General features: G+C 73.4%; 52 protein-coding genes (1 of these 52 only partly in view). 21 read left to right on the top strand and 31 right to left on the bottom strand.

The window, feature by feature from the left end; translation table 11 throughout:
* Positions 1-780, top strand: the 3' portion of a protein-coding gene (locus ACWCHM_RS00565; RefSeq protein WP_204957760.1) for an LCP family protein. The gene continues 345 nt to the left of window position 1, outside the view; the window shows 780 of its 1,125 coding nt (coding positions 346-1,125); the start codon falls outside the window, past its left edge; the stop codon is at positions 778-780.
* A gap of 16 nt (positions 781-796) precedes the next feature.
* Here ACWCHM_RS00565 and ACWCHM_RS00560 read toward each other — a convergent pair whose 3' ends face one another.
* The 3 genes from ACWCHM_RS00560 to guaB form a co-directional block, all read right to left on the bottom strand.
* Positions 797-2,248, bottom strand: a complete 1,452-nt coding sequence (locus ACWCHM_RS00560) for a M1 family metallopeptidase (RefSeq protein ID WP_421490519.1) — start codon at positions 2,246-2,248, stop codon at positions 797-799.
* Positions 2,249-2,383: 135 nt separating this feature from the next.
* Positions 2,384-3,502, bottom strand: coding sequence for a GuaB3 family IMP dehydrogenase-related protein (locus tag ACWCHM_RS00555; RefSeq protein ID WP_088645785.1), 1,119 nt, complete (start codon positions 3,500-3,502; stop codon positions 2,384-2,386).
* A gap of 30 nt (positions 3,503-3,532) precedes the next feature.
* Entirely contained in the window at positions 3,533-5,113 is a 1,581-nt protein-coding gene (guaB, locus tag ACWCHM_RS00550) for an IMP dehydrogenase (protein ID WP_204957759.1), read from the bottom strand.
* 196 nt (positions 5,114-5,309) lie between these two features.
* Between guaB and ACWCHM_RS00545 the strand changes: the two genes are divergently transcribed.
* Complete coding sequence (locus tag ACWCHM_RS00545; protein WP_204957758.1) at positions 5,310-5,720, top strand: DUF5319 domain-containing protein; 411 nt, start codon at positions 5,310-5,312, stop codon at positions 5,718-5,720.
* Positions 5,721-5,777: 57 nt separating this feature from the next.
* Here ACWCHM_RS00545 and ACWCHM_RS00540 read toward each other — a convergent pair whose 3' ends face one another.
* A complete protein-coding gene (locus tag ACWCHM_RS00540) occupies positions 5,778-6,593 on the bottom strand; it encodes a helix-turn-helix domain-containing protein (protein WP_204957757.1) in 816 nt (271 codons plus the stop codon).
* Between the two features lie 257 nt (positions 6,594-6,850).
* Between ACWCHM_RS00540 and ACWCHM_RS00535 the strand changes: the two genes are divergently transcribed.
* Positions 6,851-7,234, top strand: coding sequence for a WhiB family transcriptional regulator (locus ACWCHM_RS00535; protein ID WP_088645816.1), 384 nt, complete (start codon positions 6,851-6,853; stop codon positions 7,232-7,234).
* A 240-nt stretch (positions 7,235-7,474) separates the two neighbouring features.
* On the opposite strand, the gene ACWCHM_RS00530 is transcribed toward ACWCHM_RS00535, so the two are convergent.
* The 4 genes from ACWCHM_RS00530 to groES all read right to left on the bottom strand — a co-directional run bounded on the left by ACWCHM_RS00530 (position 7,475) and on the right by groES (position 12,892).
* Entirely contained in the window at positions 7,475-8,923 is a 1,449-nt protein-coding gene (locus tag ACWCHM_RS00530; protein WP_204957756.1) for a non-reducing end alpha-L-arabinofuranosidase family hydrolase, read from the bottom strand.
* A 181-nt stretch (positions 8,924-9,104) separates the two neighbouring features.
* Entirely contained in the window at positions 9,105-10,730 is a 1,626-nt protein-coding gene (locus ACWCHM_RS00525) for a molybdopterin-dependent oxidoreductase (protein WP_454221242.1), read from the bottom strand.
* Positions 10,731-10,858: 128 nt separating this feature from the next.
* On the bottom strand, positions 10,859-12,505 hold the full coding sequence (groL, locus tag ACWCHM_RS00520) for a chaperonin GroEL (RefSeq protein ID WP_281902839.1): 1,647 nt from the start codon (positions 12,503-12,505) through the stop codon (positions 10,859-10,861).
* A gap of 72 nt (positions 12,506-12,577) precedes the next feature.
* On the bottom strand, positions 12,578-12,892 hold the full coding sequence (gene groES / locus ACWCHM_RS00515) for a co-chaperone GroES (RefSeq protein ID WP_084261531.1): 315 nt from the start codon (positions 12,890-12,892) through the stop codon (positions 12,578-12,580).
* A gap of 361 nt (positions 12,893-13,253) precedes the next feature.
* On the opposite strand from groES, the gene ACWCHM_RS00510 reads away from it, so the two are divergent.
* From ACWCHM_RS00510 to ACWCHM_RS00480, 7 genes are all read left to right on the top strand, one after another.
* On the top strand, positions 13,254-14,522 hold the full coding sequence (locus ACWCHM_RS00510) for a THUMP-like domain-containing protein (RefSeq protein ID WP_454221241.1): 1,269 nt from the start codon (positions 13,254-13,256) through the stop codon (positions 14,520-14,522).
* Positions 14,523-14,532: 10 nt separating this feature from the next.
* The gene (gene ybaK / locus ACWCHM_RS00505; RefSeq protein WP_454221240.1) at positions 14,533-15,012 is read left to right on the top strand and encodes a Cys-tRNA(Pro) deacylase; all 480 of its coding nucleotides are present in this window, start codon (positions 14,533-14,535) and stop codon (positions 15,010-15,012) included.
* Positions 15,013-15,227: 215 nt separating this feature from the next.
* Positions 15,228-16,328 carry a sugar ABC transporter substrate-binding protein gene (locus ACWCHM_RS00500; protein ID WP_204957751.1) on the top strand — a complete coding sequence of 367 codons (1,101 nt, stop codon included), beginning with the start codon at positions 15,228-15,230 and terminating at the stop codon, positions 16,326-16,328.
* Between the two features lie 118 nt (positions 16,329-16,446).
* Complete coding sequence (locus ACWCHM_RS00495) at positions 16,447-17,271, top strand: ATP-binding cassette domain-containing protein (protein ID WP_088645777.1); 825 nt, start codon at positions 16,447-16,449, stop codon at positions 17,269-17,271.
* On the top strand, positions 17,268-18,527 hold the full coding sequence (locus tag ACWCHM_RS00490; RefSeq protein ID WP_204957750.1) for a sugar ABC transporter permease: 1,260 nt from the start codon (positions 17,268-17,270) through the stop codon (positions 18,525-18,527). Before ACWCHM_RS00495 ends, ACWCHM_RS00490 begins: the two co-directional genes overlap by 4 nt.
* A gap of 40 nt (positions 18,528-18,567) precedes the next feature.
* The gene (locus ACWCHM_RS00485; protein WP_204957749.1) at positions 18,568-19,749 is read left to right on the top strand and encodes an ROK family protein; all 1,182 of its coding nucleotides are present in this window, start codon (positions 18,568-18,570) and stop codon (positions 19,747-19,749) included.
* 130 nt (positions 19,750-19,879) lie between these two features.
* Positions 19,880-20,620 (top strand): DUF4142 domain-containing protein, encoded by a 741-nt coding sequence (locus ACWCHM_RS00480; RefSeq protein ID WP_204957748.1) that lies wholly within the window; start codon positions 19,880-19,882, stop codon positions 20,618-20,620.
* Between the two features lie 85 nt (positions 20,621-20,705).
* Here the strand turns inward: ACWCHM_RS00480 and ACWCHM_RS00475 are convergent, their stop codons facing one another.
* The 4 genes from ACWCHM_RS00475 to tsaB are packed head-to-tail and all read right to left on the bottom strand — an operon-like array spanning position 20,706 to position 23,212.
* Entirely contained in the window at positions 20,706-20,960 is a 255-nt protein-coding gene (locus ACWCHM_RS00475) for a hypothetical protein (RefSeq protein ID WP_204957747.1), read from the bottom strand.
* 14 nt (positions 20,961-20,974) lie between these two features.
* Entirely contained in the window at positions 20,975-22,021 is a 1,047-nt protein-coding gene (gene tsaD / locus ACWCHM_RS00470) for a tRNA (adenosine(37)-N6)-threonylcarbamoyltransferase complex transferase subunit TsaD (protein ID WP_454221239.1), read from the bottom strand.
* Positions 22,014-22,490 carry a ribosomal protein S18-alanine N-acetyltransferase gene (gene rimI, locus ACWCHM_RS00465; RefSeq protein ID WP_204957745.1) on the bottom strand — a complete coding sequence of 159 codons (477 nt, stop codon included), beginning with the start codon at positions 22,488-22,490 and terminating at the stop codon, positions 22,014-22,016. Before rimI ends, tsaD begins: the two co-directional genes overlap by 8 nt.
* Positions 22,487-23,212: a tRNA (adenosine(37)-N6)-threonylcarbamoyltransferase complex dimerization subunit type 1 TsaB gene (gene tsaB / locus ACWCHM_RS00460; RefSeq protein WP_204957744.1), complete on the bottom strand. Its 726-nt coding sequence runs from the start codon at positions 23,210-23,212 to the stop codon at positions 22,487-22,489. The genes rimI and tsaB overlap by 4 nt, the downstream gene beginning before the upstream one ends.
* A gap of 363 nt (positions 23,213-23,575) precedes the next feature.
* Here tsaB and ACWCHM_RS00455 point away from each other — a divergent pair, with 363 nt between their 5' ends.
* Positions 23,576-24,316 carry a helix-turn-helix domain-containing protein gene (locus tag ACWCHM_RS00455; RefSeq protein ID WP_454221238.1) on the top strand — a complete coding sequence of 247 codons (741 nt, stop codon included), beginning with the start codon at positions 23,576-23,578 and terminating at the stop codon, positions 24,314-24,316.
* 87 nt (positions 24,317-24,403) lie between these two features.
* Here ACWCHM_RS00455 and ung read toward each other — a convergent pair whose 3' ends face one another.
* The 5 genes from ung to ACWCHM_RS00430 form a co-directional block, all read right to left on the bottom strand.
* On the bottom strand, positions 24,404-25,105 hold the full coding sequence (gene ung / locus ACWCHM_RS00450) for a uracil-DNA glycosylase (protein WP_281902820.1): 702 nt from the start codon (positions 25,103-25,105) through the stop codon (positions 24,404-24,406).
* A gap of 72 nt (positions 25,106-25,177) precedes the next feature.
* Positions 25,178-25,660, bottom strand: a complete 483-nt coding sequence (gene tsaE, locus ACWCHM_RS00445) for a tRNA (adenosine(37)-N6)-threonylcarbamoyltransferase complex ATPase subunit type 1 TsaE (protein WP_454221237.1) — start codon at positions 25,658-25,660, stop codon at positions 25,178-25,180.
* Positions 25,657-26,754 carry an alpha/beta fold hydrolase gene (locus ACWCHM_RS00440; protein ID WP_454221236.1) on the bottom strand — a complete coding sequence of 366 codons (1,098 nt, stop codon included), beginning with the start codon at positions 26,752-26,754 and terminating at the stop codon, positions 25,657-25,659. The genes tsaE and ACWCHM_RS00440 overlap by 4 nt, the downstream gene beginning before the upstream one ends.
* Positions 26,751-27,869 carry an alanine racemase gene (gene alr / locus ACWCHM_RS00435; RefSeq protein ID WP_204957739.1) on the bottom strand — a complete coding sequence of 373 codons (1,119 nt, stop codon included), beginning with the start codon at positions 27,867-27,869 and terminating at the stop codon, positions 26,751-26,753. The genes ACWCHM_RS00440 and alr overlap by 4 nt, the downstream gene beginning before the upstream one ends.
* Positions 27,870-27,928: 59 nt before the next feature.
* Positions 27,929-29,398, bottom strand: a complete 1,470-nt coding sequence (locus ACWCHM_RS00430; protein ID WP_454221235.1) for an NAD(P)H-hydrate dehydratase — start codon at positions 29,396-29,398, stop codon at positions 27,929-27,931.
* 234 nt (positions 29,399-29,632) lie between these two features.
* Between ACWCHM_RS00430 and ACWCHM_RS00425 the strand changes: the two genes are divergently transcribed.
* The gene (locus ACWCHM_RS00425) at positions 29,633-29,929 is read left to right on the top strand and encodes a hypothetical protein (protein ID WP_281902809.1); all 297 of its coding nucleotides are present in this window, start codon (positions 29,633-29,635) and stop codon (positions 29,927-29,929) included.
* Positions 29,926-31,656 carry an alpha/beta hydrolase gene (locus tag ACWCHM_RS00420; RefSeq protein WP_454221234.1) on the top strand — a complete coding sequence of 577 codons (1,731 nt, stop codon included), beginning with the start codon at positions 29,926-29,928 and terminating at the stop codon, positions 31,654-31,656. The genes ACWCHM_RS00425 and ACWCHM_RS00420 overlap by 4 nt, the downstream gene beginning before the upstream one ends.
* A gap of 8 nt (positions 31,657-31,664) precedes the next feature.
* On the opposite strand, the gene glmS is transcribed toward ACWCHM_RS00420, so the two are convergent.
* A complete protein-coding gene (gene glmS / locus ACWCHM_RS00415; protein WP_204957735.1) occupies positions 31,665-33,578 on the bottom strand; it encodes a glutamine--fructose-6-phosphate transaminase (isomerizing) in 1,914 nt (637 codons plus the stop codon).
* 818 nt (positions 33,579-34,396) lie between these two features.
* Between glmS and ACWCHM_RS00410 the strand changes: the two genes are divergently transcribed.
* Together ACWCHM_RS00410 and ACWCHM_RS00405 are read left to right on the top strand one after the other, a co-directional pair.
* Positions 34,397-34,894, top strand: a complete 498-nt coding sequence (locus ACWCHM_RS00410) for an MmpS family transport accessory protein (RefSeq protein WP_454221233.1) — start codon at positions 34,397-34,399, stop codon at positions 34,892-34,894.
* A 95-nt stretch (positions 34,895-34,989) separates the two neighbouring features.
* Positions 34,990-36,186, top strand: a complete 1,197-nt coding sequence (locus tag ACWCHM_RS00405) for a pyridoxal phosphate-dependent aminotransferase (protein WP_204957733.1) — start codon at positions 34,990-34,992, stop codon at positions 36,184-36,186.
* A 27-nt stretch (positions 36,187-36,213) separates the two neighbouring features.
* On the opposite strand, the gene glmM is transcribed toward ACWCHM_RS00405, so the two are convergent.
* From glmM to ACWCHM_RS00370, 7 genes are all read right to left on the bottom strand, one after another.
* Positions 36,214-37,569 (bottom strand): phosphoglucosamine mutase, encoded by a 1,356-nt coding sequence (glmM, locus tag ACWCHM_RS00400; RefSeq protein WP_204957732.1) that lies wholly within the window; start codon positions 37,567-37,569, stop codon positions 36,214-36,216.
* Between the two features lie 116 nt (positions 37,570-37,685).
* Positions 37,686-38,159, bottom strand: a complete 474-nt coding sequence (gene rpsI, locus ACWCHM_RS00395; protein ID WP_204957731.1) for a 30S ribosomal protein S9 — start codon at positions 38,157-38,159, stop codon at positions 37,686-37,688.
* 20 nt (positions 38,160-38,179) lie between these two features.
* On the bottom strand, positions 38,180-38,623 hold the full coding sequence (rplM, locus tag ACWCHM_RS00390; RefSeq protein WP_088647410.1) for a 50S ribosomal protein L13: 444 nt from the start codon (positions 38,621-38,623) through the stop codon (positions 38,180-38,182).
* Between the two features lie 211 nt (positions 38,624-38,834).
* Positions 38,835-40,277: an MFS transporter gene (locus ACWCHM_RS00385; protein ID WP_454221232.1), complete on the bottom strand. Its 1,443-nt coding sequence runs from the start codon at positions 40,275-40,277 to the stop codon at positions 38,835-38,837.
* Positions 40,278-40,398: 121 nt separating this feature from the next.
* On the bottom strand, positions 40,399-40,704 hold the full coding sequence (locus ACWCHM_RS00380) for a type II toxin-antitoxin system PemK/MazF family toxin (protein ID WP_204957730.1): 306 nt from the start codon (positions 40,702-40,704) through the stop codon (positions 40,399-40,401).
* Entirely contained in the window at positions 40,682-40,939 is a 258-nt protein-coding gene (locus ACWCHM_RS00375; RefSeq protein ID WP_091241872.1) for a DUF6364 family protein, read from the bottom strand. The genes ACWCHM_RS00380 and ACWCHM_RS00375 overlap by 23 nt, the downstream gene beginning before the upstream one ends.
* 70 nt (positions 40,940-41,009) lie before the next feature.
* Positions 41,010-41,708 carry a class I SAM-dependent methyltransferase gene (locus ACWCHM_RS00370; protein ID WP_204957729.1) on the bottom strand — a complete coding sequence of 233 codons (699 nt, stop codon included), beginning with the start codon at positions 41,706-41,708 and terminating at the stop codon, positions 41,010-41,012.
* 149 nt (positions 41,709-41,857) lie between these two features.
* Between ACWCHM_RS00370 and ACWCHM_RS00365 the strand changes: the two genes are divergently transcribed.
* Genes ACWCHM_RS00365 through ACWCHM_RS00345 form a run of 5 tightly spaced genes read left to right on the top strand, consistent with a single transcriptional unit; the run spans position 41,858 to position 49,494 of the window.
* A complete protein-coding gene (locus ACWCHM_RS00365; protein ID WP_454221231.1) occupies positions 41,858-44,038 on the top strand; it encodes a molybdopterin oxidoreductase family protein in 2,181 nt (726 codons plus the stop codon).
* Positions 44,035-45,468 (top strand): FAD-dependent oxidoreductase, encoded by a 1,434-nt coding sequence (locus ACWCHM_RS00360; RefSeq protein WP_454221230.1) that lies wholly within the window; start codon positions 44,035-44,037, stop codon positions 45,466-45,468. Before ACWCHM_RS00365 ends, ACWCHM_RS00360 begins: the two co-directional genes overlap by 4 nt.
* 29 nt (positions 45,469-45,497) lie before the next feature.
* Positions 45,498-48,062 (top strand): nitrite reductase large subunit NirB, encoded by a 2,565-nt coding sequence (nirB, locus tag ACWCHM_RS00355; RefSeq protein WP_454221229.1) that lies wholly within the window; start codon positions 45,498-45,500, stop codon positions 48,060-48,062.
* Positions 48,059-48,406, top strand: a complete 348-nt coding sequence (gene nirD, locus ACWCHM_RS00350; protein WP_204957725.1) for a nitrite reductase small subunit NirD — start codon at positions 48,059-48,061, stop codon at positions 48,404-48,406. The genes nirB and nirD overlap by 4 nt, the downstream gene beginning before the upstream one ends.
* On the top strand, positions 48,406-49,494 hold the full coding sequence (locus tag ACWCHM_RS00345; protein WP_204957724.1) for a uroporphyrinogen-III synthase: 1,089 nt from the start codon (positions 48,406-48,408) through the stop codon (positions 49,492-49,494). Before nirD ends, ACWCHM_RS00345 begins: the two co-directional genes overlap by 1 nt.
* A 102-nt stretch (positions 49,495-49,596) precedes the next feature.
* On the opposite strand, the gene ACWCHM_RS00340 is transcribed toward ACWCHM_RS00345, so the two are convergent.
* The 5 genes from ACWCHM_RS00340 to ACWCHM_RS00320 all read right to left on the bottom strand — a co-directional run bounded on the left by ACWCHM_RS00340 (position 49,597) and on the right by ACWCHM_RS00320 (position 54,487).
* Entirely contained in the window at positions 49,597-50,220 is a 624-nt protein-coding gene (locus tag ACWCHM_RS00340; RefSeq protein WP_204957723.1) for a GTP-binding protein, read from the bottom strand.
* The gene (locus ACWCHM_RS00335; RefSeq protein WP_088647420.1) at positions 50,201-50,563 is read right to left on the bottom strand and encodes a DUF742 domain-containing protein; all 363 of its coding nucleotides are present in this window, start codon (positions 50,561-50,563) and stop codon (positions 50,201-50,203) included. Before ACWCHM_RS00335 ends, ACWCHM_RS00340 begins: the two co-directional genes overlap by 20 nt.
* Before the next feature lie 92 nt (positions 50,564-50,655).
* The gene (locus ACWCHM_RS00330) at positions 50,656-51,063 is read right to left on the bottom strand and encodes a roadblock/LC7 domain-containing protein (RefSeq protein ID WP_030329975.1); all 408 of its coding nucleotides are present in this window, start codon (positions 51,061-51,063) and stop codon (positions 50,656-50,658) included.
* Complete coding sequence (locus ACWCHM_RS00325; RefSeq protein WP_454221228.1) at positions 51,060-54,329, bottom strand: nitrate- and nitrite sensing domain-containing protein; 3,270 nt, start codon at positions 54,327-54,329, stop codon at positions 51,060-51,062. The genes ACWCHM_RS00330 and ACWCHM_RS00325 overlap by 4 nt, the downstream gene beginning before the upstream one ends.
* Positions 54,326-54,487, bottom strand: coding sequence for a hypothetical protein (locus tag ACWCHM_RS00320; protein ID WP_168222566.1), 162 nt, complete (start codon positions 54,485-54,487; stop codon positions 54,326-54,328). The genes ACWCHM_RS00325 and ACWCHM_RS00320 overlap by 4 nt, the downstream gene beginning before the upstream one ends.
* A gap of 279 nt (positions 54,488-54,766) precedes the next feature.
* Between ACWCHM_RS00320 and ACWCHM_RS00315 the strand changes: the two genes are divergently transcribed.
* A complete protein-coding gene (locus ACWCHM_RS00315; RefSeq protein WP_454221227.1) occupies positions 54,767-55,948 on the top strand; it encodes an ABC transporter substrate-binding protein in 1,182 nt (393 codons plus the stop codon).
* A gap of 74 nt (positions 55,949-56,022) precedes the next feature.
* Here ACWCHM_RS00315 and ACWCHM_RS00310 read toward each other — a convergent pair whose 3' ends face one another.
* Complete coding sequence (locus tag ACWCHM_RS00310) at positions 56,023-56,886, bottom strand: ABC transporter permease (RefSeq protein ID WP_281902781.1); 864 nt, start codon at positions 56,884-56,886, stop codon at positions 56,023-56,025.
* Between the last annotated feature and the right edge of the window lie 87 nt (positions 56,887-56,973).

Below are 56,973 nucleotides of genomic sequence, written 5' to 3'. Positions count from 1 at the left end.
CTCCCCCGCGACCTGGTGGTCGACATCCCGGCGTTCCCGAAGTCGGGTTACCGGGGCGGCCGGACGAAGCTCACCCACGCGATGAGCTACGGCAGCCGGGTGCCGGGCAAACCCAAGAACCCCAGCGCCGCCCAGGGGTACGAGCTGCTGCGCAGCACGGTCAGCGGGTACACCGGGCTGCGCTTCGACGCCGGCGCGGTGGTCACCTTCAACGGCTTCGACCGGCTGGTCGACAGCCTCGGCGGGGTCGACCTCTACGTCGACCAGCGGGTTCCCTCGCTGCACCGCCGGCCGGACGGCAGATACCGCGAACCGGCCCCGGGCGGCGGCGGGTACACCGGCCCGCAGATGGTCTACGAAAAGGGCGAGCGGCACCTCAACGGCTGGCAGGCGCTGGACTACGCCAGGCAGCGCTACATCACCGGCGGCGACTACGCCCGGCAGCGCCACCAGCAGCAGCTCCTCCGGGCGTTGGCCGCCAAGATCCTCAACGAGAACCTGGCCCGCCAGCCCGACCGGGTGGAGCAGGTGGTGTCGGCGCTCGGCGACACCCTGGTCTACGCCGGCGGCCCCCGCATCGTCGACCTGGCGTACGCCCTGGGTGGGCTGAGCGCCGACCGGATCACCCTGGTCGGGCTGCCCGGCGACGGGGTGGGCAAGGGCAGCAGCTACCGCGGCGAGCAGCTGACCGGCGTCGGCAAGGGCTTCCTGCCCGCGCTCAAGGCCGGCGACGCCGAGAAGTACCTCGACGCCCACCCCGAGCTGCGGGTGAAGAACTGACCGCAGGCGTCGGCGGTCAGCGGCGGGTGGGCGGGGCGGGCCGCTCGGTGCCGTACAACCAGGCGGCGAAGAGGCCGTCGAGCTGCTGCCCGCAGACCCGCTCGGCGGTAGCCACGAACTCGGCGGTGGTGGCGTTGCCGTTGCGCTTCTCCGCCGCCCACGTCTTCAGCAGGCGGAAGAACGCGTCGTCGCCGACCGTCACCCGCAGCGCGTGCACCGCCATCGCGCCCCGCTGGTAGACCGACTCGCTGAACAGGTTGGCCGCCCCGGGCGCGGCCGGCGGCACCCGCCACACCGCGTCGTCGGCGGTGGTGTACTCCTGGTCGAAGGTGGCCTGCGCGGTGTCCCGGCCCTCGTGCTCGGCCCACAGCCACTCGGCGTACGTGGCCAGCCCCTCGTTGAGCCAGATGTCCGCCCAGCGGGCCACCGACACGCTGTCGCCGAACCACTGGTGGGCCAGCTCGTGCGCGACCACCCCGGTGTTCTCACCGCCCCGGAAGAAGTTGGCCGAGTAGACCGGCCGGCTCTGCGTCTCCAACGCGTACCTGATCCGGGGCTCGTCGACCACCACCCCGCCGTACGCCGCGAACGGGTACGGCCCGAAGACGCTCTCCAAATAGTCGGCGACCGCCACGGTGCGGGCGATCGAGTCGTCGGCGGCCCCCCGGGGCAGGCTGCTGGCGACCGCGCTGAACACCGGCCGGCCCTGGTGCTCGCCGGTGCTGGTGCGGTATTTCCCGATCACCACCGTACTCAGGTAGCTGGCCATCGGGGCGGCCTCCGACCAGCGCCACGTGGTGAAACCACCGGCCGCCGGACGTTGCCCCCCGGGCACCCCGTTGGCGACCGCGACCAGCCCCTTGGGCACGGTGATCTCGAAGTCGTAGGCGGCCTTGTCCGAGGGGTGGTCGTTGACCGGGAACCAGGTGCTCGCCGACTCGGGTTGGCCGAGCGCGACCGCGCCGTCGGCGGTGTGCAGCCAGCCGCCCTCGCCGATCGTCTCGTTGCGCAGCGGCTCCGGCCGGCCGTCGTACCCGACCTGGACGGTGAAGGCCGCCCCGGCGCGGACCGGCGCGGCCGGGGTGACCACCAGCTCGGTCCCCTCGCGGGTGTGCCGGGCCGGGACGCCGTCCACGGTCACCCGACGCACCGTCAGCCCGGCCAGGTCGAGGTGGAACAGCGGCAGGTCGGCCCCCGCGGTGGCCCGGACGGTGGCGTCGCCGCGCAACTCGTCGCTGGCCGGGTCGTAGCGGACCTTGAGGGTGTACCGCTCGACGTCGTACCCGCTGTTGCCGGCGGTCGGGAAGTACGGGTCGCCCACGCCCGCCGGGCCGGGGGTCACGCTCGGGGTCGCCCCGGGCGTCGGGGTCGACCGGGATTCCCGCCGGGGTGCCGGGTCGGCGGTGCAGCCGGCCAGGGCGAGCGCCCCGGTGACGAGCAGCGCGAGCCCGCGCCGGTTCCGGCTGATGGCCACCTTCGTCCCCCGTTCACCGCCGCCGTCCGCGCAGCCTACCGAGCCGGCCGACCCCGCGTGCCCGCAACGCCTGACGACGGTACGGCCGGCCGGCCCACGACGGGACCGGCCGGCCGGGACGGACCCGGGTCAGCGGTCGAGGACCAGCCCGACCCGCTGGAACTCCTTGAGGTCGCGGTAGCCGCACTTGGCCATCGCGCGACGCAGCCCACCGAACAGGTTGAGCTGGCCGTCCGGCTCGTCGGCCGGGCCGAACAGCAGCCGTTCCATCGAACCGAGCGGCTCGCCGGCCACCTCGAACGCGCCGCGCGGCAGCGACGGGTGGCTGGCCGCCGAGTGCCACCAGGCACCGCCGGCCGGGGCCTCCTCGCACAGCGACAGCGGCTCGCCGAGCATCACCGCGTCCGCGCCGCAGCCGAGCGCCTTGGCGATGTCGCCCGAGGTCTGGATGTCGCCGTCGGCGATGAGGTGCACGTAGCGTCCACCGGTCTCGTCGAGGTAGTCGCGGCGGGCCGCGGCGGCGTCCGCGATCGCGGTGGCCATCGGCACCCGGATACCGAGCACCGACTCGCTCGTCGACCAGTCGTCACCGCCGATGCCGACGATCACCCCGGCAGCGCCGGTACGCATCAGGTGCAGCGCCGTCTTGTAGTCGGTGCAGCCGCCGACGACCACCGGTAGGTCGAGGTCGGCGATGAACTCCTTGAGGTTCAACGGCTCGTCGGTGGTCGAGACGTGCTCGGCCGAGACGATGGTGCCCTGGATGACCAGGATGTCGACGCCCGCGTCCAGGATCACCGGGGCCAGCGCGAGGGTGTGCTGCGGGGACACCCGCACCGCCACCGTGCTGCCGCCGGCCCGCAGCTCGCGGACCCGCTCGGCGATCAGGTCGGGGCGGATCGGCTCGGCGTAGACCTCCTGGAGCCGCTTGGTCGCGCGGGCGTCCTCGCCCAGCCCGGCCAGCTCCTCCAGCACCTTGGTCGGGTTCTCGTAGCGGGTCCACAGGCCCTCGACGTTGAGCACGCCCAGGCCGCCGAGCTGCCCGAGCCGGACCGCCGAGGCGGGGCTCATGGTGGCGTCCGACGGATGGCCGACGCAGGGGATGTCGAACTGGTAGGCGTCGAGCTGCCAGCCGGTGGAGACGTCGTCGACGTCCCTGGTCCGCCGGCTGGGCACGATGGCGATGTCGTCCAGGTGGTAGCCGCGCTGCGCGGTCTTGCCCAGCCCGATCTCGACCACGTCACGCATGAGGGACTCCAGGTGGTTTGGGGTGGTGGGTCAGCGGGTGTGGTAGTTGGGGGCCTCGACGGTCATCTGGATGTCGTGCGGGTGGCTCTCCTTGAGCCCGGCCGCGGTGATCCGGATGAGCTGGCCCCGGTGGTGCAGGTCGGTGATGTTCTCCGCACCGGCGTACCCCATCGCCAGCCGCAGCCCGCCGACGAGCTGGTGGGCCACCCGGGACAGCGGCCCCCGGTAGGGCACCTGGCCCTCCACGCCCTCCGGCACCAGCTTGTCGTCGCTGAGCACGTCCTGCTGGAAGTAGCGGTCCTTGCTGTACGACTTGGCCTGTCCCCGGGACTGCATCGCGCCCAGCGACCCCATCCCCCGGTACGCCTTGAACTGCTTGCCGTTGACGAAGATCAGCTCACCGGGGCTCTCCTCGCAGCCGGCCAGCAGGCTGCCGAGCATCACCGTGTCGGCGCCGGCCACCAGGGCCTTGGCGATGTCGCCGGAGTACTGGATGCCGCCGTCGCCGATCACCGGGACGCCGGCCGGACGGGCCGCGCGGGCCGCCTCCATGATCGCGGTCACCTGCGGCACCCCGACCCCGGCGACGATCCGGGTGGTGCAGATCGCACCCGGGCCGACGCCCACCTTGACACCGTCGGCGCCGGCGTCGACCAGGGCCTTCGCCCCGGCGTAGGTGGCCACGTTGCCGCCCACGATGTCGATCGCGACGTCGGCCTTGAGCCGGCGGACCATGTCCAGCACGGCCCGCTGGTGGCCGTGCGCGGTGTCCACGATCAGCACGTCGACACCGGCGTCGACCAGGGTGCGGGCCCGCTTGTAGGCGTCCTCGCCGACCCCGATGGCGGCGGCGACCCGCAGCCGGCCGGCGTCGTCCTTGGTGGCGTCCGGGTACTGCTCGCTCTTGGTGAAGTCCTTGACGGTGATCAGCCCGCGCAGCCGCCCGGAGTCGTCCACGATCGGCAGCTTCTCGACCTTGTGCTGACGCAGCAGGGAGAGCGCGTCGTCCTTGCTCACCCCCACCGGGGCGGTGACCAGCGGCGTCCGGGTCATGATCGCGTGGACCGGGGTGGCCGGGTCGGAGACGAACCGCATGTCCCGGTTGGTGACGATGCCTACCAGCTGGCCCTCGCCGTCGACCACCGGGACGCCGGAGATGCGGTAACGGCCGCACAGCTCGTCGACCTCACGCAGGGTGTCCTCGGGGCTGGCCGTCACCGGATTGGTGATCATGCCGGACTCGGAGCGCTTGACCAGGTCGACCTGGAGCGCCTGGTCCTCCAGCGACAGGTTGCGGTGCAGCACGCCGATGCCGCCCTGGCGGGCCATCGCGATCGCCATCCGGGCCTCGGTGACGGTGTCCATCGCGCTGGACAGCAGCGGAATGGACAGCTCCACGTTGCGGGTGAGCCGGGTACGGGTGTTCACCCGGCTGGGCACCACGTCCGACTCGCCGGGCTGGAGCAGCACGTCGTCGAAGGTCAGACCGAGCGGCACCACCCGCGCCGACCCGGCCGGCAACTCCGGCAGATGGCCGCCCCACTCGCCGCTGTCGACACCGGCCGGAAGATCGGTGCCGGCCGGAAGATCGGTGCTGGGCGAATTCTCCACGATTGCTCCCCTGAGCTGCTCGAACGGGATTCAGCGAGGCGGCGCGCACGGCAACCGGCGCACGCCGGGGTGACGGCGAGTCGTCTCATCGTACCCACTGAGCAGGGCGGCCCTCGCCGGTGACCGGCCGAGGTCGGCGATGCCACAGCGACCGCCGGGGGGCGCGTGCGGCGAGGGTTGGGTCTACGGTGAGGGGGTGCACGACGAGCCCATCGACCCGTTCAACGGCGACCCGGCCGATCCGGCTGCGGGGCTGGACGATCCGGGCGACGACGCCCCGCTCGACCCGCTGACCGAGGTCGAGCGGCAGGACGTGCTGGAAGACCTCGCCGACCTGGAGATCTACCAGGCCCTGCTGTCCCCGATCGGGGTGCGCGGGCTGGTCATCGAGTGCGAGGACTGCCGCGAGCCGCACTACTTCGACTGGGACCTGCTCCGGGGCAACCTGCGGCACCTGCTCAGCTCGGGCCGGCCCCGGGTGCACGAGCCGGCCTACGATCCCGACCCGGACCACTACGTCACCTGGGACTACGCCCGGGGCTACGCCGACGGGGTGCACGACACGCTCACCGAGTCCGCGGACGACGACACCGACCCGGACGACTGACGCCCGGCACGACCCGGCTCGCCGCCGTCTGACCGACCGGGTCAGGGACGGGAGCGGTCAGGCGACCAGGCCGGCGCGGAAGCCGGCGGCCACCGCGTGCGCCCGGTCCCGCGCGCCGAGTTTGCGGAACAGCCGCCGGGCGTGCGTCTTGACGGTGTCCTCCGAGACGAACAACTCCCGGCCGATCTCCGCGTTGCTCTTGCCCTCGGCCATCCCGAGCAGCACCTGGAGTTCACGCTCGGTCAGCCCGACCGAGGTCCGGCCGGCACGCGTGCCGGGGGTCGGGCGGGGCAACCCGGCGGCCGGGGCCGGCTCGGCCGGGGTGCCCTCCGGGTCCTCGACCTCGTCGTCGCCGCGCTGCACGGGCACCACCGACGGCGCTCCGGGCGTACCGTCGGCCGGCGTCGGCGACCAGCCCGGGGCGGGCGGGCGACCGGGGCGCGGGGGCGCGCCGACCGCGGCGGTGTCCCGGGCGGGGTCGGCGACCCGGTGCCGGGCGGGCCGGCCGGGCGCGGCGAGCAGCAGCAGCGCCTTCGCCACCGCGCTGGTCAGGTCGTGGTCGGCGCCCTGGATCAGGCCCCGCGCCCCGGCGTTGATGGTGGCCGCCGCCGCCTCCGATTCCTCGGTGCCGAGCAGCAGCACCGCGGCCTGCGGGGCGCGGGCGAGCACCCGGCGGACGAAGCCGGCGCTGTCCGGACGGGTGAGCGCCGTGTCGGCGAGCACCACGTCGACCGGGCGCTCGGCGAGCCGCAGCATCGCCTCGGGATCGGAGACGGCTGTCCGGACGACCGAGGCCAGGCCAAGTCGCGCCGCCGCGTTGGTCAACTGCTGCGCGGCGATCGGTGTCCGAACGCATACGAGAACGGTACGCACGGTGGTCTCCTCTCCGGACATGAGCAGACCATGACGGGGTCCACCGGGGAGGAGGTTCCGGGCAATCCTCTGAACTTTTCCGACATTTAGGTCATATGCCACAGAAGGCTTCGGGTTTTCGATCTCAACACGTGTGAGTCGGCGAGGGTTCGGGTACCGAGGCTCCACGCCGGAAACGGGGTACGCCAGCGCGGACCACAGCCCGGACGCCGGTTCAACGAGGATCTCCGCGGTGCCGCGCGGGAGGAGGGGTGCTGATGTCGAACGTACGTAGACTGCCCGGACCCATCGTCGACCTGTGGGACTGGCAGCGTCTCGGTGCCTGTCGGGGCCGGGACAGCGCGCAGTTCTTCCACCCGGACGGCGAGCGCGGTTCGTCCCGGCTGCGCCGGGAGTCCGGTGCCAAGTCCGTCTGCCAGGCCTGCCCGGTGCGGGCCGAGTGCGCGGCGCACGCCCTGTCCGTGCGGGAGCCGTACGGCGTCTGGGGTGGCCTCAGCGAGTCGGAGCGGCTGCGGCTGCTCGCCCTCGGCTGGGAGGACCTGGCCGACCGCCGGCAGACCCGGGTGGACATCGCCCGCATGGAGGCCCGGCTCGGCGCTTCGCACAAGACCGCCGTACCGGCCCAGCGCAAGATCGCCTGACCGACCCGGCACACCTCGACGAGGCCGCACTCCGATCTCCGGAGCGCGGCCTCGTCGTGTCCCGGCCCATGGTCCGACGCCGGGCCGACAGGTACGACAAGCGGGGCGGGCCCGGCACAGCCGGACCCGCCCCTTCATTGCACCCGATCCTGCTCCGAGCCGTCGTGCGGCTCACCCGGTGCGGCGTTCGCCGCCGGTCGCGGGAGTCAGGAACAGCGGGGCCGCACCTGCGTCACGCCGTCAGCGCTGCAGGGTCAGCAGACCCGGCCGGTACGGCAGGAGGCCGTAGTCACCGCCCGAGTTCGTGGCGCGGCCCTGGTACAGCAGCTGCAGGTTGCACGGGTCGATCGTGTTCGTCTGGTCCGCGCTGGTGCGCAGCAGCTCGCCGTGGCTGATGTCGTTGGTCCAGGTGGCACCGCTGTTGGCCTTGCCCGCGAACGGGTTGTTGTAGGTCGTCGCGTTCGGCGTCCAGGTGCCGCCCAGGCTGGTCGCCGTGAACGAGCGGAAGTAGCGCTCCCAGCCGCTGGTCCGGGCCTCGATGATCATCAGGTACTGGTTGCGGCCCGCGACCTTGTAGACCTGCGGCGCCTCGAAGATGTTCTCCGAGGTGTCGCTCATGATGGTGGTGTAGTTGGAGCCGAAGCTGCCCGGGAAGTTCCCGATCGGCATGATCTGGCGGTAGATCTTGCCGTTGTCGCCGGCGAAGAACAGGTACATGTTCTGGTCGTCGCCGATGATCGTCTGGTCGATCACGCCGGTGCCGGAGTCAGTGATCTTCGCGGTCGACAGGGTCTGCGCGGCCGACCAGCCATTGGCGTTGGCCGGGTTGGTCGACGTGCGGTACGAGAACGACGTCGGACCCCACTGGTGGGCGAGGATCCAGATGTTCTTCGGCGCGAAGTAGAACAGCGACGGCGCGACGGTGCTCTGGCTCATGGTGTTCTGGGGAGCCGTGCTGAGCTGGTTGAGGTTGTCGACCAGGCCGAAGTTCATCGAACCCCAACCACCGGTGGCGCTGCTGCTGTGGGTGGTGGCGTACACCAACTGCTTGCCCTGGTAGGGGGCGATGGTGAAGTCCTTGAGTGACGCCCAGCCGGCCTTCGGCTGCGCCAGCGGGCCGGTCGACGACCAGCGGTAGGACGTCGGCAGGGCGCAGTTGCCCGTCGGCGGCGGGGTGGTCGGCGGGGGCGTGGTCGGCGGCGGGGTGGTGGGGGGCGGGGTGGTCGGCGGCGCGGTCGTCGGCGGCGTGGTGGGCGGGTTGGTCGGCGTCGTGCCGCCGTTGCAGGCCACCCCGTTGAGCGCGAAGCTCGTCGGGACCGGGTTGCTCGACGTCCACGCGCCGTTGAAACCGAACGACACCGAGCCGTTGGTGGGGATCGCGCCGTTGTAACTCACGTTCTTGGCGGTCACCGCCGAGCCGCTCTGCGTCACTGTCGCGTTCCACGCCTGGGTCACCGACTGCCCGGAGGCAAAGGACCAGGTAAGCGTCCAACTGCTCAGCGCGTCGCCCAGGTTGGTGATGGCGACGTTGGCCCCGAAGCCACCGCCCCACTCCGAGGAGACGGTGTAGTTCACCGAGCATCCCGCCGCCGCCGCGCCTGCGGGCAGCGCGGTGACTACCGTGGCCGACGCCAGCAACGCGACACCGGCCGAGACCAGGCCGACATTGGCCGATCTGGATCTGGACATAAAACACCCTCCTGACGGGATGGCGACCTGCACATTGGTGGTGGCCGTTGTTAGGTTAACGTTAACAGTCGCGTCAGGTATGTTACGGGAGCGCTCCCACAGCCTCAACCCTCGACATCACCGAGGAATTTTTGGCTATCCGTACATTGATCACTCTTGATGACTTAACGCTGATGGGGAATCAGCGCACGGTGACTGTGACGCTGTGCCAGCCGGTCGCTCCGTCCGGGGCGACCGGCGCGGTCAACGGGGTCTGCGTCTCGCCGTCCCGGTCGGTCGCCCGCACCTGGAGGGTGTGCTCACCCGGGGTCGCCGGCCACCGCCACGACCACTGCACCCAGGTGTCCACCGACACCGTCGGGGCGAGGGTCGCCTCCTGCCACGCGCCGCCGTCGACGCGTACCTCGACCCGGCTGATCCCCCGGTGCTGCGCCCAGGCCACCCCGGCCACCGTCACCTCGCCCGCGGTGAGCCGGTTACGCGCGCGCGGGGTGTCGATCCGCGACTGCGTCTTCACCGGCCCCTGCGCCGACCAGCCACGCGGCACCCAGTACGCGTCGAAGTCGGCGAAGCTGGTCAACTCCAGCTCGGTCACCCACTTGCAGGCCGACACGTACCCGTAGAGGCCCGGCACCACCATTCGCACCGGGAACCCGTGCTCGACGGGCAGCGGCTCACCGTTCATCCCCACCGCCAGCAGGGCGTCCCGCCCGTCGCGCAACGCCGCCGTCGGGGTGCCGCAGGTCCAACCGTCGACCGACCGGCCGACCACCTGGTCGGCCCCCTCCTCCGGCTCCGCCTCGTCGAGCAGCTCCTTGATCGGTACGCCCAGCCACCGGGCGTTGCCGATCAGGTCCCCACCCACCTCGTTGGAGACGCAGGCCAGGGTCACGTACCGCTCCACCATCGGCCGGGCGAGCAGCTCGGCGAAGGTCAGCTCGATCGGTTTGCGCACCCGACCGTGGATGCGCAACCGCCAGGTCTCCGGGTCGACCTGCGGCACCACCAGCGCCGTGTCGATCCGGTAGAAGCCGCCGTTCGGCGTGGTGTAGGGGGCGAGCTGGGCCAGGGACAGGTCCGCACCGGCCGGCACCGTCGGCGCCACCGCCGACGGGGTGGGCAACGCGACCGCCTCCCGGGCCGCCGAGACCCCCCGCCGCCCGGCGAGCCAGTGCCCGCCCAGCCCCACCACGGTCGCCGCGCCCGCGAGCAGGCCCACACCACGCAGGAACCGCCGCCGGGACTCCGGGTCGGTCGACTCCAACGGCTCCCACCCGGACGGCGGACCGCTGCCCGGACCGGTGGGGGTCGGCCCCGGATAGGCCGGCGGGGTGGCGGACAGCGGGGTGGGCGGCTGCCAGGGCCACGGGTCGAGCTGCCAGGGGCCGGCCACGAACGCCCAGAGCACCAGCCCGCCCAACCCCCCGCCGACCAGTGCGGGGAGCGCGTCGGCGGCATCCGCGCCGGCCCGGGTGAGCGCAGCGGCGACACCGAGGCCGGTGAACGCCGCGATGCCCACCAGCCCCACCGCCAGCCGGCGCGCGGCCAGCACCCCGATCCCGGCGGCGAACGCCGCCAGCAGCACCGCCGTACCCACCAGCAGGGCGATCTTGTCGTACCTGCCGAAGACGTCGATGGCGAACTGCTTGAGCGGCTCGGGGACCGTGTCGACGACCACCCCGCCGACCGCGATCAGCGGGGCGGAGCGGGGACCGGTGAGGACGGCGACCGGCTCGGCGACACCGATGGCCACCACGGCGGCGGTGACCCCGGCCAGCGCGGCGAAGCCACGGGAGGTGGTGCTCATCGGGCCAGTGTCGTCGATCGACCGGGCCGGCCGCCAACCACGTCACCGTTCCGTAAGCAGCCGTCACCGTACGCGTCAGGGCGCACCGCCGACGTCGACGGTGCGCCCTGGGCTGGCGTGCTACCGGGTCAGAAACCCGGGCCGTGCTGGTGGCCGTGACCGTGGCCGTGGCCGTGCCCACCGGCGGCGGCCGGCTCCGGCTGCTCCGGCTTCTCGACCACCAGGCTCTCGGTGGTCAGCAGGAGACCGGCGATCGACGCGGCGTTGGTGACCGCGTTGCGGGTCACCTTCACCGGGTCGATGATGCCGGACTTCACCAGGTCGACGTACTCGCCCTGGGCGGCGTCGAGGCCCTGGCCCCAGTCCTGGCCGGCGACCTTCTCCACCACCACGTAGCCGTCGTGGCCGGCGTTCTGGGCGATCCAGCGCAGCGGCTCGACCAGCGCCTTGCGCACGATCGAGACACCGACCTTCTCGTCACCGGTCAGGCCGAGGTCGTCGTCGAGCACCGAGCGGATCTGGGCCAGCGCGGCACCGCCGCCGGGAACCGTCCCCTCCTCGACCGCGGCCTTGGTGGCGGCGATCGCGTCCTCGATGCGGTGCTTGCGCTCCTTCATCTCGACCTCGGTCGCCGCGCCCGCCTTGATGACCGCGATGCCGCCGGAAAGCTTCGCCAGCCGCTCGGCCAGCTTCTCCCGGTCCCAGTCGGAGTCGGACGCCTCGATCTCCTTGCGGATCTGGGCGACCCGGTCGGCGACCTCGGCGGACCTGCCGCCGCCGTCGACGACGGTGGTGTTCTCCTTGTCGACCACGACGCGCCGGGCGGTGCCGAGCGCCTCCAGGCCGACCTGGTCGAGCCGGTAGCCCAGCTCCGGGGCGACCAGCTCGGCGCCGGTCAGGATCGCCATGTCCTGGAGCATCGCCTTGCGGCGGTCACCGAAGCCGGGGGCCTTGACCGCGCAGACCTTGATGGTCTTGCGGATCGCGTTGACCACCAGGGTGGACAGCGCCTGACCCTCGACGTCCTCGGCGACGATCAGCAGCGGCTTGCTGTTCTGGAGGACCTTCTCCAGCAGCGGCAGCAGCTCCTCGATCGCCGAGATCTTCTGGGTGGTGATGAGGATGTACGGGTCCTCCAGCACCGACTCCTGCGACTCCGAGTCGGTGACGAAGTTCGGCGAGATGAAGCCCTTGTCGAACTGGAGACCCTCGGTCACCTCCAGCTCGGTGGTCAGGGTGGAGCCCTCCTCGACGGTGATGACACCGTCGCGGCCGACCCGCTCCATCGCCTCGGCGATCAGCTCACCGATGGTGGCGTCCTGCGCCGAGATCGTCGCGACGTGCGCGATCGACTTCTTGTCGGCCACCTCGACGGCCCGGCCGAGCAGCGCCTCGGAGACCTTGGTGGCCGCCGCGTCGACGCCCCGCTTGAGGCCGGTCGGGTTGGCCCCGGCGGCCACGTTGCGCAGGCCCTCGCGGACCATCGCCTGGGCCAGCACGGTCGCGGTGGTGGTCCCGTCGCCGGCGACGTCGTTGGTCTTCGTCGCCACCTCCTTGACCAGCTGCGCGCCGAGGTTCTCGTACGGGTTGGTGAGCTCGATCTCCTTGGCGATGGTCACACCATCGTTGGTGATCGTCGGCGCACCGAATTTCTTGTCCAGGACGACGTTGCGCCCGCGCGGGCCGAGGGTGACCTTGACCGCGTCCGCGAGGGCGTTGACACCGTGCTCCAGCAGGTGCCGGGCGTCGTCCGAGAAGCTCAGGATCTTCGCCATGAATGTCCCTTCGAAGCGTCGTCGCCCCGGCCCGGCGAGCCGGACCGGGGCGACGACACGGGAATCGGTTGGTTACTTCTCGATGACCGCGAGAACGTCGCGGGCGGAGAGCACCAGGTACTCCTCGCCGGCGTACTTGATCTCGGTGCCGCCGTACTTCGAGTAGAGGACGGTGTCGCCGACCTTGACGTCGAGCGGCACGCGGTTGCCCTTGTCGTCGATCCGGCCGGGGCCGACGGCGAGGACGGTGCCCTCCTGCGGCTTCTCCTTGGCGGTGTCGGGGATCACGATGCCCGACGCCGTGGTGGTCTCAGCCTCGTTCGCCTGGACCACGATCCGGTCCTCGAGCGGCTTGATCGCAACCTTGGTCGCGGTAGTCACGGGCATACCCTCCTGGGGTACTTGGTTTCGTTGCCGGCCGAGAGTCCGACCAGCGTCAATCTGCCACATGCCACCGGGCGGGGCCGTCGTCGCGGGTGCCGGTCCGCCTGGCGTTCAGCACCCGGACCGGATGGCCCGGACGCTGGCACCCTCGGGGTGAGAGTGCTAATCGCAGGTTATTCCTCGGCTAGCACTCCGTCAAGGAGAGTGCCAATCTGCCGCCCTCCGTGTCGGCTCCCGTCGCGCGCCCCGGCCCGCCCGGCGATGATCAACTCAATGGTGGCCATGGTGCGGTGACGACACCGGCCGGACACCGCACCGTCGGCCCGACTGGATCGATCCACCGGCCGGGCCGGACAATGGGCGGGTGGATCTCGACCAGTTCGCCGCGCTGCGTACCGCCGAGGGGTCGGCCGTGCTCGCCGCGGCGGCCGGGGTGGCCGGCGGCGACCCGCTGGTCGCGGCGGCGGCGCTGCGCTCGCGCGGGGTGCCGCCCGGGCTGGCCGCCGCCGCGCTGACCCAGGCCGAGCTGCGCCGCCGGGCGGTCGGCAAGTTCGGCCCGGAGGCGGCCGGGATGTTCCTCACCCGCCCCGGCCTGGAGCAGGCCACCCGCCGGGTGGTCGCCGACCGGCGGGCCGCCCGGCTCGCCGCCGCCGGGGTGCGCACCCTCGCCGACCTGGGTTGCGGCCTCGGTGCCGACGCGCTCGCCGCCGCCCGCGCCGGCATCCGGGTGTACGGCGTGGAGGCCGACCCCGTCACCGCCGCGTTGGCCGCCGCGAACGCCGGGGCCGCCGGGCTGGCCGGGATGTTCACCGTGGAGTGCGGCGACGCGACGGCCTTCGACGTGACCCGGGTCGACGCGGTCTTCTGCGATCCGGCCCGGCGGCGGGCCGGCACCGGCCGGCGGATCTTCGACCCGGACGCCTACTCGCCGCCGTGGGACTTCGTCACCGGGCTGGTGGCGCGGGTGCCGCACACGGTGGTGAAGGTGGCCCCCGGCATCGACCACGCGTTGATCCCGGCCGACGCCGAGGCGGAGTGGGTGAGCGTCGACGGGGACCTGGTCGAGGCGGCCCTGTGGTGCGGCGCGCTCGCCGGGGTGCCCCGCCGGGCGACCGTCCTGCGGTCGGGGCCCGCCGACCGGCGGCGGCCGGCGGACGGTTCGCCCGCCGACCATCCCGCCGACCGCGAGCCGGTCGCCGTCCACCGGTTGACCGGCACCGGTACGGCCGAGGCCCCGGTCGGCCCGGTCCGGCGCTACCTGTACGACCCGGACCCGGCGGTGGTCCGGTCGCACCTGGTCGCCGAACTGGCCGACACCCTCGACGCGACGCTTGCCGACCCGAGCATCGCCTACCTCTACGCGGACACCCCGCGTCCCACCCCGTTCGGCAGGTGCCTGGAGATCGTCGACGTGCTGCCGTTCTCGCTGAAACGGCTGCGCGCGCTGCTGCGGGAACGCCGGGTCGGCCGGGTCGAGATCCTCAAGCGGGGCTCGGCGTTGTCGCCCGAGCAGCTGCGGCGGGACCTGCGACTGGCCGGGGAGAATCCGGCCAGCCTGGTGCTGACCCGGGTGGCCGGGGCGCCGACGGTGCTGATCGGCCGACCGGTCGCGGACGGCGGCCCGCCGGGCTAGCGTGACCGGCATGGCGGGACAGGCCACTGCGGCGACGGCACTGCTGACCAAGCGGAAGATCGCCCACCGCACCCACCCGTACGACGTCGCGCCGGACGCGCCGAACTACGGCGCGCTGGTCGCGGCGGCGCTCGGGGTGCCGCCGGAGCGGGTGTTCAAGACGCTCGTCGCCGAGGTCGACGGGGCGCTGGCGGTGGCGGTCGTCCCGGTCACCGGCGAGCTGAACCTCAAGGCGCTGGCCACGGCGCTGGGCGGCAAGCGGGCCGCGCTGGCCGACCGGGCCGCCGCCGAGCGGAGCACCGGGTACGTGCGGGGCGGGATCAGCCCGCTGGGCCAGCGACGGCGGCTGCCGACGGTGGTCGACGTCTCGGCGCTGGACCACGACACCGTCTACGTGTCGGCCGGCCGGCGGGGGTTGCAGCTCCAACTCGCCCCGGCGGACCTGGTCGCCCTCACCGACGCCGGCACCGCGCGGATCGCCGCCGGCTGACCCCGGCCGGCGGTCGGCAGCCGGCCGCAGACCGGACACGCAGCGTGATTACGGGGCGGGTGTCCTGCGGGTGACAACCGCGTTGCTGAATTGTTACCGCCGCCAACAAACTTCTGACCTCGGCAGTCTTGCGCCCGCGTTGTGAGCGGGAATACGTTGCCGGACACAACAAAACACCGACCACTCCTCCCCCACCCTCGAAAGGACCCGTGCAGATGCGCAAGGGCTTCCTCACCTTCGCCGCCGTCGGCCTGCTGGCCACCGGCAGCATGGCCGCCTGCGGCGACGACTCCAGCAGCAACGACGCCGGCGGCGACGCCGCCAAGAAGCCGAAGATCGGCGTCATCCTGCCGGACAGCAAGTCCTCCGCCCGCTGGGAGACCGCCGACCGCAGGTTCCTCAAGGCCGCCTTCGACGCCGCCGGTGTCGAGTCGGACATCCAGAACGCCCAGAACGACAAGAACGCCTTCCAGACCATCGCCGACCAGATGATCACCAGCGGGGTCACCACCCTGATGATCGTCAACCTGGACTCCGGCACCGGCAAGGCCGTGCTGGACAAGGCGAAGTCGCAGGGCGTCGCGACGATCGACTACGACCGGCTCACCCTGGGCGGCTCCGCCCAGTACTACGTCAGCTTCGACAACGAGGCCGTCGGCAAGCTCCAGGGCGAGGGCCTGGTCAAGTGCCTGACCGAGAAGGGCGTCAAGAACCCGACGGTCGCCTACCTCAACGGCTCGCCGACCGACAACAACGCCACCCTGTTCAAGAACGGCTACGACTCGGTGCTCAAGCCGAAGTTCGAGTCGAAGGAATACACCAAGGGCCCGGACCAGTCGGTGCCGGACTGGGACCCGGCGCAGGCCGCCACGATCTTCGAGCAGATGCTCACCCAGACCGGCGGCAAGATCGACGGTGTGCTCTCCGCCAACGACGGCCTCGGCAACGCGGCCATCTCGGTGCTGAAGAAGAACAAGCTCAACGGCAAGGTCCCGGTCACCGGCCAGGACGCCGACGTGACCGGCCTGCAGAACATCCTCGCCGGTGACCAGTGCATGACCGTCTACAAGGCCGTCAAGAAGGAGGCCGACGCGGCCGCCGAGCTGGCCATCGCCGTGGCCAAGGGCGAGCGCAAGGAGACCGGGCAGACGGTCAAGGACCCGGAGAGCGGCCGGGACGTCCCGTCCGTGCTGCTGGAGCCGAAGGCGATCGACAAGGCGACCGTCAAGGACGTCGTGGCCGACGGCTACGTCGACAAGGCGAAGCTCTGCACCGGCGCGTACGCCGCGCTCTGCACCGCCAACGGCATCAGCTGACCGTACGACGAGCGTCGTACCCCGTCGACGCGACGCCGCCCGGCACGGAACCCCGTGCCGGGCGGCGCTCGCCGCCGGACGGGCTCCGAGATCTTCCCTCCGTCCGAAGGAGACCCCCGTGTCCGCGACCCCCCTGCTGGAACTGCGCGGGATCGACAAGAGCTTCGGTCCCGTCCAGGTCCTGCGCGACGTCGCCCTCGCCGCCCACGCCGGAGAGGTGACCGCACTGGTCGGCGACAACGGCGCCGGCAAGTCCACCCTGGTCAAGTGCATCAGCGGCATCTACCCGGCCGACGCCGGCGAGTTCCTCTTCGACGGCCGACCGGTGACCATCAACAGCCCCCGGGACGCCGCCACGCTCGGCATCGAGGTCGTCTACCAGGACCTCGCGCTCTGCGACAACCTCGACATCGTGCAGAACATGTTCCTCGGCCGGGAGAAGCACAGCGGGCTGGTGCTCGACGAGCCGACCATGGAACAGATGGCGGCGGAAACCCTCGCCGGGCTCTCCGTACGGACGGTGAAGTCGCTGCGCCAACACGTCTCCAGCCTCTCCGGCGGGCAGCGGCAGACCGTCGCCATCGCCAAGGCGGTGCTCTGGAACAGCAAGCTGGTCATCCTCGACGAGCCGACCGCCGCACTGGGCGTGGCACAGACCGCCCAGGTCCTCGAACTGGTCCGCCGGCTGGCCGACAACGGGCTGGCCGTGGTGCTGATCTCGCACAACATGAACGACGTCTTCGCGGTCTCCGACCGGATCGCCGCGCTCTACCTCGGGCAGATGGTCGCCCAGGTGAAGACCACCGACATCACCCACTCGCAGGTCGTCGAGTTGATCACCGCCGGTCGTTCCGGCAACCTCGGTCTCACCGGCGAACCGGTCACCGCCGGCAACGGCACCGGCGCGGGACCCGCCGACACCACTCCAGGAGGCGTTCGATGACCACCACCGCCGTGCGCAAGGAAGGCCCGGCGGCGGTCACGCCGCCGCCCACCGTCGGCAGCCACCTGCGCGGCTACTGGGGCCGGGTACGCGGCGGCGACATCGGCGCGCTGCCCGCCGTCCTCGGACTGATCGTGCTCTGCACGGTCTTCTCGATCATGCGGCCGTCGTTCCTCACCGCCGGCAACTTCGCCAACCTGTTCACCCAGGGCGCGGCGGTCACCCTGATCGCCATGGGGCTGGTCTTCGTCCTGCTGCTCGGCGAGATCGACCTGTCCGCCGGCTTCGCCAGCGGGGTCTGCGCGGCCATCCTGGCCAACGTCGCCACCAAGGCCGGCTACCCCTGGTACGTGGCCGTGCTCGCGGCGATCCTCACCGGTGTGGTCATCGGCACCGTGCTCGGCTTCCTGGTCGCCAAGATCGGCATCCCGTCGTTCGTGGTCACCCTGGCCGGCTTCCTCGCCTTCCAGGGCATCGTGCTGATGCTGATCAGCGGTGGCGCCAACATCTCGGTCAACGACGAGGTGCTGGTGGCGATCGCCAACCGCAACCTGCCCCCGGCCGTCGGCTGGGCGCTGGCCGCCCTCGCCATCGGCGGGTACGCCGCCGTGCAGCTGCTGCGGTACCGCAAGCGGCTGTCCCGGGGACTGACCGCCGACCCGATGGCGGTGGTGCTCGCCCGCATCGGCGGCCTGACCCTGATCCTCGGCATCGCGGTCTACATCCTCAACCAGGAGCGCAGCCGCAACGTCCTGATCAACTCGCTCAAGGGCGTGCCGATCGTGGTGCCGGTCATCGCGGTGCTGCTGATCGTCTGGACCTTCGTGCTCCAGCGCACCAGCTACGGCCGGCACGTCTACGCCGTCGGCGGCAACAAGGAGGCCGCCCGTCGGGCCGGCATCAACGTCGACCGGATCCGGATCTCGGTCTTCGTGATCTGCTCGTCCATGGCGGCGGTCGGCGGCATCGTCGCGGCCAGCCGGGCCAACTCGGTCGACCCCAACACCGGCGGCAGCAACGTGCTGCTCTACGCCGTCGGCGCGGCGGTGATCGGCGGCACCAGCCTCTTCGGCGGCAAGGGCCGGGTCCTCGACGCCGTGCTCGGTGGCGCGGTGGTCGCCGTCATCGACAACGGCATGGGCCTGATGGGCTACAGCGCCGGGGTGAAGTACGTCGTCACCGGTGTGGTGCTGCTCCTCGCGGCCAGCGTGGACGCGCTGTCGCGCCGCCGCGCCTCCGCCTCCGGCACCCGCTGATCCGCGTACGCCAGCGGCGGAACACGGGGTGTCACCAACGATGCGGGTAGGACCGAGCCAGGACGAGATCCGACGGCAGAACCTCGGGGCGCTGCTCCGACACGTCCACGTGCACGGCGCCACCTCCCGCGCGGAACTCACCACCGCCCTCGGGCTCAACCGCAGCACCATCGGCGCGCTCACCGCCGACCTGGCCGGGGCCGGCCTGGTCAGCGAGGGCACACCGAAGGAGACCGGCCGGGCCGGACGACCGTCGCTGGTCGTCCGGCCCGAGTCGGCCCGGGTCTACGCGTACGCGTACTCGATCGAGGTGGACCGGCTGCGGGCCGCGCGGGTCGGTCTCGGCGGCGAGGTGCTCGACCGCCGGGAACTCGACAGGCCACGTGACCTCGACGCCGGGGAGACCGTCCCGATGCTGGCCGGCGCCCTCAAGCAGATGCGGGAACGGGTGCCGCCGGAGTCGATCTGCGTGGGTGCCGGCGTCGCGGTCTGCGGCATGGTCCGCAAGGCCGACGGGCTGGTTCGGCTCGGTCCCACCACCGGCTGGGTGGACGAGCCGATCGGGGCCGCCCTCGCCGTCGAACTCGGCGTCGAGCTGCCCGTCACGGTGGGCAACGTGGCCGACGTCGCCGCCTTCGCCGAGCACGCCCGCGGCGTCGCCGCCGGCTGCGACAACGTCATCTACCTGTACGGGGACGTCGGCGTCGGCGCCGGCATCATCGCCGGTGGCCGCCGGCTGACCGGCCACGGCGGGTACGGCGGCGAGGTCGGCCACATGGTGGTGGTCCGCGACGGAACCCCCTGCGAGTGCGGTTCCCGGGGTTGCTGGGAGACCCAGATCGGCGAGTACGGGCTGCTGCGGGCCGCCGGCCGGTCCGACGCCCGGGGCCGGGACGCGCTGCTGGCCGTCTTCGACGCCGCCGACCGGGGGGACGCCCGCGCCCAGACCGCCGTCCGGCACGCCGGGGACTGGCTCGGCTTCGGGGTGGCGAACCTGGTCAACATCTTCAACCCCGAGATGGTCATCTTCGGCGGCACCATGCGGGACCTCTACCTGGCCGCCGCCGCCCAGGTCCGCAGCCGGCTCAACGAGACCGGGCTGCCCGCCTGCCTGGAACACGTCCGGCTGCGTACCCCGAAACTCGGCGACGACGCGGCCCTGATCGGCGCGGCCGAACTGGCCTTCGAACGGCTCCTCGCCGACCCGCTCGACGCCGCCTGAACGGTCCCCTTCCGACTCGTGCGCCGCCCGGTGAACTGATCGGCCCGACAGTCCGTACCAGTGGGCGGACGGGCAGCCGGGGGTCGCTGCCCGGCAGGACAGGTCGGCCGGATCGAGGAGGCACCGCAGCATGGCACCGCTGGATTCCGTACGTCGTCGGCGAGGGCACCGGACCCACCGGGTGGCGGTGCTGCTCGTCACCTTCCTGGCCGGGCTGGTCGTGCTACCCGGCATGGCGGTCGCCGCACCCGGCGTCCAGTTGAACGCCGCCGACATGACGCTGCTCAACGGCGTCCGGTTGGCCGGCCTGTGGGAGATGCCGGCGGGCACGATGGCCGCCGAGAAGGGCCAGTCCGCGCGGGTGCGGGAGGTCGGCGCGGAGATCGCCCGGCAGCACGGCGTCCTCGACGAGTTGGTGGTGCAGGCCGCCAACAAGCTGGGCGCGACGCTGCCCACCGATCCCACCACGGAGCAGAAGGGGTGGCTGACCGAGATGCAGAACGCCTCCGGTGCTCAGTTCGACCAGATCTTCGTGACCCGGCTCCGGCTGGCCCACGGCAAGATCTTCCCGGTGATCGGCGCGGTCCGGGCCAGCACCCGGGACAACACCGTCCGCAAGCTCGCCGACGAGGCCAACAAGTTCGTGGGCGACCACATGGCCATGCTGGAGAGCACCGGGCTGGTCCGCTGGCAGCAGATGCCGCCGGCCGCGATCCCGGCCGCGCAGAACGACTCGCTGGTCGCCGCCGCGCAGGCCGGGGCCGCCTCCGGCCCGTCGGTCGGGGTGAGCACCACGGTGGTCTGGGCGGTCTTCCTGCTCGCGCTCGGCGCGGGCGGCTACGCGACCTGGCGGATCACCCGCCGCAGTTGACCCGGCGCGACTGACCCGACGGCCCGCAGGCGGCACCACCGCCGGCGGGCCGTCCGGCTGTCCGGGCCCGGCACCGGGCGGCCGGTCAGCGGTCGACCTGGGTGAAGTCCCAGGAGTGCGGGGGGCGGGCGAGCAGGGTGGCCGGCGGCTCGGGCAGCGACCGAGGGCTGCTGCGCCACTTCGAGACGACCACCACCCGGTGGTCGGTGGAGGAGAAGACCTCACTGGACACGTGCAGCGGATCGTGCTCGAACTCCGGCAGCGCCGTCTCGCACACCCAGGTGATCAGGTCGGCGAAGCCGTACGACTCGGCCCGCGCCTCCCACATCCGTACGATCACGTCGGTCCCTCCCCTCACACGCTGACCGTGGTCAGTGGCAACGCCGAGTCGGCGGGCAGGTCCAGCCGGCTCGGACGTACCCCGGCGGCCACCAGATGCGACCCGAGCGCGGCGACCATCGCGCCGTTGTCGGTGCACAGCCCCGGCCGGGGCGTGCGGACCCGGATGCCGTACCGCTGCGCCCGCTGCTCGGCCATCGCCCGCAGCCGCGAGTTCGCCGCCACGCCCCCGCCGATGACCAGGGTGTCGATCCCGTGTTCCCGGCAGGCGGCCAACGCCTTGCCGGTGAGCACGTCGCAGACCGCCTCCTGGAAGGCGGCCGCCACGTCGGCCACCGGCACCGACTCACCGGCCCGCCGCCGCGCCTCCACCCAGCGGGCCACCGCCGTCTTCAATCCGGAGAAGGAGAAGTCGTAGCGGTGGGCGACGAGATCCTTCGCGGCGGTCAGGCCACGCGGGAAGGCGATCGACGCCGGGTCACCGGAGCGCGCCTCCCGGTCGATGTACGGGCCACCCGGGAACGGCAGGCCGAGCAGCCGGGCCACCTTGTCGAACGCCTCACCTGCCGCGTCGTCGATGGTCGCGCCCAGCGGGGTCACCCCCCGGGCCAGGTCGTCGACGCGCAGCAGCGAGGAGTGTCCACCGGAGACCAGCATGGCGATCGCCGGCGCGGGCAGCGGACCGTGCTCCAGGGTGTCCACCGCGACGTGGGCGGCCAGGTGGTTCACCCCGTACACCGGCTTCTCGGCGGCCAGCGCGTAACCCTTCGCGGCGGCCACCCCGACCAGCAGGGCCCCGGCCAGGCCGGGGCCGGAGGTGACCGCGATCGCGTCGATGTCGGCGAGGGTCACCCCCGCGTCGCGCAGCGCCCGGTCCATGGTCGGCACGATGGCCTCCAGGTGCGCCCGGCTGGCCACCTCGGGCACCACCCCGCCGAACCGGGCGTGTTCGTCCACGCTGGAGGCCAACGCGTCGGCGAGCAGCGTGTGGCCGCGCACGATGCCCACCCCGGTCTCGTCGCAGGAGGTCTCGATCCCGAGGATCAGCGGTTCGTCAGCCATGGTCCGTCCCGTCCGCACCCGGTTCCGCGTCGCGCCGCATGACCAGCGCGTCGGTGTTGCTCGGTTGGTAGTAGCCCCGTCGTACGCCGATCGGCTCGAACCCGTACGTCGCGTAGAGCCGCTGGGCGGGGGCGTTGTCGACGGCCACCTCCAGCAGGACACTGTCGATCCCGCGCCGGGCCGCCTCGGCGAGCAGGTCCGCAAGCAGCGCCCGGCCGATCCCGCGCCGCTGGGCGTCCCGGCGGACCGCGATGTTCTGCACCCACGACTCGCCGTCCGGATCGACGGTCAGACCCGCGTAGCCCAGCAGCGACCCGTCGGTGTCCAGGGCGACCCGGTAGTGGTGGCCGCTGGCCAGCTCGTTCCAGAACATCGCCGGCGACCACTGCTCGGCACCGAACAGGTCAGCCTCGATCGGCAGCACCTCGGCGACGTGCCACCAGCGGAACCGCTCGATGCGGACGGTCACGGCAGCACCGACTTACGGCTGGTCGCCGCGACCGCGTCCGGGCGGCGCAGGTACAACGGGGTGAGCGTCTCGCCGGCGGCCCCGGCCCGGACCCGCTCGGCGGCCAGGGCGACAAGTGTGGCGGCGTCCGGGTAGCGGGGTTCGGCGCGCAGCGGCAGGCCGAGCACGTCGGCGTACCGGTGGGCGCCGTCGCCGACCGCGACGGTGACGGCCAACTCGCGGGCGCGGGCGACGGCGACGGCCGGGGCGTCCACCTCCGGCCCGACGATCCGCCGGCCGTCGCCGTAGACCGCCCAGTAGACCTCCTTGCGCCGGGCGTCGGCGGCGACCAGCACCCGCTGCTCCCGGACCGTGCCGTCGCCGACGGCGGCGGGCGCGGCGGTGCCGGCGTTGTCAGGCATCGGGGCGTGGCCGATGCCGTCGAGCGAGCAGACGCCGTACGTGGGGACGCCGAGCACCTGGCCCATGGTGGCGGCGGTGACCAGCCCGACCCGCAGCCCGGTGAAAGGTCCGGGGCCGAGCCCGGCGACGATCGCGTCGAGATCGGCCGGTCGGGCGTGGACGTCGGCGAGCACCGCCTCGACCTGCGGGGCGAGCAGTTCACCGTGGGCGCGGGCGTCGACCGTGCACCGGTGCGCCCGCAGCGCGACGCCGTCCGCCGTGACCTCGGCCAGCGCCGCGGTGACCGCGGGGGTCGAGGAGTCCACCACCAGTACGAGCACGGTAAGCCAGCCTAGCCGGCCACCCGCGCCGCCCGGCCACACCCCGCCCGCCCCTCGCCAGCAGCCCCGCCCACGCTCTCCCCCTGCCGCGCCTGCCCTGACTCCGCCCTCACCCCTGCCGCCGCCCCTGGGCTCCGGCCGTCGGTGCTGTCCCTGTTCCTGGCCGGTGGGCCCGGGCCCGCCGCCGGCGGCTTCGCCCCGCCCGCCTGCGACAGAAGGTCCAGCTGCTGGCCCCGTCGGCGGACCGCCGCATGAGGAGCCGGCCAGGGTGGGGAGTGGTATTCGACGTAGAACGGTATGCCTGTGAGTCATAAATATGACTCACAGGCATACCGCTCACCGCCGGCACATCATCATGCCTGGATGACTGAGAGTGGTCGGCTCGCCACGGAGATCGCCGCACTGCTGCGCCGGGAACGCAGCGCGCAGCGGCTCACCCAGCAGCAACTGGCGGATCGGGCCGGGACGAGTCAGAGCGCGGTGGCCCGCGTCGAGCGCGGTGGTCGGGTGCCGAGCCTCGACCTGGTCGAGCGCCTTCTCGCCGCCCTCGGCCGGCAACTCGCCGTCACCACCGAGCAGCTCGACAACCACCTCGACGCCGAGATGGACGCGCTGGCCGGGCGGTCGACCACCGACCGGATCGACGAGCTGGGGTTGGACCGGCTGCTCGACCGGCTGGGCGACCTGCCCCACCTGCTGACCGGCAGCACCGCCGCGCTGCTGCAGGGTGCGCCCGTACCCGTCGACGCGGTCGAGATCGCCGTCCGGTGGTGCGACTCCGCCCGGTTCACCGCCTGGCTGACGGCCGCCTACGGCCAGCGCTGGAACGCCAGGTGGGGTGAGTTCGGTGGCCTGCACCTGGAACCGGAGGAACCCGGCGAGCACCTCTGGATGACCCGGTACGGCGAGATCCGCGCGCAGATGTGCGACGAGTTCCCGGCGGCGATCGAGGTACGGCACGGGGAGCGCGGCTACCGGGTGGTCCCGCTGGTCGCCGTGGAGCTGACCGACCCGCGGGCCGCCGCGCTGCTGCGCCGGCACCGGCAACGCGCCGCCGACGGCCGTGCCCCGGACGTCGGCCCGGCCGACCGGACCGGGCGGTGAGCACCGCGCCGACGAAACGCAGCGCCGTGTCCCCACCACGCCGCGATGCGGCGCACCACCACGCGGTGGGGACGGCGGCCACGCAGGTCAGCCGGCCGAGCGCTCCCAGTCGATCGGGGGCAGCCCGGCGTCGGCGAGTGCCTTGTTGGTGGCGCTGAACGGGCGGCTGCCCAGGAACCCACGCGGGTTCATCGGGCTCGGGTGACCGGCCTCCAGCACCACGTGCCGGGGGTTGGTGACCAGGGCCGCCTTCTTGCGGGCGTAGCCACCCCAGAGCAGGAAGACCACCGGCTCGTCCCGGGCGTCCAGGGCGCGGATGGTCGCGTCGGTGAACTCCTCCCACCCGGAGTTGCCGTGCGAACCGGGGCTGGCCTGGCGGACGGTCAGCACCGCGTTGAGCAGCAGCACACCCTGCGCCGCCCACCCGTCCAGGTTGCCGCTGCGCGGCTTGGGCACCCCGAGGTCCTCGCTCAGCTCCTTGAAGACATTGCGCAGCGACGGCGGCACCGACACCCCCTCGCGGACGCTGAAGCTCAGCCCGTGCGCCTGCCCCGCCTTGTGGTACGGGTCCTGGCCGAGGATCAGCACCCGGCACTGCTGCGGACCGCACAGCCGGTAGGCGGAGAAGAGGTCCTCCTGCGGCGGGAAGACGGTCTGGGTGGCGTACTCGCGGGCGACGAATTCGGCGAGCGCCGCCGTCCGGGCCGGGTCCAGGTGCGGGGTGAGCACGGCACGCCACTCCTGCGGCAGCAGCTCCAGCAGGTCGAGGGTGGGGGTGTCGTCGGGCATCGGCAACCTTTCACAAACGAAGTCCCCGGCACTCTAGGCAGCGGGTACGACACCCCGCGCCCCAGGGCCGGGTCAGCCCAGCGCGGTCAGGCGGTCCGCCCAGTCCCCGCCCACCGGCTCCAACTCGACCACCCGGGAGTCGTCGTCGCGCCGGTCGATGCGTACCCGCAGGTGGGTGTCGGCGAGCTGCTCGACCAGCCCCTCGCCCCACTCGACCACGGTCACCGAGTCGTCCACCGAGGCGTCCAGGTCCAGGTCGTCGATTTCGGCGCGCGGGTCGGCGGCGTCACCCAGCCGGTACGCGTCGGCGTGCACCAGGGCCACCGTGCCGCCGCGCGCCGGATCCGGCCGGTGCACCCGGGCGATCACGAAGGTCGGCGAGGTGACGTCGCCGCGTACCCCCAGGCCGACGCCGAGGCCCCGGGTGAGGGCGGTCTTGCCGGCCCCCAGCGGGCCGGTGAGCAGCAGCAGGTCACCGGCGCGCAGCACCCCGGCGAGCCGACGGCCGAAGGCGTGCGTGTCCTCGGCCGTGGGCAACGTGACGCGCACGCTCACAACGCCTCCAGGAAACGTTCCAGCGCGGCGTTGACCTCGTCGGCGTGTTCCAGCATCACCACGTGCCCACTGTCCCGGATCTTGACGTATTCGGCGTGCGGCAGCCGACGGACGATCTCGTCCGAGTGGACCACCGGCGTGATCATGTCCTTGTCGCCCACCACCACCAGCACCGGAGTGCCGCTCAGCGCGGCCAACGCCGGGAACCGGGAGTGGGTGGCCAGGGTCCGCAGGTAGCGGGTCACCGTGTCGGCCGACGTCCGGGAGTTCATCCGCTCCACGTACGACACCAGGGCCGGGCTCGGCTTCGGGGTGCCGAAGCCGTACCGGCGGGTCAGCAGCCAGGCCACGTTCGAGGTGGACTTCCGGGCCCGGTCGATGACGAGCCCGCCGTACCTGGTGGCGTTGCTCATCATGAACAGCACCGGCGAGCCGACCCGGCCGAGCAGGGCCGGCGCGACCAGCTTCGTCTCGGCCAGCAACCCGCCCGACGTGGCCATCAGCACCGTGCCGACCACCCGGTCACCGAACAACTCCGGGTACGCCTCGGCGAACGCCATGATGGTCATCCCACCCATCGAGTGCCCGACCAGCACCAGCGGCCCCTCCGGGGCGGTCGCGTCGATCACCCGGCGCAGGGTGTGGCCGAGTGCGGCGAGGTCGTACTCGCCGGTCTCCAACCGCCCCGACCGGCCGTGCCCCGGCTGGTCGTACGCGACGACCCGGTAGTCGCCCCGCTCGGCCAGCAGTTGACGCTGGAAGTGGAACGTCCCCATGTCCAGGCAGAAGCCGTGCACCAGCACCACCGTCGGGTGCCCCGGCACCGGCCGGGTCGGCTCGACCACCTCGACGTGGATGTCGGTGCCGTCCGGCAACTCCAGCCGGTACGCCTCGTCGTACCGCTGCGCGCCGAAGTCCTCCCCGGCGTACGGGTCGGCGGGGTCGGCCTTGAGCCGGCGGACCAGGGCCCGTTCGGTGGCCACCCCGGCGGCCAGCCCGGCGGCGGCCACCCCCACCGCGGCCCCGACCACACCGGCGACCCGTCCGGCGGCGGTCCTCGGTCGGGGCACCCGGAACCGGCTGACCGCGCTCACGGGCGCGTCCCGTCGTAGACCCGGGGCACCCGGACCCCGCCGAACCGGGTGACGATCTCGTAGTTGATCGTGCCGACCGCCTCGGCCCAGTCGTCGGCGGTGGGCATCCCGTCGTCGCCGCTGCCGAACAGGGTCGCCACGTCACCGGCGGCCACCTCGTCCGCGCCGCAGTCGAGCACGAACTGGTCCATGCAGACCCGGCCCGAGATGGTGCGCCGCTTCCCGCCGAGCTGCACCGGCCCCACGTTGGAGGCGTGCCGGGGCACCCCGTCGGCGTAGCCGAGCGGCACCACCGCCAGGTTCGCCTCCTCGGTCGTGGTGTAGGTGTGCCCGTACGACACGCCGGTGCCTGCGGGGACCCGCTTGGCGAGCATCACCCGGGCCCGCGCGGTCATCGCCCGACGCAGCCCGAACTGCTGCCCGGCGATCGGCGACAGCCCGTAGACGGCGATCCCGGGTCGGACCAGGTCGAAGTGGGTGTCGGGGCGGGTCAGGGTGGCCGCCGAGTTGGCCAGGTGCCGGTAGCGCGGACGCAGGCCGGCCCGCTCGACCATGGCCAGCCCCTCGTGGAAGACCGCCAACTGCCGGTCGGTGGTGGGGTGGCCGGGCGAGTCCGCGTACACGAAGTGGCTCCACACGCCGACCACCTCGACCAGGCCGTCGGCCTGGGCCTTCGCGGCGGCCTCCAGCAGGGTCGGCCAGTCGGCGACGGTCGCGCCGCCCCGGGACAGCCCGGTGTCGATCTTGAGGTGCAGCCGGGCCGGCCGGTCGGCGGCCCGCCCCGCCGCGACCATCTCGTCGAGCTGGGACAGGCTCGCGGCGGCCAGGTCCACCCCCGCCGCCACCCCCTCGTGCAGCGGCAGCCCCGGGTCGAGCAGCCACGCCAGCACCGGCACGGTGATCCCGGCCCGGCGCAGCGTCAACGCCTCGTCGAGGGTGCACACCCCCAGCCAGTCCGCCCCCGCGTCGAGCGCGGCCCGCGCCGACGGGACCATGCCGTGGCCGTACCCGTCGGCCTTCACCACCGCCATCAACTCGGCGCTGGTGCCCGACCGGAGCCGGGCCACGTTTGCACGGATCGCGTCCAGATCGACGCGCACCTCGGCCTGCCACATACGCCCAGCCTACTGGCGTCGGTGATCACCGGGTCGGTGGACGCCGACCCGGCCGCCGGTCAGAGCAGCGGGGCCGCCACCGTACGCAGTGCGGCCGCCACGTCCGGCGCGGTCACCGGGCCGCCCCGGGCCGCCTCCCGCCCGGCCAACCCGTGCAGGTACGCCGCCCCGGCCGCCGCCCGCTCCGGGGCCAACCCGGCGGCGAGCAGCGACCCGAGCAGCCCGGCCAGCACGTCGCCGGTGCCCCCGGTGGCCAGCGCGGGGCTGCCGGTCGGGTTGACGTACGCCCGGCCGTCCGGCGTGCCGACCACCGTGCGGTCCCCCTTGAGCAGCACCGTCGCGTTCATCCAGGCGGCCAGCCGCAGCGCGGCGGCGACCCGGTCGGCCCCCGGCTCCTCGCCGCACAGCCTGGCGAACTCCCGGTCGTGCGGGGTGACCACGATCGGGGCGTCCCGGTCCCGCAGCCGACCGGCGAGCGAACCGTCCACCAGCAGGGTCAACGCGTCCGCGTCGAGCACCACCGGCACCGGCGCGGCCAGCACCGCGCGCAGCTCCGCGCCGGCCTGCTCGTCGGTGCCGAGGCCGGAGCCGCAGACCCAGGCCTGCACCCGGCCGGCCCCGGCGACCCGGTCGGTGGCGATCACCGACGGGTGCTGGCGGACCACCTCGTCGCGGGCGCCGCCGGCGTACCTGACCAGCCCGGTGGGGCCGGCCAGCGCGCCACCCACCGAGAGCACCGCCGCCCCCGGGTAGGTCCGCGACCCGGTGGCCACCCCGACCACGCCCCGGCGGTACTTCTCCGAGGACGCGCCGCTGCGGGGCCACCAGTCGCGCACGTCCGACCACTCGGTGACGTGCAGCGCGGGGGTGCCACGCAGCCACAGCCCGAGCCCGATGTCGACCAACTCGACCTGCCCGGCGAGCGGGGCCGCCGGGCCGACCACCAGGGCCGGCTTGAGCGCGCCGAACGCCACCGTCACGTCGGCCCGCACCGCGCGGGGCCGGCCCACCCCGTCCGTCGGCACGTCCCCGGTGTCCACCGCCACCCCGCTGGGCACGTCCACCGCGACGACGGTGGCCCGGCCGCCGTCGCGGCCCCGCAATTCGGGCAGGCCGGCGACGAGTTCGTCGGCGGCGTCCCGCAGCCCGCCGGTGCCGCCGATCCCGACGATCCCGTCGAGCACCAGGTCGACCGTGGCGGGCGGGGCGTCGACCAGCCGTCCCCCGGCGGCCCGCAGCGCCGCCAGCCCGTCGGCGTGCGCCCGCCCGGGGGCGGTCGGCAGCACCGCGACCTGGGCACCCCGGCGGGCCAGCCGCTCACCGGCGTACAACGCGTCGCCGCCGTTGTCGCCGCTGCCGACCAGCAGCAGCACCCGCGCGCCGTACACCCCGCCCCGGTCGGCGAGCAGCAGGGCGCACCGCCGGGCCAACCCGGCCGCCGCCCGCTGCATCAGCGTCCCGGGCGGGAGGGCGGCCATCAGGCCGGCCTCCGCCGCGCGCACGTCCGACACCCGCCACACCGATCTCATGCCGCCCCCGTCTTCGCCGCCGGCCCGGTCGCTCGCGTCTGCCGTGGTCGAGATCACCCTACCGGCGGTGCGGGCGGCAGATTAGCCACCGGCGTCGCGGCCGGCAAGACCTGTGGACAACCCGGACGTACGACCCATGCCCGTCGTCCACAGGGCCCGCCGGAGGGCCGCCCGGCCACCTAGCGTCGGCGGCACGGTCACGGCGGCGGGCCGACCGAGGCAGGGAGGCGGACGATGACGGACGAGCCGGTGCGGGTGGACCTGCCGGTGCTGCGCGCCGCGGCCGGTGGGCTGGCCGACGAGGCGTACACGCTGGCCCGGGGGCTGGCGGGTCACCCCGGGTTGGTGCTGTCCGCGCCGGGTTGGCGGGCCGGGGCCGCGCTGGCCGGGCTGGAGTCGGCGGTGCACGCCTGGCACGGGGTGCTCGGCGTACGGGTCGCCGAGACCGGTGCCGCGCTGCGGGCCGCCGCCGAGGCGTACGCGGCGGCCGACGACCGGGCCGCCGGGCGACTGGCCGGTCGACCCCGATGATCGGGTACGCCCAGCTCTGGGCCGCCTCCCCCGGCGACTGGGCGGCGGCGGGGGTGGCCTGGCGCGGGCTGGACGCGCCGGTCACCCGACGGCGGTCCGGGTTGGCCGAGCAGGCGACGACGCTGCGGGCCGGCTGGTCGGGCGGGGCGGCCACCAGGGCCGGTGCCCGGCTCGACGGGCTGCGCGCGGAGCTGGGCACCATCCTGCCGGCGCTGGTCGAGACCGATCAGGTGCTCGCCGAGTTCGCCGGTCGGCTGCGGGTGGCCAAGGCCCGGCTCGCCGAGGCGGTGACGCTGGCCGACCGTACCGGCGTGGCGGTGGACCGGCACGGTGGGCTGCGGGCGGTCCCGCCGACCTGGCGCGGCCCCGAATCGGGCGGGCTGCCGGCCGGGACTGGTGCCCACCGCGCCCCGGCGGGTGGTGCCGGCGCGGCCCACTCCCCCGGCCCCCGCGCCGGCACGGGAGTGCCTGATGGCGGTCCCGGTGGCCGTGGGACCGGTGGTGGTGGCAACGGTGGCGGGGTGGGATCGCCGGCGGCGGTGGCCCAGGTGGCGGTGGCGCTGCGGGAGGCGTTGGCCCTGGCCGACGTGGCCGACCGGGAGGCCGCCGGCCGGCTGGCCGAGTTGACCGGGGCGGCCCGCACCGGCTGGGTGCAGCGGCCACCACCGGGCCGGCCGGCCGACGATGCCACCCCGGCAGCGGTCCGCGCCTGGTGGGACGGTCTCACCCCGGCCCAACGACGCTGGCTGGTGCTGCACGAACCGGCCCGGACCGGCCCCCGCGACGGGGTGCCGGCGGCGGCCCGGGACCAGGCGAACCGGCTGCTGCTGGCCGGGCACCGGGAGGCCCTGCTGGCCGAACGCCGGGCGTTGTCGGCCAGCGGGTCGGGCGGGCGTTCCGGGCTGCGCCGGATCGACCGGGCGCTGGCCGCCCTGGACGGGCTCGCCGGACGACTCGCCGCGACGACGGGACCCCGGGCGTACCTGCTCGGGCTCGACCCGCGCGGCGACGGCCGGGCGATCGTGGCGCTGGGCAACCCGGACCGGGCCCGCCGGGTGCTGACCTACGTGCCGGGCATGACGAGCGACCTCGCCGACGTCCCCGGTGAGCTGGGCCGGGCCGCCCGGGTGCAGGACCGGTGCACCGCCCTCGCTCCCGGCGAGGAGACGGCGGCGGTGCTGTGGCTGGACTACGACGCCCCCGACTTCCTGCCCGAAGCGTCCTCACCGGCCCAGGCCCGGGACGCCGGGCCCGGCCTGCACCGCTTCCAGGAGGGGCTACGCGCCACCCATGACGGACCGCCGGCCCGGCAGACCGTGCTGGGGCACAGTTACGGCTCGCTGGTGGTGGGCAGCGCCGCCCGCGACCACGGGTTGGCCGCCGACGCGCTGGCCTTCGTCGGGTCACCGGGGGTGGGGGTGGACCGGGCCGGGGCGCTCGGCCTGCCGCCGGGGCAGGTCTGGTCGAGCACCGCCGGCGACGACGTGATCCGGCTGGTCGAGCCACCCCGGGAGCTGGCCGGTCGGGCGGTGCTGGCCACCTCGCCGCTGGCCAGCGCCGCCGCGCTGTTCCGCCCGGACGACCACCGGCTGTGGTTCGGGCACGACCCGAGCGACCCGGGTTTCGGCGGCCGGACCTTCCCCAGCGGCCGGGGCGGCCACACCGGCTACTGGGACCCCGACAATCCCGCCCTGGACGGGATGGCCCGGATCGTGCTCGGCCGGTGAGCGGCGTCCTACTCCACGGTGACCGACTTCGCCAGGTTGCGCGGCTGGTCCACGTCGTGCCCCCGGGCGGCGGCGATCTCGGCCGCGAACACCTGCAACGGCACGGTGGTGACCAGCGGCGCGAGCAGGGTCGGCGTACGCGGCACATAGATCAGATGGTCGGCGTAGCGGACCACCGCCTCGTCGCCCTCCTCGGCGATCACGATGGTCCGCGCGCCCCGGGCCCGCACCTCCTGGATGTTGGAGACGACCTTGTCGTGCAGCATGCCCCGGCCGACCGGCGACGGCACCACGCAGATCACGGGGGTGCCCTTGTCGATCAGGGCGATCGGCCCGTGCTTCAGCTCACCGGCGGCGAACCCCTCGGCGTGCATGTACGCCAACTCCTTGAGCTTGAGCGCACCCTCCAGGGCCACCGGGTAGCCGACGTGCCGGCCGATGAACAGCACCGTCGGCTCCGACTTCAGCTCCCGGGCCAGCTCCCGCACCGGCTCGATGCGACCCAGCAGCTCCCGCAGCTTGCCCGGCATCTCCTGGAGCTGGGCCACCACCGCGCCGACCTCGTCGGCGAACTTGATCCCGCGCACCTGGGCCAGGTGCAGGCCGATCAGGTAGCAGGCGACCAGCTGGGTGAGGAACGCCTTGGTCGAGGCGACGGCGATCTCCGGGCCACCATGGGTGTAGAGCACCGCGTCGGACTCGCGCGGAATGGTGGAGCCGTTGGTGTTGCAGATGGCCAGCACCCGGGCCTTCTGCTCCTTGGCGTGCCGCAACGCCATCAGGGTGTCCATCGTCTCGCCGGACTGCGAGATCACCACGATCAGGGTGGACCGGTCGAGCACCGGGTCGCGGTAGCGGAACTCGCTGGCCAGTTCCACCTCGCAGGGGATCCGGGTCCAGTGCTCGATGGCGTACTTGGCGACCATGCCCGAGTGGTACGCGGTGCCGCAGGCCACGATGAAGATCTTGTCGACGTCGCGCAGGTCCTGGTCGCTGAGGCGGACCTCGTCGAGGGCGATCTCCCCGGTCTCGGTGAGCCGGCCGAGCAGGGTGTCCGCGATGGCCTGCGGCTGCTCCTCGATCTCCTTGAGCATGAACCAGTCGTAACCGCCCTTCTCGGCGGCCGAGGAGTCCCAGTCGATGTGGAAGTCCTTGCCGGTGGCCGGCTGGCCGTCGAAGTCGGTGATCTCGATGCTGTCGGCGGTGATCAGGACGAGCTGGTCCTGCCCCAGCTCGACCGCCTCGCGGGTGTGCTCGATGAACGCCGCCACGTCACTGGCCAGGTAGTTCTCCCCGTCACCCCGGCCGACCACCAGCGGCGAGTTGCGCCGGGCACCGACCACCGCACCCGGGATGGCCGCGTCGACGGCGAGCAGGGTGAATGCGCCCTCCAACCGCCGGCACACCACCCGCATCGCGGCGGCGAGCAGCTGCGGGCCGTCGGTGCCACCGGCCGCCCGCAACTCGGCGAGCGCGTGGGAGAGCAGGTGGGCGGCGCACTCGGTGTCGGTGTCGCTGGTGAACTGGACGCCGTCGTCCTCCAGCTCGGCGCGGAGCTTGGCGAAGTTCTCGATGATGCCGTTGTGGATCACGGCGACCCGGCCGTCGGGGGCCAGGTGCGGGTGGGCGTTGCGGTCGGTCGGGCCGCCGTGGGTGGCCCACCGGGTGTGGCCGATGCCGGTGGTGCCGTCGCCGATGCCGACCGGGCTGGCGGCGCAGTCGTCGGGGTTGGTGGCGGCCCGCTCGGAGAGGACCTTCTCCAGGTTGGCCAGCTTGCCGGCCTTCTTCTCGGTGAGCAGCTCGTCGTCGCAGACGATCGCGACCCCGGCCGAGTCGTAGCCCCGGTATTCCAGCCGCCGCAGTCCGTCGAGCACGATGCCGAGCGCCGGGCGCGCGCCGGCGTAACCCACGATTCCACACATGGTTCGCAGCCTAACCCAGTTTCGCTCACCTCGCGTGCGCGGAAGCCAGGCAAACGATCACCGAATTTGAGCGATCGGGCGGTGACGGGCGGCAACCGGACGACCGTCCCAGCCGTCCGGCCGTACGGGGTTGCGGCAGGCCCGCCGGTACGACAGTCTCTCGGCGACCCTGGAACGTCCCTGGGACGGCCCGCACGCCCCTTTCCTCCCTTTCCGTCCCCGGAGCAGCCATGTCCGACACGTCGCCACCCAGCGACCCCACTCCCCCATCCGGCGATTCCGCACCTACGGCCGGCAGTTCCGTACCTGCCGCCAGCGACCCCGCACCTGCCGCCGGTGACCCGACGCCTCCGGCAGCCGGCTACCCGGGTCCCGGGCCCGCCGGTGCCCCGGGCCCGTCCGCGTGGGCCCCGCCGGACCCGTTCGCGGTCCCACAGCCCTGGGCGGCCCCCGGCCCTTGGGTCCACGGATCGGCACCCGGCCCCTCCGCCGCCGCCTATCCCGACCCGACCGGTGCCGCTTATCCCGACCAGACCGGTGCCGCCTATCCCGACCCGACCGGCCCGGCTCCTCCCGGCCCGCTCGGCTCACCTTCTTCCGGCCCGGCCCCCGGTACGCCCGGCGTCGCCTGGCCCGCCGGCCCGCCCGGAATCCCCGCCGGCCCACCCGCCGCCGGCTGGCCCGGAATCCCCGGCGGGCCACCCGCAGCGGGCTGGCCCGGCGGGCCACCCGGTCCCGGCTGGCCGCCGCCGGGTTATCCGCCGCCGTTCGCCCACCCCGGATACCCGCAGGCGGGCAGGCGGACCGGCGTCGGCACGGTGGTGGGCATCGTGCTCGCCGTGGTCGTGGTGCTCGCCCTCGTCGGCTGCGCCTGCTTCTGCGGGGGTGGTGCCCTGCTGGGTAGGACCGGGCCGGACACGGCGACCGAGGACCCCTACGGCCGGGGTTACTACGACGACGAACCCGAGCCGAGCTGGAGCCCACCGCAGCCGTTCCAACCCTCCGCGCCCGCCACCCGGCCGGCCGACGGCCCCGGCCGGTACCCGGTGACCTACGAGGTGACCGGCACCGGCCCGGTGGACCTCCAGTTCTACGACGGGGACGGCTACTTCATCCAGCAGGAGAACGTACGGCTGCCCTGGCGGATGGAGCTGCGTACCGACGATCCGAACCGGGTGCTGGTCAGCGCCGCCCGCTCCGACGGCAACCCGGGCGGGTTCCGGTGCGCCACCACCGTCGGCACCCGACCCCGGGTCACCGACGTGGCCAGTCCGGACGACTGGCGGGTGCAGTGCCACGCCAACCCGATCCGTTGACCACACCCGACCAGCGGCAGCGAGCCGGCTCAACGGCGGAAAGGTGGTGACGAGCCCTGGTGGCGGGGGTGGTCGCGGGCCGTAGGCTGACGGGCGTGACGACGCCTACCGATGTCGACCCGCTGGTGGCCCGGATGCGCCCGTTCGGGACGACCGTCTTCGCGGAGATGTCCGCGCTCGCCGTCCGGACCGGTGCGGTCAACCTGGGCCAGGGCTTCCCGGACACCGACGGGCCGCCCGAGATGCTCGCCGCCGCCGCCGAGGCGCTGCGCTCCGGGCACAACCAGTACCCGCCCGGTCCGGGGGTGCCCGTGCTGCGCCGGGCCGTCGCCGAGCACCAGCTGCGCTTCCACGGCCTGACGTACGACCCGGACGGCGAGGTGGTCGTCACCGCCGGGGCCACCGAGGCGGTCGCGGCCAGCATCCTCGCGCTCTGCGAGCCGGGCGACGAGGTGATCTGCTTCGAGCCGTACTACGACTCTTACGCGGCGTCGGTCGCCCTGGCCGGGGCGGTACGGCGGCCGGTGACGCTGCGTCCCGGCGACGACGGCCGGTACGCCTTCGACCCGGACGAGCTACGGGCCGCGTTCGGGCCGCGTACCCGGCTGGTGCTGCTGAACTCGCCGCACAACCCGACCGGGAAGGTCTTCACCGCACCGGAGCTGGCCCTGGTCGCCGACCTCTGCCGGGAACACGACGTGTACGCGGTCACCGACGAGGTGTACGAGCACCTCGTCTTCACCGACGCCGCCGCCACGCACCTGCCGCTGGCCACCCTGCCGGGGATGTGGGAACGCACCCTGCGCATCTCGTCGGCCGGCAAGACCTTTTCCTGCACCGGGTGGAAGGTGGGCTGGGTCAGTGGGCCCGCCCCGCTGGTCTCGGCGGTGCTGCGGGTCAAGCAGTTCCTCACCTATGTCAACGCCGCACCGCTGCAACCGGCGGTCGCCGTGGCGTTGGCCCTGCCCGACGACTACTACACCGGTTTCCGCGACAGCCTCCAACGGCAGCGGGACCTGCTGATCGGTGGCCTGACCGACGCCGGTTTCACGGTGCTCACCCCGGAGGGGACGTACTTCGTCACCGCTGACATCACCGGCCTCGGCGGTCGGGACGGGCTGGAATTCTGCCGGTCCCTGCCGGAACGCTGCGGCGTGGTGGCGGTGCCCACCCAGGTCTTCTACGACGACGCCGAGGCCGGCCGCCGGCTGGTCCGGTTCGCCTTCTGCAAGCGCCCCGAGGTGCTGACCGAGGCGGTCACCCGGCTACGCGGACTGGCCGCCGCACACTGATCCCGCCGGCGGCGGAGCGGAGACCGGTCAGCTGGCGGGGCTGGCGCTGCGGACCTGCTCGGCGATCCGTTCGGCCACCGACCGGGCGGTCTCCTCGGTGCCGGCCTCCACCATCACCCGGACCAGCGGTTCGGTGCCTGACGGGCGCAGCAGCACCCGACCGGTCTCCCCCAGCTCGGCCTCGGCCCGTTCGACCTCGGCCGCGACGGCGGGCGCGGTGGCACCGACGGTACGGTCCCCGACCGGCACGTTGATCAGCACCTGCGGCAGCTTGGTGACCACCGAGGCCAGCTCGGCCAGGGACCGGCCGGTGGCGGCCATCCGGGCCATCAGGTGCAGGCCGGTGAGCACCCCGTCGCCGGTGGTGGCGTGCGCGGGCATGACGAGGTGTCCGCTCTGCTCGCCGCCGAGGGCGAGGCCGGAGGCGCGCAGCTCCTCCAGCACGTACCGGTCGCCGACCTTGGTCTCGACCAGCCGGATGCCCTGCGCGGACATGGCCAGCCGCAGGCCGAGGTTGCTCATCACGGTGGCGACCAGGGTGTCCCGGGTCAGCTCGCCGGCGTCGCGCAGGGCCAGCGCGAGGATCGCCATCAGCTCGTCGCCGTCGACCTCCGCGCCGTCGGCGTCGACGGCGACGCAGCGGTCCGCGTCGCCGTCGTGGGCGAGGCCCAGGTGCGCACCGTGCTCGACCACGGCGGCCCGCAGGCCGTCGAGGTGGTTGGAACCGCACTCGTCGTTGATGTTGAGGCCGTCCGGCTCGGCGTGGATCGCGATGACCTCGGCGCCCGCCTCCCGGTAGGCCACCGGGGCGACCTCGGCGGCGGCGCCGTTGGCGCAGTCGACCACCACCTTGATCCCGTCGAGGCGGTGCGGCACGGTGCCGACGAGGTGCTGCACGTAGTGGTCGGCACCGTCGAGCAGGTCGTGCACCCGGCCGACGCCGGCACCGACCGGGCGGTCCCAGGCGGTGGTGGCGTTCGCCTCGACAGCGGCCTCGATCCGCAGCTCGATCTCGTCGGGCAGTTTGTGCCCGCCGGCGGCGAACAGCTTGATCCCGTTGTCAGGCATGGGGTTGTGCGAGGCGGAGAGCATCACGCCCAGGTCGGCCTTGGCCTCGGCGGTCAGGAACGCCACGGCGGGGGTGGGCAGCACGCCGACCCGGACCACGCTGGCCCCGGCGCTGGTGAGGCCGGCGACCACGGCGGCCTCCAGCATCTCGCCGCTGGCCCGGGTGTCCCGGCCGACCACCGCCAGCGGCGGGTGGCTGCGGTCCGACTCGGCCAGCGTGTGCGCGGCGGCCACGGCCACCGCGAGCGCCAGTTCCGGGGTGAGGTCGACGTTCGCCCGCCCGCGTACGCCGTCCGTGCCGAACAACCGACCCATACCCGCCAACCTCCGGTGCGACTGCGATGAGTGGAGCAAACGGAACGGCCGGGCCACCTCCCCGCTGGGGGAGGCGGACCCGGCCGTCCGTCAGAAGTACAACGCGCTGTCGATGATCAGCGCTTCGAGTACTGGGGTGCCTTACGGGCCTTCTTGAGACCGTACTTCTTGCTTTCCTTGACCCGGGCGTCCCGGGTGAGGAAACCGGCCTTCTTCAGCGCCGGACGGTCGTCCGGCTCGCTGACGATCAGCGCGCGGGCGATGGCCAGCCGCAGCGCACCGGCCTGGCCGGTGGTGCCGCCGCCCCGCAGGTTGGCGATGACGTCGAACGCCTCGGGCTTCTCGGCGGTGACCAGCGGGTCCTTGATGAGCTGCTGGTGCACCTTGCTCGGGAAGTAGGCCTCAAGGTCGCGGCCGTTGCAGGTGATCTTGCCGCTGCCGGGGACGATGCGGACCCGGACGATGGCCTCCTTGCGGCGGCCGACGGTCTGGATCGGGCGGTCACCACGCGGCGCGCGGGCGACGGGCGCGGGCGCCTCGGTGGCCTCGGGGGCTTCCGCGGCAACCTCGGTCTCGGTGATGTCGGTCATGCTGTTTCCTTCGCCCTCGCTCACTGCGCGATCTGCTTGATCTCGAACGGCACCGGCTGCTGCGCCAGGTGCGGGTGCTCGGCGCCGGCGTAGACCTTCAGCTTCTTGATCAGCTGACGGCCCAGCTTGTTGTGCGGGAGCATGCCCTTCACGGCCAGCTCGATCGCCCGCTCGGGCCGCTTGGTCAGCAGCTCCTCGTAGCCGACCTGCTTGAGGCCGCCCGGGTAACCGGAGTGCCGGTAGGCGACCTTGGTCTGCCGCTTGTTGCCGGTCAGCGCCACCTTGCCCGCGTTCACGATGACGACGAAGTCGCCCGTGTCGACGTGCGGCGCGAAAGTCGGCTTGTGCTTGCCGCGCAGCAGCGTGGCGGCGTGGGTGGCCAGGCGGCCCAGCACGACATCAGAGGCGTCGATAACGTGCCACTGACGCTCGATCTCACCCGGCTTCGGGCTGTACGTACGCACAGGTCTACCTTGTCTCGTCGTCGGTCTGGGGTCGCGCGCCGAGGTGACCAGAGGCTTCCCGGCCGGACCAGCGCGCACGAACGACCAAGCGTACCTGAGCGGCACGCCTCTGGATGTCGTACAACAGCAGGCAACGATACCCGCCGCCCCGTCAGCTGGTCAAAACGGGGGGTCGACCGGCGTGGCCTGCGGTTTTCCCGCATGACCAGGGTCACACCCCGGTGAGCCTACCCGGGCCGGGCCGCAGGTAGACCGTCCAGGTCACCACGAAGCAGAGCGCGTACCACCCGATGAAGGCCAGATAGGCGGCGTCGGCGTTGCCCGAGACGAGGAAGGACTGCCGGAAGGCCACGTTCACCAGCACCCCACCCGAGGCGCCGACCGCCCCGGCGATGCCGATCAGGGCCCCGGAGAGCCGCCGGGCCCGACGCTGGGCGGCGACCGGGTCGCCGGTCAGCTCCGCCTCGGCCGTCGCGCGGGCCCGGAAGATCGCCGGGATCATCTTGTACGTCGACCCGTTGCCGATGCCGGAGAAGACGAACAGCGACAGGAACCCGGTCAGGTAGAGCGGGAACGACCGCTCCCGGGCGGCGTAGAGCACCAGGCTGGCACCGACGGCCATGGCGACGAAGTTCCAGAAGGTCACCCGGGCCCCGCCGAGCCGGTCGGCGAGCTGCCCGCCGACGGGCCGGATCAGCGAACCGATCAGTGGTCCGAGGAAGGTCAGCCAGGCCGCGTCGACCGGGGTGGGGAACCGCTCGGCGAACTGGAGCTGGAGCACCTGACCGAAGGCGAAACCGAAGCCGATGAACGAGCCGAAGGTGCCCACGTACAGCAGGGACATCACCCAGGTGTGCCGGTCGCGGGCGGCCTCGCGCAGCGCGCCGGGCTCGTTGTGGGCATCCGGGATGTTGTCCAGCCAGCGGGCGGCGGCGAGCGCGGCCAGCACGATCAGCGGCAGGTAGACCGCCGGCACCAGCCGGGGGTACGCGGCCCCGGCGGTGGCCAGCACCGCCAGCCCGACCAGTTGCACCGCCGGTACGCCGAGGTTGCCGCCGCCGGCGTTGAGCCCGAGCGCGCGGCCCTTGAGCCGGTCGGGGAAGAACAGGTTGATGTTCGCCATCGACGAGGCGAAGTTGCCCCCGCCCACCCCGGTGAGGCAGGCCAGCACCATCAGCGTGGTATAGGACACCCCCGGCTCCAGCAGCACCGTCATCGGCACCGCCGGCAGGAGCAGCAGCAGCGCGCTGACGATGGTCCAGTTCCGCCCGCCGAAGCGGGCCACGGCCAGGGTGTACGGCAGCCGCAGCACCGCACCCAGCGCGGCCGGTACGGCGGTGAGCAGGAACTTGCCCGCCGGGTCGATGCCGTAGGCCGGGCCGAGGAAGAGCACGGTGACCGACCAGAGGCTCCACACCGAGAAGCCGACGTGCTCGGCGAAGATCGACACCCAGAGGTTACGACGGGCGATCGGGGCTCCGGTCGTCCGCCAGAAGGTGGGGTCCTCGGGACGCCAGTCGTCGAGCCGGTGGCGGCGTCCGGCCCCCCGGTCGGCCGGCGGGCCGGCGGCTGTCGACGGGTCGACCTCCGGCGGCGCGTCGGTGACGCCCGGCGGGTCGGCGGCGGGGTTGCTGCTGCTGGCGAGCGCGCTCACGGCGATTCCTCCTCATCGATGTGAGGAGGATGGTAGGCAGTGCCGGTTTCCCGGCGGTGGCCCGGCTGGGTCGTTCCGGAAACGGGAATCGCACGTCGCCCGGAAACCTGCGGTGAGGTGGTCAGAGCTCCTGGAGGATGCGCAACGCGCGGGTCACCCGCTGCATGGTCTCGGTGTCGGCGACGTCCACGCACTCGGTGAACCACTTCTTCATCGGCGCGGACAGCCGGTCGGGCATGACCACGTTGCCACCCATCGGCACGGCGAGCGGGGAGTCGCGCAGCAGCGCGGTCTCGACCACCTCGGCGACGATCACGATCGGCACGTCGGTGGAGTTGTAGACGTCGGAGCTGATCACCAGGCCGAGCCGTTCCCGGGCGCCCTCGATGCGCCAGACCTCTCCCCTACGCAGCACGCGGGCGACCACCGAAGAGCACGTCGGCGACCATCCCCACCTCACGGGCGTCGGCGAGGGCGGCGGATTCCAGGTCGAGCCCGGCCCGACCGACCGCCTCGGCGTGCGCGGTGAACACCTCCCGCAGGGCCTTCTCCCGGGCGGCCTGGTCCATCCAGGCGGAGAGGGACAGGCCCTCCCGTTTGGCGAACCGGCGGGCCTCCTCGATCGTCTCGTCCGAGAACGAGAGGGTCACCTTGGCAGTCATGCCGTCGATCCTACCCCTGGTATGACCACAGGTCATCCCCATGACCCGACCGTCGCACCGACGGCCCGGGTCAGGCCGGCCGGCGTCCGCCGAAGACGGCGAACCGCCACGCCTTGTAGAAGCAGTCCACGTCGACCAGGCCGGCGTCGACAAGCCACCGGCACTGGTCGGTCACCGACGCCGGGCGGTCGTGCCGCATCCGCTGCCGGGCGGCGGCGATCTCGTCGGCGTCCGACCCGCGGGCGGCGGTCTGCGCCAGCCAGACGTCGTCGTAGCGGCGGTCCAGCGTCGGGGTGGGGCCGGCCACCTGCTCGGCGTTGACGAACACCCCGCCGGGGACGAGCGCGTCGGCCGCCCGCCGGTAGAGGGCGCGCTTGCCGTCGTCGTCGAGGTGGTGCACGGCCAGCGCGGAGACCACCGCGTCGTACCGGCCGGCGGGCAGCGGGTCGGCCAGGTCGGCCACGACGGTGCGGTGCGCCACCCCCCGGGCGGTCAGCCCGTCGCCGGCCACCGCGAGCATCCGGGCGGCCCCGTCGACCAGGGTCACCCGCACCCCGGGCAGCGCCGCGGTGAGCAGCAGCGAGAGCAGCCCGGTGCCGGCGCCCAGGTCGAGCACCTCGGGGGTACGGCCGGCGGCGGACGCGGCCCGCAGCGGTGGGGCGGCAACCTCGACGGCAGTGCCGTAGAAGTCGTCGAAGCAGGGGACGAGCCGACGGCGGGCCTGATCGTAGGAGCCCGCCACCGCATCGAAGGCCGCCGTCACGTCCATGATCCGTCCTCCCAAATATTAGGAAATCTGTCTCATATTATAGACCCCACCGACCGGTCCGATGCACCCGTGCGGTGTGAACCGCTCTTGACAGGACCGAAACAGAAGGGACCCCAGTCGGAAACCGCCCGGCGGCACGCTTTGCGGACATGACAGACGGTGCACGCGCCGCGACACGAACGGGGCCCCCACCCCGGGAAGTGGGGACGCACTGCCCGTACTGCGCACTCCAGTGCGGCATGGTCCTGCGGGACACCGACGACGGCCGGACCGAGGTCCAGCCCCGACAGTTCCCCACCAACCGGGGCGGGTTGTGCCAGAAGGGCTGGACCGCCGCCGACCTGCTCGACCACCCCGACCGGTTGACCACCCCGCTGGTCCGTGACCCGTCGGGCGAGCTGCGGCCGGCCAGCTGGCAGGTCGCGCTGGACCGGATCGCCGACGGGCTGCGCACCGTCCAGCGGACCCACGGGCGGGACGCGGTCGCCGTCTTCGGCGGCGGCGGGCTCACCAACGAGAAGGCGTACGCCCTCGGCAAGTTCGCCCGGGTGGCGCTGCGCACCCGGCACATCGACTACAACGGCCGGTGGTGCATGTCCTCCGCCGCGGCGGCCGGGCTGCGCGCCTTCGGCGTCGACCGGGGGCTGCCGTTCCCGCTGACCGACCTGGGCCGCACCGACACCCTGCTGCTGGTCGGGGCGAACCCGGCCGAGACCATGCCGCCACTGATGCGGCACGTGACCGACCAGCGGGCCCGGGGCGGCCGGCTGATCGTCGTCGACCCCCGGCTCACCGCCACCGCCCGCCAGGCCGACCTGCACCTGCAACCGCTGCCCGGCACCGACCTCGCGGTCGCCAACGCGCTGCTGCACATCGCGCTCACCGAGGGACTGATCGACAGGGACTACGTCGCCGCCCGCACCGAGGGCTTCGACGCGGTCCGCCGTACCGTCGCCGAGTACTGGCCGGCCGAGGTGGAACGGCTCTCCGGGATTCCGGTGGCCGACCTGGAGGCGACCGCCCGCGCGCTCGGCACCGCCGCCTCAGCGATCATCCTCACCGCACGGGGCGCCGAACAGCACGCCAAGGGCGTCGACACGGTCAGCGCCTACGTCAACCTCGCCCTCGCCCTCGGCCTGCCCGGCCGCCCACACTCCGGGTACGGCTGCCTCACCGGCCAGGGCAACGGCCAGGGCGGACGCGAGCACGGCCAGAAGGCCGACCAGCTCCCCGGCTACCGCAAGATCGACGATCCGGCCGCCCGCACGCACGTCGCCGGGGTCTGGGGCGTCGACCCGGCCGAGCTGCCCGGCCCCGGAGTGCCCGCCTACCAGCTGCTCGATTCGCTCGGCACCCCCGACGGCCCCCGCGCGCTGCTGGTCTTCGGCTCCAACCCGGTGGTCTCCGCCCCCCGCGCCGCCCGGGTCGAGTCCCGGCTGCGCGGGCTCGACCTGCTGGTGGTGGCCGACTTCCTGCGCTCCGAGACGGCCGAGCTCGCCGACGTGGTGCTCCCGGTGGCCCAGTGGGCCGAGGAGGACGGCACGATGACCAATCTGGAGGGTCGGGTGCTGCGCCGCCGGGCGCTGCGCGAACCACCCCCCGGCGTCCGTACCGACCTGGCGGTCCTCGCCGACCTCGCCGCCCGCCTCGACGACACCGACCCGGTGCCGGCCGGCCCGGGGACCGGTCCGGCCGGGGCGGCGGACGGTCCGGCCCCGGTGACCACGCCGGAGCGCTTCCCCACCGACCCGAGGGTGGTCTTCGCCGAGCTGCGCCGGGCCTCCGCCGGTGGCGTCGCCGACTACGCCGGGGTGAGCTGGGAACGGATCGAATCCGCCGACGGGGTCTTCTGGCCGTGCCCCGACCCGGACGGACCCGACTCCCCCCGGCTCTTCGCCGACACGTTCCCCACCCCGACCGGCCGGGCCCGGTTCCACGCGGTCCGGCACCGGCCGGCGGCCGAGCCGGTCTGCGCCGACTATCCGCTGCACTTCACCACCGGGCGGGTGCTCGCCCAGTACCAGTCCGGCACCCAGACCCGACGGGTCGACGCGCTGCGCCGGGCCGCCCCGCACGGCTTCGTCGAGCTGCACCCCGACCTGGCCGCCCGGCTCGGCGTCGACGACGGCGACGAGGTACGGGTCGCCTCCCGCCGCGGTGAGCTGCGGGCACCGGCCCGGCTCAGCCCGACCATCCGGCCGGACACCGTCTTCGCCCCGTTCCACTGGCCCGGTGCGGCCCGCGCCAACTCGGTCACCAACGACGCCCTCGACCCGGTCTCCGGAATGCCCGAGTTCAAGATCTGCGCGGTCCGGGTGGAGCGGGCATGACCGGCCACATCGTGATCGTCGGGTACGGCATGGCCGGCGCCCGGCTCGCCACCGAACTGCACGCCCGCAACGGGGACCGCAAGGTCACCGTGCTCGGGGCGGAACCGCACCGGGCGTACAACCGGATCATGCTGTCCACGCTGCTCGCCGGCAAGGTCGACGAGCCCGACGTGGAGCTGGCCGAGGTCGCCGGGCAGGGCACCGACGTGCGGACCGGCGCGACCGTCACCGCCATCGACCGGGCCGCCCGCACGGTGCGCACCCCCGACGGCGACCTCGACTACGACCACCTGGTCCTCGCCACCGGCAGCCGGGCCGTGGTGCCCCCGCTGGCCGGCCTCGACCCGGCCGCCCTGCCGCCCCGGGTGGCCGTCTTCCGTACCCTGGCCGACTGCCGCCGGATCCTGGCCACCGCCCGGTCGGCGCGCACCGCGCTGGTGCTCGGCGGGGGGCTGCTCGGCCTGGAGGCGGCCCGTGGCCTCGCCGCCCGGGGGCTCGCGGTGACCGTGGTCCACCCCCACCCGTACCTGATGGAACGGCAGCTCGACCCGGCCGCCGGCGCGGTGCTCGCCGGCACGTTGGCCGGGCTCGGCGTCGCCACCCGGCTGGGCGTCCCGGCGACCGGGCTGGCCGCCGACCCCGACGGGGTCCGCCTCGACCTGGCCGACGGCACCGCCCTGCACGCCGACCTGCTGGTGCTCTCCTGCGGGGTGCGCCCCGACACCGGCCTGGCCACCGCCGCCGGGCTGACCGTCGACCGGGGGGTGCAGGTCGACGACCGGCTGCGCACCGACGACGAGGCGATCTCGGCGATCGGCGACTGTGCCCGCCCGCCCGGCCAGGGCCCGACCGGGCTGGTCGCACCCGCCTGGGCGCAGGCCCGGGTGGTGGCCCGGCTGCTCACCGGCGAGGACCCCGCCGCCCGCTACCGGCCCCGGCCGGTGGTCACCCGGCTCAAGGCCGCCGGGATCGACCTGGCCGCGATGGGCGACCCGGCCGGCGGCCCTGGTGAGGAGCTGACCTTCAGCGACCCGGCCCGGGGGACGTACGCCCGGCTGCGCATCCACCACGACCGGCTCACCGGGGCGATCCTGCTCGGCGACAACCCGTCGGTCGGCACGGTGGTGCAGCTCTTCGACCGGGGCACCCCGGTCCCCACCGACCGGCGGGCACTGCTGCTCGGCCGGTCACTCGGCGCTCCCGCCGCCCCCGTCGCCTCCCCGGCGCTGATGCCGGACGCGGCGACCGTCTGCCAGTGCAACGACGTCGACAAGGGCACCCTGGTCCGCTGCTGGCGCTCCGGGGCCCGGACGGTCGACGAGGTGGTCGCCGCGACCCGGGCCGGAACCGGCTGCGGTGGCTGCCGGCAGGCCGTCGGCGGGATCGTCGACTGGCTGTCCGAGGCGGACTCGGTGGGGACGACCCGATGACCGTGACGACACCACGAGGAGGTGAACCGATGACCCGTCAACGATTGGTCGTCGTCGGCAACGGCATGGTCGGCCAGCGGTTCGTCGAGGCGCTGCGCGCCCGCGACCACGACCGGCGGTGGCAGCTGACGGTGCTCGCCGAGGAGTCCCGCCCGGCCTACGACCGGGTGCGGCTGTCCGCGTTCTTCGACGGGGTCAGCGCCGAGGAACTGAACCTGCACACCCCCGACGACGGGGTGGAACTGCGCCTCGGCGACCCGGTCACCGGGATCGACCGCCGCCGGCGGGTGGTGACCACCGCGACCGCCGAGCACCCGTACGACGCGCTGGTGCTGGCCACCGGGTCGTACCCGTTCGTCCCGCCGGTGACCGGCACCGACCTGCCCGGCGTCTTCGTCTACCGCACCCTCGACGACCTGGCCGCGATCCGGGCGCACGCCCGGGGCCGGTCCACCGGGGCGGTCATCGGTGGTGGCCTGCTCGGGCTGGAGGCCGCCAACGCGCTGCGCCTGCTGGGGTTGCGGACCCACGTGGTGGAGTTCGCGCCCCGGCTGATGCCGGTGCAGGTCGACGAGGCGGGCGGGGCGATGCTGCGCCGCTACGTCGAGGAACTGGGCGTCACCACCCACCTCGGGGTGGGCACCACCGCGCTGCGGCCCGGCCCGGACGGCACGGTCGCCGCGCTGGACCTCTCCGACGGCGGCACGGTCGACGCCGACCTGGTCGTGGTGGCCGCCGGCATCCGGCCCCGCGACGAGCTGGCCCGCGCCGCCGGTCTACCGCTGGGCCCCCGGGGCGGGGTGCTGGTCGACGGGGCCTGCCGCAGCGACGACGAGCGGATCTGGGCGGTCGGCGAGTGCGCCGCCGTCGACGGCACCTGTCACGGCCTGGTCGCCCCCGGGTACGCGATGGCCGAGGTGGTCGCCGACCGGCTGCTCGGTGGCGCGGCCACCTTCCCCGGCGCGGACAGCGCCACCAAACTCAAGCTGCTCGGCGTCGACGTGGCCTCGTTCGGCGACGCCCACGGCACCACCCCGGGCTGCCTGGACGTCACGTTCACCGACCCGGCCACCCGTTCGTACGCGAAGCTGGTGCTCTCCGACGACGCACGGACGCTGCTCGGTGGGGTGCTGGTCGGGGACGCGAGCGCCTATCCGACGCTGCGGGCCAGCGTCGGTGGGCCGCTGCCCGCTCCCCCGCTGGCACTGCTGGCCCCGGCCGGCGAGGGCGGCGGGGTGACCGCGCTGCCCGGCGCGGCGCAGGTCTGCTCGTGCAACGCGGTGACCCGGGACGACATCGACGCGGCGATCGCCGGCGGGGCGTGCGACGTGCCGGCGTTGAAGGCGTGCACCCGGGCCGGGACGAGCTGCGGCTCCTGCGTGCCGATGCTCAAGTCTCTGCTCGACGCGGCCGGGGTGCAGCAGTCCACCGCCCTGTGCGAGCACTTCGACGCCAGCCGGCAGGAGTTGTTCGACATCGTCCGGGTCCGCGGTATCCGGACGTTCTCGCAGCTCGTCGCCGAGCACGGCCGGGGCCGGGGGTGTGACGTCTGCAAGCCGGTGGTGGCCTCGATCCTGGCCTCGCTGGGCACCGGGCACGTGCTCGACGGCGAGCAGGCGTCGTTGCAGGACACCAACGACCACTTCCTGGCCAACCTGCAACGCGACGGCAGCTACTCGGTGGTGCCCCGGATCCCGGGCGGCGAGATCACCCCGGACAAGCTCATCGTGATCGGTGAGGTGGCCCGCGACTTCAAGCTCTACACCAAGATCACCGGCGGGCAGCGGATCGACCTGTTCGGCGCGCGGGTCGAGCAGCTACCGCAGATCTGGCGGCGGCTGGTCGACGCCGGCTTCGAGTCCGGCCACGCGTACGGCAAGTCGCTGCGCACGGTGAAGTCCTGCGTCGGCGAGACCTGGTGCCGCTACGGCGTGCAGGACTCGGTCGGCCTGGCCGTCGCGCTGGAACTGCGCTACCGGGGTCTGCGCGCCCCGCACAAGCTCAAGTCCGCCGTGTCGGGCTGCGCCCGGGAGTGCGCCGAGGCGCGCAGCAAGGACTTCGGCATCATCGCCACCGACACCGGCTGGAACCTCTACCTCGGCGGCAACGGCGGCTTCCGGCCCCGGCACGCCGACCTGTTCGCCACCGACCTGGGCACCGAGGAACTGATCACCCTGATCGACAGGTTCCTGATGTTCTACGTCCGCACCGCCGACCGGCTGCAACGCACCTCCGCCTGGATCGAGGCGATGGACGGCGGCCTGGAACACCTCCGCTCGGTGATCGTCGACGACTCGCTGGGGCTCTGCGCCGAACTCGACGCGGCGATGGCCCGACACGTCACCTCCTACTCCGACGAGTGGCGGGACGTGCTCGACGACCCCGACCGGCTGCGCCGGTTCACCTCGTTCATCAACGCCCCCGACGTGCCGGACCCGTCGATCACCTTCGCCGTGGAACGCGGCCAGCCGGTGCCGACGCGCGACACCCGTCCCACCGGGACCGCGCCACCCGATGGCGGCACGCCACCCGACGGGGCACCCGCCCGACGCCGGCAGCCGGTCGTCCTGGGCCTGCCGGAGGTGCGGCGATGAGCGACACCGTCACCGCCGCCTGGACCCCGGTCTGCCCACTGCAGCGGCTGGAACCCGAACGGGGCGTCGCCGCCCTGGTCGGCGGCGTCCAGGTGGCGATCTTCCGGATCGACGACGAGCTGTTCGCGGTCGACAACCTCGACCCGCTCAGCGGCGCGTACGTCATGTCGCGGGGCATCGTCGGCAGCCGGGGCGGGGTGCCCACCGTCGCCTCCCCCCTGCACAAGCAGGTGTACGACCTGCGAACCGGGCTCTGCCTGGACCTGCCCGGGGTGACCCTGCCCCGGTACGACGTCCGCTGCCGGGACGGCCTGGTCGAGGTGCGGCTGCGACAGGAGGAGTGATGCGGGACGAACTGGCCGGCTTCACCATCGGGGTGACCGCCGACCGGCGACGCGACGAACTGGCCGCGTTGCTGGAGCGGCGCGGTGCCCGGGTGGTGCTCGCCCCGGCCCTGCGGATCGTGCCGCTGTCCGACGACACCGACCTGCGGGACGCCACCCGGGCCTGCCTGGACCGGCCACCGGACGTGCTGATGGCCAACACCGGCATCGGCATGCGCGGCTGGCTGGAGGCGGCCGAGGGCTGGGGGTTGGCCGAGCCGCTGAAGAACGTGCTGTCCCGGGCCTACGTGGTGGCCCGCGGCCCCAAGGCGCGCGGCGCGATCCGGGCCGCCGGCCTGCACGACCAGTGGTCGCCGGCCTCGGAGAGCTGCGAGGAGGTGGTGGAGCACCTGTGCCGGCGCGGGGTGGCCGGGCAGGTGATCGCCATGCAGCTGCACGGCGACCGGCAGCCGGAGTGCACCGAGGCGCTGGAGGCGGCCGGCGCCACCGTGATCGAGGTGCCCGTCTACCGGTGGGCCCCGCCGACCGATCCGGCCCCGCTGCACCGGCTGATCGACCTGGTCGCCGGCCGGCTGGTCGACGCCGTCACCTTCACCTCCGCCGCGGCGGCGGAGGCGCTGCTGCGCGCCGCCGGGGACCGCACCGAGGCGGTGCTCGCCGCGCTGCGCGGGGACGTGCTGGTCAGCTGCGTCGGCGCGGTCACCGCCGAACCCCTGGTCCGGCGGGGGGTGCCGGTCAGTGCGCCGAGCCGCGCCCGGCTCGGCGCACTGGTCCGCACCATCGTGGACGAACTGCCCCGCCGTACCGTCACCGTGAAGGCGGCCGGACACCTGCTGACCCTGCGCGGGCACGCCGCCGTCATCGACGGGGAACTGCGCCCGCTGGCCCCTGCCCCGATGGCGGTGCTGCGGGCGCTGGCCACCCGACCCGGCCGGGTGCTGTCCCGGACCGAACTGCTGCGCACGCTGCCCCGCGGGGCCGATGAGCACGCGGTGGAGATGGCGGTGGCCCGGCTGCGGGTGGGGCTGCGGGCACCCCGGGTGGTGCAGACCGTGGTCAAGCGCGGCTACCGGCTACGGGTGGAGTGACCCGGACCCGTAACGGTGGACGCGGACCGGGGGGCGGGCGTGGAACGCGACGGCCCGCCCCACCGTCACACGGAGGGGCGGGCCGGGTGGTCACGGGTCGGCTCAGCCCACCGGGGTGGGGAAGCCCCGGCCGTGCTCGGCCTGGAGCCTGATCATGGCGTGCTCCACCACCGTCACCAGCACCTGCTTGACCGACTCACGGTCCCGGGCGTCGCACATCACCAGCGGCACGTCCGCCGAGATGGCCAGCGCCTCCCGGACCTCGTCCGGCTCGTACAGGTCCGAGCCGTCGAACCGGTTCAGCGCGACCACGTACGGGAGTTTGCGGTTCTCGAAGTAGTCGAGCGGGGCGAAGGCGTCGGTGATCCGGCGGGTGTCCACCAGGACGGCGGCACCCACCGCACCCCTGATGATCTCGTCCCACATGAACCAGAACCGGGTCTGGCCGGGGGTGCCGAACAGGTACAGGATCAGGTCCTGCGCCATGGTGATCCGGCCGAAGTCCATGGCGACCGTGGTGGTCTCCTTGCCTGGCACCTTCGACGGGTCGTCGATGCCGACACCGGCGGCGGTCATCAGCGCCTCTGTGGTCAGCGGAGTGATCTCGGAGATCGCCCCGACCAGGGTCGTCTTGCCCACGCCGAAGCCACCCGCGACCACGATCTTCGCGGAGACGATTCCCCGGCTCTGGCGCGACCCGGCGGGGTCATAGCCTGCGAAGTCCACTTAGCACCCTTCCAAGGATTTCCATCCGCTCCTCGAACCCCTCGGCGGGAGCGGCAGTGTGTAGCGTGAGCAGACCGTCGGCGACCAGGTCGGCGATCAGCACCCGGGCGACGCCCAGCGGCATCCGGGTGTACGCGGCGATCTCCGCCAGCGACTGCGCCCGACCCTCGCAGACGGTGGCGATGCGGTACTTGTCGTGTCCGGCGAAACGGGACTCGGCCACCTGGGTCGCGTTGGAGCTGAGCACCGCCTCCAACGCGATGTCCCGGCTCGGTTCGGTGCGGCCCCGGGTGACCGCGTACGGACGTACCAGCGCTCCACGTGGGTCCCGCCTGGGGTCCATCCCTCGATCACCTCCTCCCGCCCGGGACCGGGCCCGGATGCTTCGTCACTCGGGCCGGACGCGGTCGCGCCCGGCCCACCCGCCGACCGTGGCTACGAGCGCACGGCGTCCCGGGGCAGCGGCACCAGCGCCGCGCCCACCCGCTCGACCAGCAGCGCCATTTCGTAGCCGACCTGACCCACGTCACAGCTGCGGGCGGCGAGCACCGCCATCGACGAGCCGTCGCTGATCGACATCAGGAACAGGTAGCCGCTGTCCATCTCGATCACTGTCTGCAGCACCCCGCCGGCGCTGAACATCCGGGCGGCACCCTCGGTCAGACTCACCACGCCGGAGGTGATCGCCGCGAGCTGGTCGGCCCGGTCGGCGGGCAGGTCCCGCGAGGAGGCGAGCAGCAGCCCGTCCGCGGACACCGCCACCACGTGGGCGATACCCGCCACGCTGTCGGCGAAGTTGGTGAGCAGCCAACCCATGTCCTGCATGGCAGCTGGCCTGTTCATCGGTTCGTCTCCTTGGTCGAGGTGCTGTTGAGGTCCGCGCCCGCCGTACGACCGCGCTGGACGCCGCGGTGGTAGGCCGAGAGCAGGCCGCGTACTTCGTCGGGGGTGCGGCGGCTACGGTCCCGGCCGCTCTTCGGCTCGATCCCGCCGGGCACGAGCTGCGCCTGGGGCACCCGCTTGGGCAGGCCGGACCGGGTGGTGCCGGCGTTGGCGGGCTCGGCCGCCTGGCTGGCCCGGGTCCAGCCCTCGTCGGCCGCCGTCCGCCACGCGTCGGGATCGGTTTCCGGCCCGGTCGGCGGGGCCTCGGGGGCGGCCGGCGGGGTTGTGCCGTAGGTCGGCGACGCGGTGGCGGCGGGCGGTACGGGACCCGGGGCGGCTGGCGCTTCCGGGGCCGCCGGGGCGGCTGGCGCCTCCGGGGGTGCCGGCGTGACGGTAGGCGTGCCGGCGGCGGTCGGTGCGGTCGGCACCCGGGTGGGCAGCGGCGGGCGCGACGGCGCGGTCGCGCCGTTCGGGCGGGCCGGGGCGGCCGGCGGTTCCTCGTCGAACCGGGGGCGGGTGAAGATCGCGGTGGCGTCGTCGCCGTGGGACCGGAACCACACCGCCTCCATCTCCCGGAAGATCGGCGAGTCGGCCGGCCGGTCCGGGCGGGCCACCACCGGCGTCGACGGGGCCGGCGGGGTGTACGAGGTGGCCGGCGCGGTGTACGGCTGCGCGGCGGGGGCGGCGTACGCGGCCGGCGGTGCGGCCGGGGCGAACGACGCGGCGGCGGCCGGGGCGAACGGGGTCGCCGCCGGTGCCCCCGCGTACGGGGCGGCGGCGGGTGCCCCCGCGTACGGGTTCGCGGCCGGTGCCCCGGCGAACGGCATGGCCCCTGCGCCGTACGACTCCGTCGGGTGCGGTGCGGCACCGGCGACCGGGCCGGCCGGCAGGACCGGGGCGGGCTCGGCCGGCGTGGCCCGCCGGGGCAGCGGGTCGATGGTCGGGTTCGCCACCGTGGGGCTGCCGGCGGAGAAGGCGTTGAACCCGGAGTCGGCGGTCGCCGGGGTGGGCAACGGCGCGAACGGCGGGGCGGAGACCGGGCCGCCGAACTGCACGGCGGGAGCGGTGTCCCGGGCATCCACCGGCGGCTGCCAGGGAGCCGGGGCGGGCGGGGTGTTGCGCCACTGGTCGGTCAGGGTCGCCGCCGCGCTGCGGGTCCCGTTGAGGGCACCGCCGAGACCGGCGGGGGCGGGCGGCTGCTCGACCGCCAGCGGCTGGCGGGGCCGGCTGATCGCCTGGTCCCGGCCCCGGTGGGCGGGGAGCACCACGGTGGCGTTGGGCAGCGTCACCTGGGCGACGGTGCCGCCCTCGACGTTGCGGCGCAGCTCCACCCGGATGCCGTACCGGCTGGCGAGCCGGCTGACCACGGCCAGACCCATCAGTCGGAAGGCGGCCACGTCCACGGTCGGCGGGGCGGCCAGCCGGCGGTTGAGCGAGTCGAGCTGCTCGTCGGTGAGGCCGAGTCCCCGGTCCTCGATCTGGATCAGCACGTAGTCGCGGATGCGCCGGCCGTCGGCGACCACGGTGGTGGTGGGCGGCGAGAAGCGGGTGGCGTTGTCCAGCAGCTCGGCCACGAGCCGTACCACGTCGTTGACGGCGTGGGCGGCGACCGAGATGTCGGTGTCGACGGTGCCGAACTCGATCCGGTTGTACAGCTCCACCTCGGACTGGGCGGCGCGCAGCACGTCGACCAGCAGCGCGTCGTCGCGACGCGGCACGGCCGAGTCGGCACCGGCCAGGACCAGCAGGTTCTCGTCGTTGCGGCGCATCCGGGTGGCGAGGTGGTCCAGTTCGAAGAGCTGGGCGAGCCGCTTCGGGTCCTCCTCGCCGCGCTCGATCGCGTCCAGTTCGCCGATCATCCGGTCGACCAGGGTCTGACTGCGCCGGGCCAGGTTGAGGAACATCGCCGAGACGCTGGTCCGCAGGGCCGCCTGCTCGGCGGCGACCCGGACGGCCTCCCGGTGCACGACGTTGAACGCCAGGGCCACCTGGCCGACCTCGTCCCGGTTGGTCAACCGGATCGGGTCCCGCACCTGACGGACGATCTCCTCGACACCGCCGTCACCGACGCTGCCCATGTTCTGCAGCCGCTTGACCGCGTCCGGCAGGTCGTGGTTGGCCACCGACAGCGCGCCCTCCCGCAGCCGGCGCAGCGAGTGGTTGAGCGAGCGGGCCAGCACCACCGCGAGGGTGATCGCGACGATGAGGGTGAGCAGCACCAGCACCGTCTCGATGACGGCCTGCTGGATGACGTCGCTGCGGGCCTGCTCGGAGCGGGCGAGCAGGGTGTCCTGGAGCTGGATCTCGGTCCACCGCATCAGGTCGTTGACCGCGCCGATCGCGGCGCTGGCGTCGCCGGCGCTGACCGGGCTGCGCTGCCCGACCGAGCGGGTGATGTCGGCGGCCACCCGGTCGGCCAGGCCGACGGCGTCACCGGAGACCGCGCTGTCGACCAGCGCACGCTGGGTGGGGTCGGCGGCCAGGGAGAAGCCGAGCAGCGCCTCCTGCTGGCTGGTCAGGGTCGCCACGAAGGAGGAGAACTGCTCCTCGTCGAGGCGTCCGCCGACCAGCGCGGTGTAGGCGACCGCCTCCTCCTCGGCGACGGCCGACTTGGCCCGGCTGAACGCGGCCACCGCGCGGCGGGCGTCCGCCAGGCTCTCCTGGCCGGGCATCTGGGCCAGGGTGTCGCCGTACGAGACCAGGTCGGTGAGGATCACGCCGTACCGCAGGGTGGCCTCGGCGACGGGCATCTGCCGGCGGTCGAGCACCTCCTGCCGGGTCGCGTCGAGCGTGCGCAGGTGGTCGTCGATCACCTTGAGCCGGTCCCGCACGGCGGACGGGACCTCGCCGAGGTCGGCCCGCTCGGCCCGGTACGCGTTGATCCGCTCGCCGGTGGCCCGCACCCGCAGGTTGTAGTCGTCGGGACGCAGCTGCGGGTTCGCCAGGTAGGCGGCGGCCGCCATCCGTTCCTTGTGCAGATCCTGCGTCAGTGCGGAGACGTCGATGGACAGTGCGGTCAGTGACCGGATCTGGGTCGCGTCGACAGCACCCTCGGTAGTGGAGACGAGTCGGATTGTCGCCAACGCGATGACCGCGGCTACCGGTACGACCAGAATCAGGGCGAGCTTGGAACGAATGCGCGCATCCCGCAACCGGGGCAGTCGGCGCTCCCGTTCGGGTCCGGCGCTTTCGCCTGGCTCGGGCAGGGTCGTCGGTCCGGTGCTCACGACATCGCCTCCGTCGTATCTTCCACACGCCTGACCCGCCGACCCGCGCCTGGTGCGACGGACAGCGCCATGCGCGGCACGGCCGCGATTTCATCAGAGAAGATCCTGTTTGGGAAGCCGCGTTCGGACAGGAATCGGTCGACCAGTGCGCTGGTCACCATTTTCCCTGCTGAGCAGGCCACCCCTGAACAGGGCATGTCACTCCAGAGTGTTCGTTCGCCTCTGATGAGTGAGCATGGGTAAATATCTGATGTCCCCACAATGTGAGATTCGCGTCCCGAAACCGCCGTCAGCATCGCGCTTGACCGCACGCCCCCGCATTGGCAAGGTTTTGCAGGCTTTCGCGCACACCGTACGGCACACAATCCCGTTTCTCCACTGAGGACGGACTAGCGGCGGTGACCGGGCCTCGCCCGCGCCGCACCTGGAGGACTGAGTTGAGCCCCATCCGCTCCGCGACCATCGTGGCGCTCGCATCGGCCGTGCTGGCCGCCACGCTCACCGGCTGCTCGTTCGGCGCGGCAGAGAAGGACAGCAGCCCGATCACCATCGCCGCCGACCTCGAACTCTCCGGTGCCGCCGCACCGGTCGGCAAGGCGTACCAGCGCGCCCTGGAACTGAAGGTCGACCAGTTGAACGCGTCCGGCGCCCTGGGCGACCGGAAGGTCAGGCTGCTGGTCAAGGACAACCGCTCCGACGCCGCCGAATCGCTGCGCAACATCGGCGACTTCAGCAACGACGCCACGGTCAACGCCATCATCATGGGCGGCTGCAACCAGTGCGCCGTCGACGCCGTGCGCACCATCAACGAGCGGAAGATCCCGACCATCGCGCTCGCCCCGTCCGGCACGGTCGCCAGCCCGGTCACCGAACGCCGGTACGTGTTCAAGCTCGCGCCGAACGCGGCCGACAACGCTTCCGCGCTCACCGCCGAACTGCGGCGACGCGGGATCACCGAGGTCGGCGTCCTGCACAGCGACGACGACTACGGCCGCGAGGGTCTGACCGCGCTGGACGCCGAGTTCGGCAAGACCACCATCAAGCGGGTGCGCGCCGAGGCGGTCCGCACCACCGACACCGAACTGGCCGCACCGGTGCGCCGGCTGACCAACCGCGACCCCGCCGCCCTGATCATCTGGACCCCGCCGGAGCAGGCCACCCTCGCCGCCACCGCCGCCGACCAGTCCGGCTACGGCGGGTCGCTCTTCTTCGACGCCGCCGCCGCCGGTGACCTCTTCCTGGGCGGTTCCGGCCAGGCCACCGAACGGGCCACGATGATCTTCACGCAGACCATGGTGATCGACGACGTCATCGCCACCACCCCGGCCAAGGCCGCCCGCCGGCAGTGGTTCCAGGACTACACCGCCCGGTTCGGCGGCTACAACGGACTGTCGTCGTTCGCCGCCGACGCCGTGCAGCTGATCGCCGACTCGGCGCTGCGCTCCGGCGGCCCCGACGGCAAGGTCAACCGGGACGGCCTGCGCGACGTGCTGGAGACGTCCCAGTTGGACGGTCTGTCCGGGCCGATCCGGATGACCCCGGACAACCACTCCGGCCTGATGCCGCAGGCGCTGACCACGCTCGTCGCGCGCGGTGGGCGGTGGCGGCTGGCGGGCTGACCACCACACGCTGACGGGCCGGCCCCCAGGTGGGGTCGGCCCGTCAGTGGCGTCGGGGGTCGCCCCGGAGCGGGTCAGCGGGCCGACGTGGTGGCCCGGACCCAGGGCAGGGCCAGCCGCTCCACCAGGGACAACGCCGAATAGAGAAGGATGCTCATGGCGGCGATCAACACGATCGCCGCCCACGCGGTCGCCGTGTCGCCGACGCCGTTGTACTGGAGGATCTGGTAGCCCAGACCCGGCTTGTCGGAGTAGAACTCCCCGATCACCGCGCCGATCGCGGCCAGCGGCATCGCCACCTTCAACCCGACGAAGATCTGCGGCAGCGCGGCCGGGAACCGGACCTTGCGGAACGACTGCCACCAGGAGGCGTTCAACGACCGGGCCAGCTCGGCCAGGTCCGCCGGGGTGGTGGTCAGGCCGGTGGCGGTGGAGAGCACGATCGGGAAGAAGCAGAGCAGGAACACCATGGTCAGGATCGGCTTGGTCCCCCAGCCGACCGAGACCACCAGCAGCGGCCCCAACGCGATCTTCGGGACCGCGTTGATCGCCACCAGCAGCGGGGCGAACATCCGCTCGACCCGCCGGGAGGCGGCCAGCGTCATCCCGATCAGCACCCCGGCGACCGCCGACAGCAGGAAGCCGAGCACCGTCATCAGGGTGGTCGTGCCCAGCGCCGGGAGGAGCACGTCCGCCGACGCGGTCAGTGAGCTCCCGACCGCCTGTGGCGGCGGCAGGGACGCCGGGTGCACCAGGTGCAGCCCGGAGGTGACCGCCCACCAGACGGCCAGCGTGACCACCAGGCCGAGCAGCGGCAGGCCGACCGTCGCGGGGCGCATCCGGGACCAGGGTGACCGGCGGGGCGTCGGGGGCACGGTCGGCACGGCGGTCGGTGGTCCGGCCGACCCGGGTACGGGACGGGTCATCGACTCCGTCACAGGGTCCTCCTCTCCTGCCGGCGCGTGGGCCGGCACACGACGGGGGTGCGCCCCACCGGTCGAACCGCTGGGTCGCACCCCCGTGGC

Source organism: Micromonospora sp. SCSIO 07396 (assembly GCF_053667945.1).
The sequence above is the reverse complement of the archived record's forward strand: the minus strand, read 5'-3'. Positions and strand labels throughout refer to the sequence as shown.

Bases quoted from the DNA above. Each gene is read 5' to 3' on its own strand.
- ACWCHM_RS00525 (WP_454221242.1), bottom strand. From the start codon at position 10,730: ATGAGCACCACCTCCCGTGGCTTCGCCGCGCTGGCCGGGGTCACCGCC.
- groL (WP_281902839.1), bottom strand. From the start codon at position 12,505: ATGGCGAAGATCCTGAGCTTCTCGGACGACGCCCGGCACCTGCTGGAG.
- ACWCHM_RS00345 (WP_204957724.1), top strand. From the start codon at position 48,406: ATGCGGGACGAACTGGCCGGCTTCACCATCGGGGTGACCGCCGACCGG.
- nirD (WP_204957725.1), top strand. From the start codon at position 48,059: ATGAGCGACACCGTCACCGCCGCCTGGACCCCGGTCTGCCCACTGCAG.
- alr (WP_204957739.1), bottom strand. From the start codon at position 27,869: ATGTGGCAGGCCGAGGTGCGCGTCGATCTGGACGCGATCCGTGCAAAC.
- groES (WP_084261531.1), bottom strand. From the start codon at position 12,892: ATGCCCGTGACTACCGCGACCAAGGTTGCGATCAAGCCGCTCGAGGAC.
- ACWCHM_RS00365 (WP_454221231.1), top strand. From the start codon at position 41,858: ATGACAGACGGTGCACGCGCCGCGACACGAACGGGGCCCCCACCCCGG.
- ung (WP_281902820.1), bottom strand. From the start codon at position 25,105: ATGCCCGACGACACCCCCACCCTCGACCTGCTGGAGCTGCTGCCGCAG.
- tsaD (WP_454221239.1), bottom strand. From the start codon at position 22,021: ATGGCTGACGAACCGCTGATCCTCGGGATCGAGACCTCCTGCGACGAG.
- ACWCHM_RS00500 (WP_204957751.1), top strand. From the start codon at position 15,228: ATGCGCAAGGGCTTCCTCACCTTCGCCGCCGTCGGCCTGCTGGCCACC.
- rpsI (WP_204957731.1), bottom strand. From the start codon at position 38,159: ATGACCGACATCACCGAGACCGAGGTTGCCGCGGAAGCCCCCGAGGCC.
- ACWCHM_RS00535 (WP_088645816.1), top strand. From the start codon at position 6,851: ATGTCGAACGTACGTAGACTGCCCGGACCCATCGTCGACCTGTGGGAC.
- ACWCHM_RS00455 (WP_454221238.1), top strand. From the start codon at position 23,576: ATGACTGAGAGTGGTCGGCTCGCCACGGAGATCGCCGCACTGCTGCGC.
- ACWCHM_RS00360 (WP_454221230.1), top strand. From the start codon at position 44,035: ATGACCGGCCACATCGTGATCGTCGGGTACGGCATGGCCGGCGCCCGG.
- ACWCHM_RS00425 (WP_281902809.1), top strand. From the start codon at position 29,633: ATGACGGACGAGCCGGTGCGGGTGGACCTGCCGGTGCTGCGCGCCGCG.
- ACWCHM_RS00555 (WP_088645785.1), bottom strand. From the start codon at position 3,502: ATGCGTGACGTGGTCGAGATCGGGCTGGGCAAGACCGCGCAGCGCGGC.
- ACWCHM_RS00490 (WP_204957750.1), top strand. From the start codon at position 17,268: ATGACCACCACCGCCGTGCGCAAGGAAGGCCCGGCGGCGGTCACGCCG.
- ACWCHM_RS00485 (WP_204957749.1), top strand. From the start codon at position 18,568: ATGCGGGTAGGACCGAGCCAGGACGAGATCCGACGGCAGAACCTCGGG.
- ACWCHM_RS00420 (WP_454221234.1), top strand. From the start codon at position 29,926: ATGATCGGGTACGCCCAGCTCTGGGCCGCCTCCCCCGGCGACTGGGCG.
- glmM (WP_204957732.1), bottom strand. From the start codon at position 37,569: ATGGGTCGGTTGTTCGGCACGGACGGCGTACGCGGGCGGGCGAACGTC.
- ACWCHM_RS00480 (WP_204957748.1), top strand. From the start codon at position 19,880: ATGGCACCGCTGGATTCCGTACGTCGTCGGCGAGGGCACCGGACCCAC.
- ACWCHM_RS00370 (WP_204957729.1), bottom strand. From the start codon at position 41,708: ATGGACGTGACGGCGGCCTTCGATGCGGTGGCGGGCTCCTACGATCAG.
- ACWCHM_RS00335 (WP_088647420.1), bottom strand. From the start codon at position 50,563: ATGGACCCCAGGCGGGACCCACGTGGAGCGCTGGTACGTCCGTACGCG.
- glmS (WP_204957735.1), bottom strand. From the start codon at position 33,578: ATGTGTGGAATCGTGGGTTACGCCGGCGCGCGCCCGGCGCTCGGCATC.
- ACWCHM_RS00375 (WP_091241872.1), bottom strand. From the start codon at position 40,939: ATGACTGCCAAGGTGACCCTCTCGTTCTCGGACGAGACGATCGAGGAG.
- ACWCHM_RS00330 (WP_030329975.1), bottom strand. From the start codon at position 51,063: ATGAACAGGCCAGCTGCCATGCAGGACATGGGTTGGCTGCTCACCAAC.
- ybaK (WP_454221240.1), top strand. From the start codon at position 14,533: ATGGCGGGACAGGCCACTGCGGCGACGGCACTGCTGACCAAGCGGAAG.
- ACWCHM_RS00530 (WP_204957756.1), bottom strand. From the start codon at position 8,923: ATGTCCAGATCCAGATCGGCCAATGTCGGCCTGGTCTCGGCCGGTGTC.
- nirB (WP_454221229.1), top strand. From the start codon at position 45,498: ATGACCCGTCAACGATTGGTCGTCGTCGGCAACGGCATGGTCGGCCAG.
- ACWCHM_RS00430 (WP_454221235.1), bottom strand. From the start codon at position 29,398: ATGAGATCGGTGTGGCGGGTGTCGGACGTGCGCGCGGCGGAGGCCGGC.